General features: G+C 33.2%; 54 protein-coding genes and 2 tRNA genes (2 of these 56 running past the window's edge). 23 read left to right on the forward strand and 33 right to left on the reverse strand.

Annotated elements, in window-relative coordinates:
* The 3 genes from HYN86_RS05960 to HYN86_RS05970 all read right to left on the reverse strand — a co-directional run.
* On the reverse strand, positions 1-238 hold the 5' portion of the coding sequence (locus tag HYN86_RS05960; RefSeq protein ID WP_113677214.1) for a prolyl oligopeptidase family serine peptidase. The gene continues 1871 nt to the left of window position 1, outside the view; 238 of the gene's 2109 nt are visible here — the first part of the coding sequence; its start codon is at positions 236-238; its stop codon lies off the left edge, out of view.
* Positions 239-378: 140 nt separating this feature from the next.
* Positions 379-2586 (reverse strand): TonB-dependent receptor, encoded by a 2208-nt coding sequence (locus HYN86_RS05965; RefSeq protein ID WP_113677215.1) that lies wholly within the window; start codon positions 2584-2586, stop codon positions 379-381.
* Between the two features lie 145 nt (positions 2587-2731).
* Positions 2732-3085: a hypothetical protein gene (locus HYN86_RS05970; protein ID WP_230406434.1), complete on the reverse strand. Its 354-nt coding sequence runs from the start codon at positions 3083-3085 to the stop codon at positions 2732-2734.
* A gap of 223 nt (positions 3086-3308) precedes the next feature.
* Here HYN86_RS05970 and HYN86_RS05975 point away from each other — a divergent pair, with 223 nt between their 5' ends.
* A complete protein-coding gene (locus tag HYN86_RS05975) occupies positions 3309-4013 on the forward strand; it encodes a porin family protein (RefSeq protein ID WP_113677217.1) in 705 nt (234 codons plus the stop codon).
* On the opposite strand, the gene HYN86_RS05980 is transcribed toward HYN86_RS05975, so the two are convergent.
* Positions 4008-4613: a hypothetical protein gene (locus HYN86_RS05980; protein ID WP_230406435.1), complete on the reverse strand. Its 606-nt coding sequence runs from the start codon at positions 4611-4613 to the stop codon at positions 4008-4010. The two genes, HYN86_RS05975 and HYN86_RS05980, sit on opposite strands and share 6 nt — an antisense overlap.
* A 132-nt stretch (positions 4614-4745) precedes the next feature.
* Here HYN86_RS05980 and HYN86_RS05985 point away from each other — a divergent pair, with 132 nt between their 5' ends.
* From HYN86_RS05985 to HYN86_RS06010, 7 genes are all read left to right on the forward strand, one after another.
* Positions 4746-7214, forward strand: a complete 2469-nt coding sequence (locus HYN86_RS05985; RefSeq protein ID WP_113677218.1) for a bifunctional UDP-N-acetylmuramoyl-tripeptide:D-alanyl-D-alanine ligase/alanine racemase — start codon at positions 4746-4748, stop codon at positions 7212-7214.
* Between the two features lie 68 nt (positions 7215-7282).
* Complete coding sequence (mscL, locus tag HYN86_RS05990; RefSeq protein WP_113677219.1) at positions 7283-7666, forward strand: large conductance mechanosensitive channel protein MscL; 384 nt, start codon at positions 7283-7285, stop codon at positions 7664-7666.
* 175 nt (positions 7667-7841) lie between these two features.
* Positions 7842-8831: an aspartate-semialdehyde dehydrogenase gene (locus HYN86_RS05995; protein ID WP_057115858.1), complete on the forward strand. Its 990-nt coding sequence runs from the start codon at positions 7842-7844 to the stop codon at positions 8829-8831.
* Positions 8832-8951: 120 nt separating this feature from the next.
* On the forward strand, positions 8952-9461 hold the full coding sequence (locus HYN86_RS06000; protein ID WP_113677220.1) for an SMI1/KNR4 family protein: 510 nt from the start codon (positions 8952-8954) through the stop codon (positions 9459-9461).
* A gap of 128 nt (positions 9462-9589) precedes the next feature.
* Positions 9590-9982, forward strand: a complete 393-nt coding sequence (locus HYN86_RS06005; RefSeq protein WP_113677221.1) for an SMI1/KNR4 family protein — start codon at positions 9590-9592, stop codon at positions 9980-9982.
* Between the two features lie 187 nt (positions 9983-10169).
* The gene (locus HYN86_RS21055; protein WP_205334634.1) at positions 10170-10334 is read left to right on the forward strand and encodes a hypothetical protein; all 165 of its coding nucleotides are present in this window, start codon (positions 10170-10172) and stop codon (positions 10332-10334) included.
* 10 nt (positions 10335-10344) lie between these two features.
* Positions 10345-10674 carry a DUF4303 domain-containing protein gene (locus HYN86_RS06010; RefSeq protein WP_205334635.1) on the forward strand — a complete coding sequence of 110 codons (330 nt, stop codon included), beginning with the start codon at positions 10345-10347 and terminating at the stop codon, positions 10672-10674.
* A gap of 203 nt (positions 10675-10877) precedes the next feature.
* On the opposite strand, the gene HYN86_RS06015 is transcribed toward HYN86_RS06010, so the two are convergent.
* From HYN86_RS06015 to HYN86_RS06035, 4 genes are all read right to left on the reverse strand, one after another.
* The gene (locus tag HYN86_RS06015) at positions 10878-11171 is read right to left on the reverse strand and encodes a hypothetical protein (protein WP_113677222.1); all 294 of its coding nucleotides are present in this window, start codon (positions 11169-11171) and stop codon (positions 10878-10880) included.
* A 467-nt stretch (positions 11172-11638) separates the two neighbouring features.
* A complete protein-coding gene (locus HYN86_RS06025; RefSeq protein WP_113677224.1) occupies positions 11639-12172 on the reverse strand; it encodes a hypothetical protein in 534 nt (177 codons plus the stop codon).
* Entirely contained in the window at positions 12173-12709 is a 537-nt protein-coding gene (locus tag HYN86_RS06030; RefSeq protein WP_113677225.1) for a hypothetical protein, read from the reverse strand.
* Positions 12710-12878: 169 nt separating this feature from the next.
* Positions 12879-13337 carry a hypothetical protein gene (locus tag HYN86_RS06035; protein WP_113677226.1) on the reverse strand — a complete coding sequence of 153 codons (459 nt, stop codon included), beginning with the start codon at positions 13335-13337 and terminating at the stop codon, positions 12879-12881.
* 300 nt (positions 13338-13637) lie between these two features.
* Between HYN86_RS06035 and HYN86_RS06040 the strand changes: the two genes are divergently transcribed.
* Positions 13638-14321: a DUF6058 family natural product biosynthesis protein gene (locus tag HYN86_RS06040; RefSeq protein ID WP_113677227.1), complete on the forward strand. Its 684-nt coding sequence runs from the start codon at positions 13638-13640 to the stop codon at positions 14319-14321.
* Positions 14322-14424: 103 nt separating this feature from the next.
* On the opposite strand, the gene HYN86_RS06045 is transcribed toward HYN86_RS06040, so the two are convergent.
* The 4 genes from HYN86_RS06045 to HYN86_RS06060 all read right to left on the reverse strand — a co-directional run bounded on the left by HYN86_RS06045 (position 14425) and on the right by HYN86_RS06060 (position 16976).
* Positions 14425-14742 (reverse strand): 2Fe-2S iron-sulfur cluster-binding family protein, encoded by a 318-nt coding sequence (locus HYN86_RS06045; protein ID WP_057121545.1) that lies wholly within the window; start codon positions 14740-14742, stop codon positions 14425-14427.
* A gap of 59 nt (positions 14743-14801) precedes the next feature.
* Positions 14802-15281, reverse strand: coding sequence for a hypothetical protein (locus tag HYN86_RS06050; protein ID WP_113677228.1), 480 nt, complete (start codon positions 15279-15281; stop codon positions 14802-14804).
* Positions 15282-15494: 213 nt separating this feature from the next.
* On the reverse strand, positions 15495-15734 hold the full coding sequence (locus HYN86_RS06055; protein WP_095953617.1) for a NifU family protein: 240 nt from the start codon (positions 15732-15734) through the stop codon (positions 15495-15497).
* A 114-nt stretch (positions 15735-15848) separates the two neighbouring features.
* On the reverse strand, positions 15849-16976 hold the full coding sequence (locus tag HYN86_RS06060) for an Mrp/NBP35 family ATP-binding protein (RefSeq protein WP_113677229.1): 1128 nt from the start codon (positions 16974-16976) through the stop codon (positions 15849-15851).
* A gap of 426 nt (positions 16977-17402) precedes the next feature.
* Here HYN86_RS06060 and HYN86_RS06065 point away from each other — a divergent pair, with 426 nt between their 5' ends.
* Entirely contained in the window at positions 17403-18998 is a 1596-nt protein-coding gene (locus tag HYN86_RS06065; RefSeq protein ID WP_113677230.1) for a L,D-transpeptidase family protein, read from the forward strand.
* Between the two features lie 64 nt (positions 18999-19062).
* Here HYN86_RS06065 and HYN86_RS06070 read toward each other — a convergent pair whose 3' ends face one another.
* From HYN86_RS06070 to HYN86_RS06080, 3 genes are all read right to left on the reverse strand, one after another.
* On the reverse strand, positions 19063-21495 hold the full coding sequence (locus tag HYN86_RS06070) for an ABC transporter permease (protein ID WP_113677231.1): 2433 nt from the start codon (positions 21493-21495) through the stop codon (positions 19063-19065).
* 130 nt (positions 21496-21625) lie between these two features.
* The gene (locus tag HYN86_RS06075; RefSeq protein ID WP_113677232.1) at positions 21626-22333 is read right to left on the reverse strand and encodes an ABC transporter ATP-binding protein; all 708 of its coding nucleotides are present in this window, start codon (positions 22331-22333) and stop codon (positions 21626-21628) included.
* A gap of 172 nt (positions 22334-22505) precedes the next feature.
* Entirely contained in the window at positions 22506-23747 is a 1242-nt protein-coding gene (locus HYN86_RS06080) for an efflux RND transporter periplasmic adaptor subunit (RefSeq protein ID WP_113677233.1), read from the reverse strand.
* 159 nt (positions 23748-23906) lie between these two features.
* Here HYN86_RS06080 and HYN86_RS06085 point away from each other — a divergent pair, with 159 nt between their 5' ends.
* The gene (locus HYN86_RS06085) at positions 23907-25271 is read left to right on the forward strand and encodes a sigma-54-dependent transcriptional regulator (RefSeq protein ID WP_113677234.1); all 1365 of its coding nucleotides are present in this window, start codon (positions 23907-23909) and stop codon (positions 25269-25271) included.
* 134 nt (positions 25272-25405) lie between these two features.
* Entirely contained in the window at positions 25406-26731 is a 1326-nt protein-coding gene (locus HYN86_RS06090) for a sensor histidine kinase (RefSeq protein ID WP_113677235.1), read from the forward strand.
* A gap of 224 nt (positions 26732-26955) precedes the next feature.
* On the opposite strand, the gene HYN86_RS06095 is transcribed toward HYN86_RS06090, so the two are convergent.
* From HYN86_RS06095 to HYN86_RS06115, 5 genes are all read right to left on the reverse strand, one after another.
* Positions 26956-27282, reverse strand: a complete 327-nt coding sequence (locus HYN86_RS06095) for an MGMT family protein (RefSeq protein ID WP_113677236.1) — start codon at positions 27280-27282, stop codon at positions 26956-26958.
* A gap of 163 nt (positions 27283-27445) precedes the next feature.
* Positions 27446-28084 carry a LysE family transporter gene (locus HYN86_RS06100; RefSeq protein WP_113677237.1) on the reverse strand — a complete coding sequence of 213 codons (639 nt, stop codon included), beginning with the start codon at positions 28082-28084 and terminating at the stop codon, positions 27446-27448.
* 42 nt (positions 28085-28126) lie between these two features.
* A complete protein-coding gene (trmB, locus tag HYN86_RS06105) occupies positions 28127-28804 on the reverse strand; it encodes a tRNA (guanosine(46)-N7)-methyltransferase TrmB (RefSeq protein WP_113677238.1) in 678 nt (225 codons plus the stop codon).
* A 139-nt stretch (positions 28805-28943) separates the two neighbouring features.
* Positions 28944-30326, reverse strand: coding sequence for an ammonium transporter (locus tag HYN86_RS06110; RefSeq protein WP_113677239.1), 1383 nt, complete (start codon positions 30324-30326; stop codon positions 28944-28946).
* 262 nt (positions 30327-30588) lie between these two features.
* On the reverse strand, positions 30589-31077 hold the full coding sequence (locus tag HYN86_RS06115) for a nuclear transport factor 2 family protein (RefSeq protein ID WP_113677240.1): 489 nt from the start codon (positions 31075-31077) through the stop codon (positions 30589-30591).
* Between the two features lie 241 nt (positions 31078-31318).
* Between HYN86_RS06115 and HYN86_RS06120 the strand changes: the two genes are divergently transcribed.
* Entirely contained in the window at positions 31319-32002 is a 684-nt protein-coding gene (locus HYN86_RS06120; protein ID WP_113677241.1) for a hypothetical protein, read from the forward strand.
* 81 nt (positions 32003-32083) lie between these two features.
* Here the strand turns inward: HYN86_RS06120 and HYN86_RS06125 are convergent, their stop codons facing one another.
* Positions 32084-32398, reverse strand: coding sequence for an HPF/RaiA family ribosome-associated protein (locus HYN86_RS06125; RefSeq protein WP_113677242.1), 315 nt, complete (start codon positions 32396-32398; stop codon positions 32084-32086).
* Positions 32399-32606: 208 nt separating this feature from the next.
* Here HYN86_RS06125 and HYN86_RS06130 point away from each other — a divergent pair, with 208 nt between their 5' ends.
* Positions 32607-32960: a hypothetical protein gene (locus HYN86_RS06130; RefSeq protein WP_317048547.1), complete on the forward strand. Its 354-nt coding sequence runs from the start codon at positions 32607-32609 to the stop codon at positions 32958-32960.
* 47 nt (positions 32961-33007) lie between these two features.
* On the opposite strand, the gene HYN86_RS06135 is transcribed toward HYN86_RS06130, so the two are convergent.
* From HYN86_RS06135 to HYN86_RS06150, 4 genes are all read right to left on the reverse strand, one after another.
* Positions 33008-33793, reverse strand: coding sequence for an HNH endonuclease (locus HYN86_RS06135; RefSeq protein ID WP_113677243.1), 786 nt, complete (start codon positions 33791-33793; stop codon positions 33008-33010).
* A gap of 112 nt (positions 33794-33905) precedes the next feature.
* The gene (locus HYN86_RS06140; RefSeq protein ID WP_113677244.1) at positions 33906-35219 is read right to left on the reverse strand and encodes a phospholipase D-like domain-containing protein; all 1314 of its coding nucleotides are present in this window, start codon (positions 35217-35219) and stop codon (positions 33906-33908) included.
* Positions 35216-36451, reverse strand: coding sequence for a DNA cytosine methyltransferase (gene dcm, locus HYN86_RS06145; RefSeq protein ID WP_113677245.1), 1236 nt, complete (start codon positions 36449-36451; stop codon positions 35216-35218). Before dcm ends, HYN86_RS06140 begins: the two co-directional genes overlap by 4 nt.
* A gap of 102 nt (positions 36452-36553) precedes the next feature.
* Entirely contained in the window at positions 36554-39025 is a 2472-nt protein-coding gene (locus HYN86_RS06150) for an AsmA family protein (protein ID WP_113677246.1), read from the reverse strand.
* 243 nt (positions 39026-39268) lie between these two features.
* Here HYN86_RS06150 and trxA point away from each other — a divergent pair, with 243 nt between their 5' ends.
* Positions 39269-39586, forward strand: a complete 318-nt coding sequence (gene trxA, locus HYN86_RS06155; RefSeq protein ID WP_012023423.1) for a thioredoxin — start codon at positions 39269-39271, stop codon at positions 39584-39586.
* A gap of 90 nt (positions 39587-39676) precedes the next feature.
* On the opposite strand, the gene HYN86_RS06160 is transcribed toward trxA, so the two are convergent.
* From HYN86_RS06160 to HYN86_RS06170, 3 genes are all read right to left on the reverse strand, one after another.
* The gene (locus HYN86_RS06160; protein ID WP_113677247.1) at positions 39677-41257 is read right to left on the reverse strand and encodes a M61 family metallopeptidase; all 1581 of its coding nucleotides are present in this window, start codon (positions 41255-41257) and stop codon (positions 39677-39679) included.
* A 160-nt stretch (positions 41258-41417) separates the two neighbouring features.
* Entirely contained in the window at positions 41418-43499 is a 2082-nt protein-coding gene (locus HYN86_RS06165; protein WP_113677248.1) for a tetratricopeptide repeat-containing sensor histidine kinase, read from the reverse strand.
* Positions 43496-44203, reverse strand: a complete 708-nt coding sequence (locus tag HYN86_RS06170) for a LytR/AlgR family response regulator transcription factor (protein ID WP_113677249.1) — start codon at positions 44201-44203, stop codon at positions 43496-43498. The genes HYN86_RS06165 and HYN86_RS06170 overlap by 4 nt, the downstream gene beginning before the upstream one ends.
* A 194-nt stretch (positions 44204-44397) precedes the next feature.
* On the opposite strand from HYN86_RS06170, the gene HYN86_RS06175 reads away from it, so the two are divergent.
* Both HYN86_RS06175 and HYN86_RS06180 read left to right on the forward strand, forming a co-directional pair.
* Positions 44398-44985 (forward strand): DUF4082 domain-containing protein, encoded by a 588-nt coding sequence (locus tag HYN86_RS06175; RefSeq protein WP_113677250.1) that lies wholly within the window; start codon positions 44398-44400, stop codon positions 44983-44985.
* Positions 44986-45111: 126 nt separating this feature from the next.
* The gene (locus HYN86_RS06180; protein WP_162789312.1) at positions 45112-45585 is read left to right on the forward strand and encodes an SgcJ/EcaC family oxidoreductase; all 474 of its coding nucleotides are present in this window, start codon (positions 45112-45114) and stop codon (positions 45583-45585) included.
* Between the two features lie 81 nt (positions 45586-45666).
* Here HYN86_RS06180 and HYN86_RS06185 read toward each other — a convergent pair whose 3' ends face one another.
* From HYN86_RS06185 to HYN86_RS06205, 5 genes are all read right to left on the reverse strand, one after another.
* Positions 45667-46887: a hypothetical protein gene (locus tag HYN86_RS06185; protein WP_113677252.1), complete on the reverse strand. Its 1221-nt coding sequence runs from the start codon at positions 46885-46887 to the stop codon at positions 45667-45669.
* Between the two features lie 51 nt (positions 46888-46938).
* On the reverse strand, positions 46939-49146 hold the full coding sequence (locus HYN86_RS06190) for a TonB-dependent receptor (protein ID WP_230406436.1): 2208 nt from the start codon (positions 49144-49146) through the stop codon (positions 46939-46941).
* A gap of 10 nt (positions 49147-49156) precedes the next feature.
* The gene (locus HYN86_RS06195; protein WP_113677253.1) at positions 49157-49627 is read right to left on the reverse strand and encodes a DUF4625 domain-containing protein; all 471 of its coding nucleotides are present in this window, start codon (positions 49625-49627) and stop codon (positions 49157-49159) included.
* A gap of 15 nt (positions 49628-49642) precedes the next feature.
* Positions 49643-50560: a DUF4625 domain-containing protein gene (locus HYN86_RS06200; RefSeq protein WP_162789314.1), complete on the reverse strand. Its 918-nt coding sequence runs from the start codon at positions 50558-50560 to the stop codon at positions 49643-49645.
* Between the two features lie 387 nt (positions 50561-50947).
* Positions 50948-51301, reverse strand: a complete 354-nt coding sequence (locus HYN86_RS06205) for a hypothetical protein (protein ID WP_113677255.1) — start codon at positions 51299-51301, stop codon at positions 50948-50950.
* 154 nt (positions 51302-51455) lie between these two features.
* Between HYN86_RS06205 and HYN86_RS06210 the strand changes: the two genes are divergently transcribed.
* The 6 genes from HYN86_RS06210 to HYN86_RS06235 form a co-directional block, all read left to right on the forward strand.
* Positions 51456-54023: a M1 family aminopeptidase gene (locus HYN86_RS06210; RefSeq protein WP_113677256.1), complete on the forward strand. Its 2568-nt coding sequence runs from the start codon at positions 51456-51458 to the stop codon at positions 54021-54023.
* Complete coding sequence (locus HYN86_RS06215; RefSeq protein WP_113677257.1) at positions 54020-54946, forward strand: DUF58 domain-containing protein; 927 nt, start codon at positions 54020-54022, stop codon at positions 54944-54946. The genes HYN86_RS06210 and HYN86_RS06215 overlap by 4 nt, the downstream gene beginning before the upstream one ends.
* Positions 54947-55032: 86 nt before the next feature.
* Positions 55033-55106: transfer RNA gene (locus HYN86_RS06220), tRNA-Asp, on the forward strand.
* Positions 55107-55645: 539 nt separating this feature from the next.
* Positions 55646-55719, forward strand: a tRNA-Asp gene (locus HYN86_RS06225).
* Positions 55720-56229: 510 nt separating this feature from the next.
* Positions 56230-57042 (forward strand): helix-turn-helix domain-containing protein, encoded by an 813-nt coding sequence (locus HYN86_RS06230; RefSeq protein ID WP_113677258.1) that lies wholly within the window; start codon positions 56230-56232, stop codon positions 57040-57042.
* Between the two features lie 364 nt (positions 57043-57406).
* Positions 57407-57671 carry the 5' portion of a TolC family protein gene (locus HYN86_RS06235; protein ID WP_113677259.1) on the forward strand. It continues 1091 nt past the right edge of the window, so 265 of the gene's 1356 nt are visible here — the first part of the coding sequence; the start codon lies at positions 57407-57409; its stop codon lies beyond the right edge, outside the window.

The raw sequence follows: 57671 nt of genomic DNA on the forward strand, positions 1-57671 counted from the left end.
GTTCTTCACGAAACGGAATTTTATCTAGATAACCATAGGTTACTTCATTTTCAGCTTTTACCCATGCTCCAGTTTCAGCAGATTTGTCGTCTTCAAGCCAGCGGTACGGATCGCTTACTTTGGTATCAAAATATACATCGACAGTCTCTCCTTTTTTAGTTTCAGGATATTTAATCTTAGTTTGTGCAAATGAAATTCCTGCAGTTGTGATTGCCATTAATAAAAAAGTTTTTTTCATAGTTAGTTTTTATCTGTTGTAACAAAAATAGCACTTTTTGTTGTGAAAATTGAATGAAAAAATTAAATCATATAAGACATATAAGTTCACTTAAACGCTTTGCTTAATTTTACTTATATGACTTATATGGTTTAAAAATGTTACAGATTAAAATTAACTCCCAAAACGATATTTCTTCCAATATTTGGAATACCGTCTGTTTTTAATCTGGAAAGGTGTGCAATATATTTTTTATCAAATAAATTGTTTCCGTTTAAATTGATGTCAAATGCTGTTTTTCCTAGTTTGACAGTTCCTCCAAAACCTAAATTTACTAAAGTGTAACCTTTAGAAGCAGTTTCAAATCCGCTTACATTATCTTGGCTGAAAGTAGAAGAAACATTTAATGAAGCAAAACCTTCGCTTAACCAATCTTTGATGTTAAATTCAGTTCTAAGCGTGTTGTTCCAGTTGTTTGCAGGAATCAAAGGCAGATAATCATCATTATCTTTTTTACCTGTTACAGTTTCAAAACTTGTTTCAAAATGTAACCAATCTAAAGGATGCGGATGAAAGTGTAAACCAACTTCTCCTCCATACAATTTTGCATTATCCTGAACGTAAGCAAAAACATCATTATCATCTAAAACGTCTCCAGTCGGCGATGTATAAATGTAATTGTTTACATGATTGTAAAATCCGTTAACGAAGAATTCAAAATGTGTGTTTTTGTATTCTAAGTTCAAATCAGTCTGAACGTTTTGTTCTGTTTTTAGATTTGCATTTCCAATTTCATAACGGTTTGTACCTTCGTGAACTCCGTTTGAAGTTAATTCTGCTAAGTTTGGCGCTCTAAATCCAGTTGCCACATTTAGACGAAGCGTTAATGGTTCTGCTAACTTTGTTTTATATCCTAAAGAGGCATTAAAACTGTCAAACGATTTATCTAACGCTTGAAAATAGCCTTCTTCGCCTTCCGTTCCATGAGCAATCGAAGTGATATTTCTGTTGTCAAAACGCAGACCAGCTTGAATAACACTGCTGTCCCATTCGTAATTCGCAGTTCCAAAAACTCCAAAATCATTCGTTGTTGCATCTGGAATTAAATATTCTTCACCAGAATTTTTATTGGTTTGATGCATTCCCTGAACTCCAAAAATAGTTTCGATTTTTCCGAATTTCGGTAAATGATATTTCGCATTATAATTGAAAGTATTCAATTTCATGTGAAGAGAAGCTTCGTTGCTGTCCTCAAATTCGCTTCTATCATTGGCGATATAACCTAAATCAACGTCTAATTTTGAGTTTTCAAAAAAGATAACATTATTCAAACTCAATAAATGATTAAAAATTCCTTGTCTCGGAAATTGAGTGTCTTTACTTGAAGACTGTTCAGCAATTCCATCTTCCGGAATTCCGATGTCCAATTTGTTGTAGTTGTATCTTAAAACACTAGAGAAAGTAGAGTTGCTATATCCAATTCCAGTTTTAAAATCAGTTTCATTGTAACGTGAATTGGTTACACGGTCGCCGTCGGCTATTTTGTAATCAGAATGTGTGTTGTAACTTCCACGAGCCAGAAATTTCCAATTATCTGTCGAAGTTTTTAATCCGATAGAAGAATTACTTCCCTGCGTATTGGTGAAATACTTTTGACTGAAATTAGCTTTAAAATCTCCAGCATCAGCGAATTTTTCTGGATTAAAGTATAAAACTCCTCCTAAAGCATCAGAACCATATAATAAAGAAGCTGGCCCTTTTATGACTTCAACACTTTCAATTCCAGCATCATTTAAACCTAAACCATGTTCGTCTCCAAACTGCTGATTTTCGATACGAACACCTTGAGAATACACTAAAACACGATTACCGCTAAGTCCGCGAATTACTGGTTTTCCGATAGATGTTCCAGTTGAAATCTGAGAAACTCCAGGAATTGTTGCCAAACCTTCAATTAAAGTTGAGGTTCCTTTTTGCTGTAATGTTTTGATGCTTTCGTGCTCAATTTTCATTACGTTTTGCGATTGTAACTTATTAAAAGGCGTAGAAACAACCACTTCATCCATTTCTAAAATAGATTCTAAAAGAACAACATCCAGCGTGTTTTCTTTTACTAATTTAACAATGGTTTGATTTTGATTGGCATATCCAACATAAGAAAAAGCAATACGAAGAGTTCCATTTGGAAGATTTTTTAATTCGTATTTTCCGTTCTCATCAGTTGTTGTTCCTTTATGTAATTCGGGAGCGTAAACTGAAACTCCAGGCAATGGCTGATTTTGAGCATCGGTTACAATACCTGAAACCGAATTTTGAGCAGTAAGAATGCCCGAGAACCCCAATAAAAGGGCAATTATTAATTTTTTCATTGAAAATGATACTATAGTTAATTGATTTTTTCTTCGAATGAAAACCAAACGAACAGTAAAGCATTCTGATCCTAATTCATAAATTAGGATGAGGAAACTCAATGTTGACTGAATTTACATTAAAAAGAATGTGAATTGGTAAATCTTAAGAAACTATAGCTATAGGCGGCCCGCGTAATAAATAAGCGTTTTTGGGAATAGAAAAAATCTTTTCTGACAGCGGAAAGAAATAAGGAATATCGCTGTTGAAATAATAAAACTGAAAAGAGAAACTCTGCGGAACAATAAATGACTCAAAAGCAAAATTACAAACAAAACAAACTTCATAATCATGATGCTGATGCGTTATTTCGCCATTAGGATCATTGTATTTATGATGACACTGTTTCTCTGAAAGCTGTTTTGCAATATGCTCGTAACTGTGTATCGACTGAAACAATATTGAGAACAATATTGTTACAGCAAAAGATAAACTTAATATGAGCTGCTTTTTCTTCATTTCCTGCAAAGGTATAAAAGATAAAAACAAAATTGATTTATTTTTTACCAGTATCTTGGGTTTTATTGAAAAATACGCAGCGATTAATTTTATTCTCCAGCAAAAACAGAATATTTATAATTCTTATTACTGCTGCAAAAAGCATTATGTTATATTTGTATATGAAATAAATAAGCGCAGATAAGCGTTTATTCTAATAAACATTTTAAAACCAATCCCGAATATGCGAATTATTTTCAGCTGCTTATTTTTAATTACTTTTTTTAGCTCTTTGGCACAGGAAGAAGTTAAGCCTGAAATAAAACCAATTGTAAAAATAGATTCTTTGTATCGAGAGGATCAATTTTTCTTTTCGATGACTTATAATATGTTTACTGATATTCCCACGCAGTTCAAACAGAATAAATTTTCTTTAGGACTTTCAGCAGGTTTTTTGCGGGATATGCCTTTAAATAAAAAAAGAACGGTGGCAATTGCTACCGGTTTAGGACTGAGTTACCAAAATTATTATCAGAATCTAAACATTTCTCGCGATGGTGCTGGAGCAATAATTTATGGCGTAAACAGTTACAGTGAATTTGTATCTAATCGTTACAGACAATATTCTGTAGACCTTCCAATAGAATTTAGATGGCGTAATTCGACTTTTGACAGTACTAGGTTCTGGCGTATTTATGGTGGTGTAAAATTGAGTTACGTTTTTTCCAATTCATCAATTCTAGACGATGGTGAAACTACTTATAAAATCAATAATAATTCAGATATCAATAAGTTTCAATACGGACCATATCTTGCAGCGGGATACAATACTTGGAATATTTATATCTATTACGGTTTAAATCCTTTGTTTAATTCCGCTACCACAATTTCTGGCGAAAAAATTAATTTGAAAACCTTAAATGCTGGGTTGATCTTTTATATTTTATAACCATAAATATAGAAATAAAAGCTGCGGCATTATTCCAACAAACAATCCAATTAATATTTCTCGAGACGTATGTGCATTCATTTCTAAACGGGATGACGCAACGATTCCCGATAATAAAATAAGCAGTGCAGGCCAATATGGGTTATGCAGCTGAAAGTGAATATTTAGGCCGACTACAAAAATGGTAAAACCACAAATGGCCACCATATGCAGACTTGCTTTAATTTTAAAAAGCGTAAATAATAAAGCCAGAATTGTGCTAAACAATGCTCCCAGAAAAAAGAAATGAAGTTCTGGATATCTTGTAATAACAATACTTCGTTTTACAAGTAAAATATACAAAAAGCACTGTAAAATTAAAGGAATGGTACGTTCTGAAGTCTGGCTCAGCATAACCGATTTTACATGTCCTGTTGATCGCAGCAGTAAATAAAACAACACTGGCACAACGACATTGATTACAAGGATCTGAATTAAAACAAAATATTTTTCCTGCGTGCTAAAAAGGTCTCCTTTGTAAAATAAATAAAACAAAGTGGCGTAAAGCGATATAAAAATCGGGTGTAGTATATAGGAGAATATGGGAAGTAACTTTTTCAAAATGCTCAAATTTGTGGTACAAAACAAATATACAGAAATATAAATAAGGAAGCTAAACGGCTTTATTTTTTAAGAAAATCACAACTCTTTTCTACCTTTAATGTCTTAATTTTGAAAAAAAGATATTTCTAAATGAGTATAAATTTAAAAAGCGTAGTCTCAGTTCTTAATGCCAAATGGGCTGACTCAAGTGATGCCGTTTTTATCGATCATATTTCGATCGACAGCCGTTCGCTGCAAAACGGATCGCAAACATTATTTTTCGCTTTGTCAGGAGTTAATAATGATGCTCATTTGTTTATTCCCGATTTAATCGAAAAAGGAGTTCAGAATTTTGTTGTGCAGCATATTCCAGAAAATTATTCTGGAAAAGCCAATTTTTTGGTTGTTGAAAACGCGCTCCATGCACTGCAGGAATTTGCAGGATATTATAGAAATCTTTTTCATTTTCCAGTTATTGGGTTAACGGGAAGTAACGGAAAAACCATAGTTAAAGAATGGCTTAATTTTTTATTAAGTCCCGAATATAATATTATAAGAAGTCCAAAAAGTTACAATTCGCAGGTTGGCGTGCCGCTTTCGGTAATTGCTATTAACGAAAAACATAACTTAGGAATTTTTGAAGCTGGAATTTCGACGGTTAACGAAATGGTTAATCTCGAAAAAATCATTAAACCTACAATTGGCGTTTTAACAAATATTGGAAGTGCGCACGATGAAGGTTTTTTAAATTTAGTGCAGAAGATTGATGAAAAACTGCTTTTATTTAAGGATTCTCCAGTCATTATTTACCAAAAAAATGAAGTTGTAGATTCTTGTCTGACTCAATTTGCAGCAGAATATATGATTCATCCTCGAAAACTTTTTTCATGGAGCTTTAACGATAAAAGTGCTGATGTTTTTATTCTGAAAAAAGAAAGTAAAAACGACCACACCCATATTCAATACCAATATCAAAATGAAATTTTTGATTTAGAAATTCCGTTCAGCGATTCGGCTTCTATTGAAAATGCTGTTTCTTGTCTGTTGGTTTTGTTGCATTTTAATTATAATCAGGCAATGATTCAGAGTCGAATTCAGATGCTTTATCCAGTTGAAATGAGGCTTGAAGTCAAAAACGGAATTAACAACTGCAGTATAATAGATGATAGTTACAGCTCCGATTTTCAATCGCTTAAAATCGCTTTAGACTTCTTAGAAAGTCAAAAAAAGAATGCTTCAAAGACGGTTATTTTATCGGATATTTTTCAAAGCGGTTTTTCAAACGACGAATTGTATTCAAAAGTTGCCGACTTAATTGCGTCGAACAAAATTAACCGAGTAATTGGAATTGGAGAAACCATTAGTGATTTTGCCTCAAAATTCTCAAATATTACTATTTTTCAAACTAAAAATGATTTTATAGAGGCCATTGAAAGTTTGAATTTTGCTAATGAAACAATTTTGGTTAAAGGAGCAAGATCGTTTCATTTTGAAGAAATTGTTTCGCTTCTCGAAGAGAAAACACACGAAACGGTTCTTGAAATTAATCTAGATGCGATAAGCCACAACTTTAATTATTACAAATCAAAACTGGCTCCAAATGTCAAAATGATGGTAATGGTTAAGGCTTTTGGTTACGGAAACGGAGGTTTGGAAATTGCCAAATTATTAGAACATCATAAAGTAGATTATTTAGGTGTGGCTTTCGCCGATGAAGGAATATTACTTAAAAATGGCGGTATAAAGCTGCCTATTATGGTTTTAAATCCAGAATCGACAAGTTTTCCTTCGATAATACAATACCAGCTGGAACCTGAAATATATAGTATTAAAGGACTAAATGCATTTTTGAAAATAGCGAGAGAAAAGAATCTGAAAGACTTTCCAATCCATGTAAAAATTGACACTGGAATGCATCGTTTAGGTTTTGAAGAAAATACAATCGATGAATTGATTACTGCTTTAAAAGGAAATTCAACCGTTCGTGTTCAAAGTATTCTATCACATTTGGCAACAAGCGATGATCCAAAACATTATGATTTTGTAAATCAGCAGATTTATTTATTTGAGAAATTGTCTGCCAAATTAATAAGCGAATTAAACATCAACCCAATTCGTCATATTTTAAATACGTCTGGAATTAGTAATTTCCCGAATGCCCAATATAATATGGTGCGCTTAGGAATTGGTTTGTATGGAGTTTCAAACGATCCATCAGAACAAAAATATTTAGAGAATGTTGGGACTTTGAAATCGATAATTTCTCAAGTCCGAACCATTCCAGCCGGAGACAGCGTGGGTTACGGACGTCGTTTTATGGCTGAAAAAGAAACCAAAATTGCGACAATCCCAATTGGTTATGCAGACGGAATTGCAAGGTTATGGGGAAATGAAGTTGGTTTTGTAACCATCAAAAATCAAAAAGCCAAAATCGTTGGAAGCGTTTGTATGGATATGTTAATGGTAAACGTAACCAATATAGATTGTAAAGAAGGCGATTCGGTAATTATTTTTGGAGAAAGTCCAACTGTTATCGAAATGGCTGCAGCCTTAAAAACAATTCCATACGAGATAATGACGAGTATTTCGCAACGTGTTAAGAGGGTATTTTTCAGATAATCTTAAGAATTTTCAATAAAATTGCGTATTTTCGATATTCAATTATTATAAATGTAAATAGATACGATATGGGATTTTTTTCAGAATTTAAGGCATTTGCAATGAAAGGTAATGTAGTTGACCTTGCTGTTGCTGTAATTATTGGAGCTGCTTTTGGTAAAATTGTAAGTTCATTTATTGAAGATGTAATTACACCGTTAGTATTAAAACCGGCATTAGATGCAGCTCATTTATCTAAAATAGAAGAGCTAACGGCATTTGGAGGTGTAAAATACGGTCTGTTTCTTTCGGCAGTAATTAATTTTATCATTGTGGCATTTGTTTTATTTCTTGTAATTAAAGGAATGAACAGTCTTAAAAAGAAAGAAGAACCAGCACCAAATCAACCTGCAGCACCAACTCAGGAAGAATTGCTTACTCAAATTAGGGATTTATTGAAAAATAAACAATAAGATATAATACCGCTACACTAAGTCTAAATTAACCGCCTTCTAAAGAGGCGGTTTTTTTACAAAATGTTTAATTTGTAACATTTTGTTATTTTTTGTGAATCACATTGTTTAGACTTTTATTATACTTATTTTTGCCCTATAAAATTTGATTATTGAATTATTTAAAAATATAGAAATGAGAATTGCAGTTGTAGGTGCTACCGGAATGGTTGGCGAAGTAATGCTTAAAGTTTTAGCGGAAAGAAATTTTCCTGTTACAGAATTAATTCCGGTTGCGTCTGAAAGATCAGTAGGAAAAGAAATTGAATATAAAGGAACTAAGTATAAAGTAGTAGGCTTACAAACAGCTGTTGATATGAAAGCGGATATCGCTGTTTTTTCTGCAGGTGGAGATACATCTTTAGAATGGGCTCCAAAATTTGCTGCAGCTGGAACAACTGTAATCGATAACTCTTCTGCATGGAGAATGGATCCTACTAAAAAATTGGTAGTTCCAGAAATCAATGCTTCTGTATTAACAAAAGAAGATAAAATTATTGCAAACCCAAACTGCTCTACAATTCAAATGGTATTGGCTTTGGCTCCATTGCACAAAAAATACAATATTAAAAGAATCATTGTTTCTACTTACCAATCGATTACTGGAACAGGTGTAAAAGCGGTAAAACAATTAGAAAATGAGTACGCAGGAATTCAAGGTGATATGGCTTACAAATATCCAATTCACAGAAATGCAATTCCACATTGCGATAGTTTTGAAGAAAACGGATACACTAAAGAAGAAATGAAATTAGTTCGCGAAACTCAAAAAATTCTTGGTGATAACACTATTAGAGTTACGGCTACTGCAGTTCGTGTACCAGTTGTAGGCGGACATAGCGAAGCGGTAAACGTGGAGTTTACAAATGATTTTGATGTAAATGAAGTTCGCGAAATCCTTCACCATACTGATGGAGTTGTGGTACAGGATAATTTAGATACCTTTACTTATCCAATGCCATTATACGCAGAAGGTAAAAATGATGTTTTTGTTGGAAGAATCCGTCGTGACGAAAGCCAGCCAAATACATTAAACATGTGGATCGTTGCCGATAACTTAAGAAAAGGCGCTGCAACAAACACGATTCAAATCGCTGAATATTTAATTCAAGCTGGTTTGGTATAATCTGAGAGATTAAATAAAATTGTTATAAAGAGAAAGCCGTAATTGCAAGATTGTAATTACGGCTTTTTTACGGGAAATATTTTTAATAAATAGTAACTTAGCGGTTAAAATCTGAATTTTATGAATTTCGATAACTACAAAATAATTCCGAACTACAATACCAGTAAAACTGACTTATTTCTAGCCGATGAAGAAGAGATTCTGGCTTGCGAAAAAACATTAAATGTCACTTTTGATGAAGATTATAAAGATTACGTTCAAAAATACGGAAGTGGTATTCTAGGAGGAACTTATGTAAGGGTTTATCTTCCTGAAACCATCGTTTTAACTCTTGAAGAATGGAAAAACCGTATAAAAGAATATTGGTTTTGGGATGAAGGAAAAGAGATTTTGACTAAAGATGAAGTTTTTAAATCAATTAGAATAGGCGATACTTTTGATGGTGATGAAATCATTCTTCTAAACAGTCAATATTACATTCTGCCTCGAAACAGTGAAATGATTTATAAAGCTGGAAATACCTTAGAAGAAGCCATTACTTGGTTATGTTCGTCTGGAATTTTGACAGAAGCATTTACAGAAAGAGAATTTGAGCCTTTTGATCCAGAAGAATTCATGAAAAATAAATAAAGAAAAATAAAAACAAAAGAACCGTGATTGCATCAATGTAGTTACGGCCTTTTTGGGTTTTATGACTCACTCAAGATGATAATTATTTCTAAAAGCTATTTTGATAGATTGATTTAAATTAAAGATTTATGGCATTTCCTGTCGACCTAAAATATATAATTGAAACCGAAGAAGAATTAGGAGTTAGCTTTCCTGCTTTATTCAAAGAAAAAATGACAGCAGAAAATGGAGGTGAAGGTGTAACCGAAAACGATAATTGGAATCTTTATCCGTTTTTTGATAAAAGCGATAAAAAGAGAATAAGCAGAACTTGCAATCATATAGTTTTAGAAACCAAACAAGCTAGAGAATGGGCTTATTTTCCAGTAAATGCAATTGCTATTGCGGGAAACGGCTGTGGTGATCACTTAATTCTTCTTTCAGATAATAATGAAAAATTAAGTGAGTATATTTATTTGTGGCATCATGAGACTGGAGATTATGAACAAGCTGCAGAAAATATAAATGAATTAATTCAATAATAATCAGTTGTTTAAAATCTGCTTTTATAATTGTTAAAAATGATATAAAAGAGAAAACCGTAATTGTAGTAATGTACTTACGTTTTTTTTTGATTTTATAAATGGCTTATTATGTTTGTTTTATGACTTTTTTTAGATGTTTTAATAATTTGAGAAAAGTACTTTTACCAAGTTAAATTATAAAAATATGGATAGATATCAAATAAAACAGCAGCTTATCGATTTTACCATTATTGGTGTACAGGAGTTTTTATCACAAAATCCAAATCTTGAATTTTATGCTTTTGCCTATGATTGTAATGCTGAATACGCGGAAATTAATTTATGTTTTAACACAATTAAAAATTTATAGTGAGAATTATATGTCTGATGAAGCTGTTAAAGGTTTAAAGTATAATACAGGTGATTGGGAATATCAGTGTTTTGATACAATTAATGTTGTATCAGAAGAAGAATTAAACAGAATATTTAATGCTTTGCCAGATGACGATTATAAATCTTGGAATCTTTTTGTTGAAGAATTAATGGAGCTTTTTTGTGAATGTATGATTGAATTTAGACATTCAGAAGTTTATAAAAATATACTTAAAACAGAAAATTTTATATCCTTTTGCATTGATCATGATGAAGATTTTGAAGATGCTGAACAAAGAATGTTACGAGTTGAGAATAAAAGAAGTGAGAATAAATAGATAAAATGTTATAAAAGAGAAAACCGTAATTACAGTATGTAATTACGGTTTTTTTGATTTTATACTATCAATTGACTTACGATCTAACCCGACATTTTTAAAACCTGTTGGATTTAATAAAAAAAGCAAGAATTTAGGTTCTTGCTTTCAATTAGAATTTAAGGATAAGCTTAGAAAAAATAAGCTTATACTATTTCTTAATTTTATTTTTTCTGAGATTCAAGTGTGCATTTTGTTACTATTTCAACAAATACAGCTTCATTCTCTGGCTTTTCCAAATCATCAGGTGAAAGATTTTTCTCTTTTGCCTTTTCAACGATACAATCTGCGGTAAATTTTGCGTCTTCTTCGTTTAATGAGCCGTCTTTTTGTACTTCTGCTTGAAAACTTTCTTTAAATTCTTTTTCATTTTCTGGTGTCCATTCTTTGTAGTTCTTACAAGAAAATAATGTAATTGATACTACAGCAATACTAATGTAAAATTTAAGTCTTTTCATTTTGTTTGATTTATTATTTAACCCACAAAAGTATTCTGAATAAAAGCTTTAAATAACTACTAAAAGTTATTTGAATGTTATAATAGGGTATTTGTTCTTAAGATTTAAAAATTTCAATATGGTTTAAGATCTTTAAGGATTGATGGAGTTTTTTTAGAAGTATTTTTAAAGTCAATTAATAGTTGAATGCTCATTTATATAGTAATGCAATTATTTTTTATGAGAAATACTTTTAATAAATGGCAGCTTAGCGTTTAAAATCTGAATTTATGAATTTCGATGCGCCTTATCAACGAGAATTAAGCAATAGAGGAAAATATCTAGATAAACTGTTAGAAGATTTTTCTTCGAAAGATATGATTAAAAAAGATTATTTAATCACTTATATGTATAAACCCGACAGGTTTTTAAAACTTGTCGGATTTAGTATACACATAAAAAGCGAGAACTCTTAAATTCTCGTTCTCTTAATTCTGCCTTATCAATTCTTGTTGACAAAACATTCCAACTCTTTCAATTAAATTTTGATATCTAGGATCTTGTAAGTCTGCAATGGTTACATTTTGTTGAAATAATGTGTAAGCAGTACAATCTGCAATGTAAGAAGCTTGGTCATCCTTAAAACCTTTTTGAATAAAAATAGGTTTTAAAATTTTCTTGTACGATCTTATAATTTCTGGATTCCAAACGCGGGCAATATCCTCTCTTGTTAAACTTTTTTCATAAGATTCGTTACTACATTCTTTTTCCATATTTTTTACTACTTCTAAAGTTTGAGGCTTTTCATAGTCATTTGGTTTTAAGTCTTTGCTTTTAACTTTTTCAAATGTACAATTAGCTATATAATTAATTTGGTTTTCATTGAAAGAACCTTTTTCTAATCTCTCTTTTACTCCTTTTTTAAACTCAGCTTCTTTTTCTGGTGTCCATTCATTTTTTTTACATGAGAACAATGCAAAAGCAATCACTGTGATGCTAATATATTTTAGATATTTAATCATTTATTTCTTTTTTAATAATTCCTCCCCACAAGTTTTTCCAATTTTTTGAACTATATCGCTATTTTTAGGATTTTGTAAATCTGCAGGACCAATATTTTGTTCCTTCATTTTAGCAATAGCACAATCTGCAAGTAAAGTCGCTTTACTGCTTTCTACACCGCTTTGAATAAAAGTATTTTTCAAAATAGCTTTGTACGTTTTTTCAATTTCAGGATTCCAGCTATTATCTGTTCCATTTTTAGTTTTTGAAAGTGCTTCTTGAGCACATTCCTTACCCATTTGTTGTACTTGGATTAAAGTTTCAGGCTTTTTAGCATCATTTGGTTTTAAATCTTTGCTTTTTATTTTTTCAAAAACACAATCGGCAACATGTGCAGCCTGTTCATCAGAAAACAGTCCTTGTCCTTGGGCTAATAATCCTTTTTTCATGTCTTTTTTAAACTCAGCTTCTTTGTCTGGTGTCCATTCGTTTTTATTACATGAGAATAAAGTGAAAACCACTACTGCAATGCTAATGTAATTTAGAAATTTGTTCATTTTATTTAATTTTAAGATATAATTCTAATGCTAAATCCAGGCTTAATGAATTTTAGACTGATTTTAATTTAGCGTAAAAGTAATCTTAAGAAGAATTTCAAAATTGCCTTAAAAAGTTATAATAATAATAGTTTAGGGTATTTATGGATATATAAATGGAGTAATTTCATTATTTCAACTCAAAAGGAACTACTTTCTTTAGTTTCCTGAATACATTGTAATATTTTTTCTGTTCAAAAGGATCGGGGGCTATCACTGCTCCTTTGTAATCGATACTGCAATCGAGTTCTTTTTCTGTTTCGGACATTTCTGGATCCTGGTTCTTCAAGTCATCAAATTTATAATTACGAAATTGTTGTGTAATCTCAATATGATTGTTTCGAAAGATATAAACCTGTTCTGAATGTCCAGACTCTCCGCCATAAAGATAAATTACACATTTTTCTATTTTACCATTTATATAAAAAGCTTGTGCACCGTTATTATAAGATTGAATGACAGTTTTAAAGGGGTATGTTATAGTCGTGTCTTTCGGCGGCTGAAGATTTGAAATTGCCCTTGCAGGTCTGCTGCTGTCACATGAAAGTAAAAGTAAATATAAAAGTACGCTGTAAAAGAAATTTTTCATAGCATCAGAAGCCAGTTTTAATTAAGCTATAAAATTAGCCTGTAATATTTTCTAAATAGCTTCGAAAAGATATTGTAGTATTATAAAAAGGTATTTTTTAGTTTCATTGAAAATGTCTTATTATGATAGTTTTAAACCATCTCCATATTACTTGAAAAATTGATTAAATGTAGTTTTGAATAAATTTATTAAGGTTAATTAATAATATACCATTACTGAAAAACAAAAAATCGATTTCCTTTCTAAGTTAGATTGGAAATGGAAATAAAATCTTAATTTCATCGAACAAAAAAACTAAAAATGGATTTGAATCTAAAATACATAACAGCAAATTATGTTGAGTTTGAGGAAGTGATTAGAGAAGCAAAAATTTCTTCAGACAAACTAAGTGAGTTAATTGAAAATAAACTTGTTCCGGAGGCTTCTTATAGTATAAAATCAGATATTACAATTAGTTCTTCCTTAAATGATAGCTATAATGTTACTATTGAAAGAAAGTATTTTCATCCAAGTGTTTTACAGTTTATAAAAGAGAATGCTGAGATTTCAAATCCAGAAAAATTCAAAACGTTATTCAAGGAAAACTTGCTGACGAATCTTAAAAATCACGCTCAAAAAAAATATGCATACGGAAATGTTTTTGACGAAAATGGAGTAATAAACGCCGAAAAAATAGATCAGGCATTAGAAGAAGAGTGGGATTATTTCTGTAAAGGTGTTTACGGAATCTGTACTTTGAATAATAATGAAAAGAATATTATTGAAAAGGAAATTGCTATAAAAAGAATCTTGGGTTTTATTGAAAATAAATCTTCTTATACAACAGAAGAACAGGAAAATCGTTTAAAGAAATTAAATGATGAGTTTAATAAAGCAACAAGTAATTTTGCACCCTATCAACGAGAATTAAGCAGTAGAGGAAAATATCTGGATAAACTGTTAGAAGAGTTTTCTTTGGAGGATATGATTAAAAAAGATTATTAATCACTTCTATGTTTAAACCCGACAGGTTTTTAAAACCTGTCGGGTTTACAGCTATAGACATAAAAAAAGCGAGAACTTTTAAATTCTCGCTTTTTCTTATTTTTTAATATTCAGGAGCTAGTTCTAATTCGAGTCCTTCTAAATCTTCAGTAATTGGAATCTGACAGCCTAAACGGCTATTAGATTTAACATAAAACGCTTCCGAAAGCATAGCTTCTTCTTCATCCCCCATTTCTGGTAATGCAACATCATTGAGAACGTAACATTGGCAGGAAGCACACATGGCCATTCCGCCACAAGTTCCTTCAACAGGAAGTTCATATGCTTTGCATAACTCCATTATATTCATTGCCATATCAGTCGGAGCTTGTAATTCGTGTATAACTCCTTCTCGATCTTTGATTTTTATTAATACATCCATTTTAATTATTGGAATTTTTTTGGCAGGATCTTATAACGTGAAAAAATCCTTTATTTATATTAACTAGCAGGCTTAGTACTAAAAGCGTACTCTTTTCTATTGTTATCTTTTAATTTCATTTTTACTCCAAGAACGTTTTCATTCTTTTCAAGGATTGTTATTACTGCAATAACAGAATAATAATCTTTGTCTGATTGGAAAACCAAAGTTCCTTCATAGGTTGTGTTTAATACACCTTGTTTGTCTGTCGATGCAGAAACTTTTCTTGGATGCGAAAATTCAGCTGAGCTATAAGTTGCTTTGCTTGAAAATTTACCTTTACCATCTGTAAAGTCATACAAGAAATCGTAGTTTCCAATTCTTAATGATCCTGGCTCTTCATTCGGATTAATTGAGAAAACAATTTTTCCAGCATATTGAAAATCCGTCCATTCTTCAGATTCGCTTACCCAAGCTTTGTCAACAATAACGTTTTTGCTTTGAGCATAATTTGCAGAAACAAAAAACAATAATAAAATAAGAGCGTAATAGTTTTTCATAGTTTAAGATTAAGGGTTATGTGACAAATTTAAGTTAAAAATGTAACAATTCCTTAACAAAAAATCTTAAAACTTTGAGTTGTTTTTTATGAATGTGACAAAAAAGCTATTTTTAAGGGTCTTTTTTTATTAAATCTTTAAACAAAAATTAATAAGGCTTATTATTCTTGTTAAATACGTAAAATTCAAAAAGGGTAAAAAATCGAGGTTTTGTTACATTACATTTACCACAGTTTCAATTTGCGGAGCGTATTTTTTTATAGTTGTTTCTACTCCAGCTTTCAATGTCATTTGATTAACGCTGCAGCTGATACAAGCTCCTTCCAAACGAACTTTTACATGCTTATCTTCTTCAATAGAAATTAATGAAATGTCTCCTCCGTCGGATTTTAGAAAAGGCCTAATCTCGTCTAAGGCCAATAAAACATTATTTGTTAATTCTTCTGTTGTCATAATTTTATCAATTAGAAAATGTGTCAATTAGAAGATCAGAAAATTCACTTGGAGTAAAATTATCTAATTGTCTAATTTTCAAATTATCTCATTAGTCTTCTCTCAATTATCTCATTATTTTTTTACTGCCGAACAGCCTGCCATTGTTGTAATTTTAATAGCTTCTGTTGCTGGTAAACTTTCATTTCTGTTTACAGTTTCTTGTACAACATTGCGTGTAATTTCCTCGAATACTTTTTCTATAGGAGAATCTGTCTGTAATGCTGCCGGACGACCGTAATCTCCCGCTTCACGAATTGACTGTACGATTGGAACTTCTCCTAAAAATGGTACATCTAAGTCTGCTGCAAGGTTTTTAGCACCTTCTTGTCCAAAGATATAGTATTTATTATCAGGTAATTCCGCTGGTGTAAAGTACGCCATATTTTCAATGATTCCTAAAACAGGAACATTAATATTATCCTGCATAAACATTGCAACTCCTTTTTTAGCATCAGCTAATGCCACTGCCTGCGGAGTACTTACTACAACAGCACCCGTAATTGGTAAAGACTGCATGATAGATAAGTGAATGTCTCCAGTTCCTGGAGGTAAATCAAGAAGCATAAAATCTAGTTCTCCCCAATCTGCATCAAAAATCATTTGATTTAATGCTTTTGCCGCCATTGGACCTCTCCAGATTACAGCTTGACTTGGAGCAGTAAAAAATCCGATAGAAAGCATTTTGATTTCATAGCTTTCAATAGGTTTCATTTTTGATTTTCCGTCAACAGTAATCGAAACTGGTTTTTCGTTTTCAACGTCAAACATAATCGGCATCGAAGGACCGTAGATATCGGCATCTAGAACACCAACTTTAAATCCCATTTTTGCCAGCGTTACCGCTAAATTTGCAGTTACAGTAGATTTTCCTACTCCTCCTTTACCAGAAGCAACTGCAATTATATTTTTGATTCCAGGAATGGCACGGCCTTTTATTTCCGGTTTCTCTGGAGATTCTACTTTAATATTTACTTTTACTTTAGCATCTGGAGATATTAAATCGTGAATCGTCTTTTTAATATCGTCTTCAGCTCTTTTTTTAATATGCATCGCAGGTGTATGCAGTACTAAGTCAACAACAGCTTCGTCACCAAAAGTAATAACATTGGTTACAGCACCGCTTTCAACCATATTTTTTCCTTCTCCAGCAATAGTAATTGTTTCTAATGCTTTTAGAATTTCTTTTCTATCTAATTTCATTGTAAATGGGCTATTTTTCTATTCTGAGAAGCCAGTTTTAAAGATTATCCTTATTTAAACTGATTTCAGGGTGCAAAGATAACAGATTAAGTTCGTAATTAAGCGATTTTGAATTGTAATTATTGATATAGAGATTATTCAAAATTATGCTTCAAAGTTTTTTTGATATTTTTCTGAATATAAAATCAAAGAAAACATGGGAACATTCTAATAAAAATAGATTTCAGCTAAAGTACAGATTAACTTTTTTGTATAAATTTTCTGCTTTTTAGAATTAAATTCTCGCAAATCTTCTTTATATTTGATAGCCCAAATCGATGATTTCCAGACATTGAAAAAATATATTGAAAACTTGTTTTTTAGGAGTTTTTATTGGGTTTTCGATATTTTTACAAAGATTTTTTTCTTCATTTAAACTTTAAAAATATGCGAAATTTTACTTCTTCAACAATCCTAATTGCGATTAGCTTTTTTGCATTTTCATTTAACTCATATTCAGCTAAAAAAGAAAATAAAGATGTTGCAGCCGTCTACACCTATTCGGTAATTTCTATAGATGCGGCTGCTATAAATGCCTTCTTCAAAAAATATCCGAAACTAAAAAAATATCAAAAAGATGTCGAGGATATTTACAAAAACAAACAGTATAAATCGATTTGGTATGATGATAAAAGCATAACCGAATTTGGTGCCTTATTGTATCAAAAAGTGAATGTTTTAAAGGATCAAGGGATAGACAGCAAAATGCCTTACAAAGAGGTAATTGATCAAGCCTTTAACGAAAGTGATAATGTTGATCCGCCTCAAATTGATACAGAGCTGCTTTTAACGAGTATGTATATTTTCTACGCAAGTAATGTTTATTCTGGTGTAGACCCAGCGACTTTAAAAAAAATTGGCTGGTACTTACCTGCAAAAACCATTTCGTATTCCCGAATTTTAGATTCTTTAATTGTCGATACAAATCGATTAAATGAAGATGATTACTTATTATTTAGTCAATATTATAAACTGCAGGATGCCTTAAAAAAATACCGTAAAATAGAAAAAGACAATCTCTGGCAGAAAATTACAATTGACAGCGCTAATTTTAAAGAATTTAGACCTGATGCGAAAGATGTTGCCATTCAGCAAATTAGAAATCGCTTATTTGTTGTGGGAGATCTAAAGCAAGATTCTAAAAGTGATGTTTATGACGAAGAGTTGATGGCTGGCGTACTGAATTATAAAAAGAGGTACAATTTAAAATTAAATTATGTGCTGACGATAGATCACATCAATCAAATGAATGAACCCATCTCCAAACGAATTAAAACCATAGTGCTGAATATGGAGAGATGCAGATGGATTCCCACCAAACTGGCTCAAGCAAATGAATATGTGATGGTTAATATTCCTTCCTTTAGAATGTTTTATGTAAAAGATGGTAAATATGATTTCGTTTCTGATATTTTTGTTGGAAATAGGCTGAGCGAAACGGTTATTTTTAGCGGTAATATGGATCGAATTGTTTTTAGTCCCTACTGGTATGTGCCAAACAGCATTATTCAAAATGAACTAAAACTTCAGATTGCTAATGATAAAAATTATTTGGCAGAACACAATATGGAGTGGAATGGCGGGAAAGTTAGACAAAAGCCGGGACCTAAGAATTCTTTAGGATTAGTCAAATTTATGTTTCCGAATCCGAATGATATTTACATGCATGATACGCCAGCAAAAAGTTTGTTTGAATTTGAAAAACGAACTTTCAGTCACGGCTGTATAAATGTAAAAGAAGCGAAAGGATTAGCTTTGGCAATTTTAAAAGATGATCCAGACTGGCCGGCAGATAAAATTGATAAAGCAATGAGCGGTGAAAAAGAAACAACCTGCATGCTTAAGAATAAAATTCCGGTTTACATTGGTTACTTTACGGCTTGGGTTCAGGATAATGGTGAAGTGAATTTTTTTCCAGATGTATACGATCGCGACGAGAGTTTAGATAAACTGCTTTATTCAGATTCTGTTACGATGCATTAAAAATAAAAAACCCGGCAGATCTTTAGTCAATCTGTCGGGTTTTAAAAAAAATGGTTCTACAAGCTTATTCGTATTTTAAATATTTTAAAACATCTATTTTAGTTACCTGAAATGCTTTTGTTAAAACAATTACTAATGTCAAAACCAAAAGAGAAATCAGCGCAATACCAAACGGAAGGGTTGAAATTCCGATTCTAAAAGCAAAATCCTCAAGCCATTTTTGCAATAAGATATAGGCAGGAACAATTCCAATCCCAAAACCTATTAAGCAGAATACAATATATTGTTTTGATAATTCTTTTAAAAGAATATCGGTTTCTGCACCCAATGTTTTTCTAATGGCGATTTCTTTCAGTCTTCTTTCCATCGAAAATGATGCCAAAGCAAACAATCCGAAGATTGCAATTATAATTACTACCAGATTAAGAATGAAAAACAGGTTTTTTTGTTTTATTTGTTCGGCATAAGTTTTGGCAAAACCTTTATTAACAAATTCATATTCAAAAGGGTAATCGGCATTTACGTTTTTCTCCCAATACGCTTTTAATTTTTCTAACGTCTCGCTTAAATTATTTGGAGAAACTTTCACATAGACATTATTAAAATTGTTCCATTCTAAAGTTTTAAGATTAATAAAAACCATTGGCGGTACTTTACTTTGTAATCCAGTGATATGAAAATCTTTTACAACTCCAACAATTTTAAACTTCAAATTTTCTCCGTCTCCCATACTCCAGCCAGAAGTTATAATCGTATTTATGGGCTTTTTTAAACCTAAAGCTTTCACTAAGGTTTCATTCATTAGCATACTGTTTATAGTATCCGAAGCATATTTTGGAGAAAAATCACGGCCTTCAACGATTTTAATATTCATCATTTTTAGAAAATTAAAATCCATTTCTACATTTCTAGGCTGTACAAAAATACCATTATGCGTAAACCCTGAGCTGGAATTGGTGCTTCCTCCAAAAGTTCCTGCAAAAGTAGAAACATCTACGACTCCAGAAATTTTAGAAATTTCTTGTTTTGCAGTCAGATATTGTTCAGTTCTTCTAATTCTATCTGGTTTGTTGAAAGGGATAGAAATAACCTGATCGCCGGTAAAGCCAAGATCTTTATTCATCATATAATTGACCTGCGAATTCACAATCAATGCGCCAATGATAAAAAATGCGGCAATTCCGAATTGGAAAATAAGCATCGAATTCCGAATCCAGATACCGCTTTTGCTTCTTGAAAAATTACCTTTTAAAACTTTTAAGGTTTCAAAATTTGAAATATAAATGGCAGGGAAAAAACCAGCTAGGATGATTACTAATCCAAAAATCAAAATAAGCTGCAAATAAAACTCACTGCCATTCAGGGTCAATGTTTTGTTCAAAAAGGTATTATAATAAGGTAATGAAAGTTCTACAATTGCTAATGCAAACAAAATTGCCAGCGTTACGATAATGGCAGTTTCAAAAATAAACTGCAAAACAATCTGTTTTTTAGAAGCTCCTACAATTTTACGAACCCCAACTTCTTTAGCACGTTTTATAGCCGATGCAGTCGCCAGATTGACATAGTTTACTAATGATAAAACCAAAATTAAAATCGATAAACCGCCCATAATATAAAGCAGTTTTAAGTTACCCGCTCCTTCAGGAAAATTTTGATTTCCAGAACTTTTTGTGCCGTTTAAGCGGGCCGTTTTTAATTGATCCAGAATCACCGTAATTTCTCCAAATTCTTTAATATATTCTGCTGTAGTTTTGCCGCTCTCTTTAGCTTCTTTTAAAGTTCGGTTGACAAAATTTACATGCTGCATCTTTTTTTGAACCAAAACCGGATCAGCCCCAGGTTTAATTTTAATCATTAAACCATAATTAAAATTCCCCCAGCTGTTTATATCTCCTTCGCGAACAATTCCGTTAAAAACAAAATTAGGCTCAACAGAAGAAGGTTTCGAAATACGGTAAACAGATCGTACGATGTAGGTTTTATTGTTGTATTGAACAGATTTTCCAATAGGATCTTCATCTTTAAAAAGTAATTTTGCCTGATCTTCGGCAATGGCTACACTATTTTTTTCTTTTAAAATGTTTTTCTTAGCACCTTTCAGAATTTCAAAAGGAAAAAATTCGAAGAAGTTTTCATCTGTATAAAAAATCTTTTTGTCTAATATTTTTTTGTCTTGGTACTTAACAATTTCCTGATCGTACCAGATATTCATAAAGCATATATTCTCTATTTCAGGAATCGTTGCTTTGCAGGTATTTCCAAACGGGACCGAACTTGAAGCCCAGGTATCGCCGGTAATTCCAATTTTGTTTAAAACCTGAAAAGAGTTTTCTTTCTCCGGATTCCATTGATCGTAAGCATGTTCGTTATTCCAATAAAGAATAGCAAAAATTACGCTCGCAATTCCGATACTTAATCCGAGAACATTTAAAAACGAAAACAATTTGTTTTGTTTTAAATGATATATAAATATTTTAAACCAGTTAAAAATCATTTTGTTGTCTATTTATTAGTTGGTATGGCAGTTTTGTAAAACCTTTTAGGTTTAGATCAAAGTGAAAATTTTGCAGGCAAGTTCTACCAGAACTACCAGTGCAGTAACAATAATTTTAATCATTATTTAATTATTTAGCGTCCATAAAAACATCAACATTTCGCTGATTTAATTTTTCAGAAAATATAACTCCATCTTTCATATGAATGGTTTTTTGCGAAAAAGAAGCATCATAATCAGAGTGGGTAACCATCAAAATTGTAGCACCTTTAGCATGTAAATCGGTTAAAAGTTCCATTACTTCGTTACCATTTTTACTATCTAAATTCCCAGTAGGCTCATCGGCAAGAATGATTTTAGGATCATTTACCAAAGCTCTTGCAACTGCAACCCTTTGCTGCTGTCCGCCCGAAAGCTGCTGCGGAAAATGTTTCAAACGATGAGAGATATTTAGTTTTTCTGCGATAGCCTCGATTTTTTGTTTTCTGTCAGAAGCTTTCACATTATTATAAAGAAGCGGCAGTTCGATATTATCATAAACCGAAAGCTCATCGATTAAGTTGAAGTTTTGAAAAATGAAACCAATATTTTCTTTTCTCACTTTTGCTCTTCCTTTCTCTTTTAGATCAATCATTTCCTGATCTAATAATTTATAGCTGCCGCTGCTGGCACTGTCAAGAAGTCCAATGATGTTTAATAAAGTAGATTTTCCACAGCCAGAAGGCCCCATAATCGTTAGGAAATCTCCTTTTTTTATCTCTAAGTTGATTCCGCTTAAAGCAGCAGTTTCGATTTCTTCTGTTCTAAAAACTTTGGTTAAATTCTGAATTGTGATCATAATTTTTAAGGTTTTGAAATGTTGTTAAATATGTTTTTTGATTGATGATTGAAACGATGATATTTTTTTTGTTTTTGTTGTTTCAAGTTTCAGGTTTCAAGTTGGTTTACTGCGTTAACCTGAAACCTGAAACCTGAAACTTGAAACTTGAAACCTGAAACTTGAAACCAAACTATTTGTCAAGTGCAAGTTCTTCAATGTCTTTGTAATCAGAATAAGAAGAAGTAATTACAGATTCGCCTTCTTTTAAGCCTTCTAAAACTTCATAATAAGAAGGATTTTCACGGCCTAGTTTTATATTTCTTCTTTCGGCTTTATTCCCTTTTACTACAAATATCCATTTCCCTGCCGCTTCTTGATTGAAGCTTCCTCGCGGAATTACCAGTGTTTTGTTTTTTTCAGATAAAATCAATTTTACGCCAAAACTAAGTCCGTCTTGTAATACTATAGTTTCTTTAGATATAAATGCTAGCTCTACAGTAAATCGGCCGCTTTTTACTTCAGGAATTACTTTTGTAACCATGATTTCAAGGTTCTTTCCTTTAAATTCAACTTGGCCTTTTAATCCTTCTCTAATTTTTTCCAAATAAAACTCATCTACTTCTGCAATAAGTTTATATCCTTTATTAGAATCGATTTTTCCGATGCTTGCTCCTGCCTGAAAAGTTTTTCCTAAAACAGGTTCAAAAGAAGTTAATCTTCCAGATTCAGGTGCTGTAATTAAAAAATTCTTTTTATTGTTTCTGAGAATTTCTAAACTCTTTTCCATCGTTTGGATAGAACGGTTAATTTGAGAAATCTGAACCTGATTGCTTTGTTTTTCTTTTTGAATGCTCTGCTGAATAGTTCTTTTGCGTTCTTCCTGAAAACGCAGACTTTCTTTAAACGTATTCCAGTCATTTTTCGAAATCACATCTTTCTCAAAAAGTTTAGAATTCATGTCATATAATCTTTTCGCGTCGTTGTAATCATGTTCGATTAAAACGAAATCTTTAGTTAAGTTTAATTCCTGATTTCGGATATTTAGTTTCCCGGTATTTAAATTATTGATCTGCTCGATAATCGCAGTTTCCTGAGTCAGATAATTCAATTCTGTATTGGGGTTGTAAAGTCGGGCCAGCGATTGTCCTTTGGTAACCATGGCGCCGTTTTCTACAAAAATTTCTTTTACAGAACCGCCTTCAGTAACGTTTACCAGCATTACATTTAAAGGTTCAACTTTTGCCTGAAAAACTACAAAATCTTCAAAAAAGGCTTTTTCTGCTTTTTGAATTACCAGTTCGTCTGTTTTTACATTTAAGGTTCTTTTCGAACTAAAAGCAAAAGTGATGATTACCAGCAAAACTAAAAAAACAGCAATTGCTATTGCGAGATACCTAAATTTTTTACTTTTACGAGGAATTATCTTGTCCATTTTTAATTTATTTTACTGGTAATCAATAGGTAAATACTGTGCCATAAAATTTATTATTTGTAAAGTATTGATTTTAAAGAAGCTTTTAAAACCGCTTAAAAAAAGTAGTGTTCGATAATGAACAGTTGACCGTTCGAAAGCGGACAGAAAAAATACCACATGAGAAAAAAACAAGCCCAAATATTAGTTGTTGACGATCAGGAAGAAATTCTTTTTTCGGCAAAAATGATTCTCAAAAAGCATTTTGAAACGATTTTTACGACTAATAATCCTAAAAAGATTATTTCAATTTTAAATGAAAATGAAATAAATGTGGTTTTGCTCGACATGAATTACCGAATTGGTTTTGAAGATGGACGCGAGGGAATTCATTGGCTGAAAGAAATTAAAACACTTTCGCCGCAAACTATTGTTATTTTAATGACGGCTTTTGGTAAAATTGAAACTGCAGTCGAAGGCATTAAAATAGGAGCTTTTGACTATGTTCTAAAACCTTGGAATAACGAAAAACTCCTAGAGACAATTGATAAAGCTGTACTTGAAAGCAGAAAAAACAGCAAGAAAACATCTTCTGATAAAAACGAAAAGACAGAAAAGAAATACTTTGTAGGCACTTCTGCCAAAATAAAGCAAGCCTATTCTATGGCTGAAAAAGTAGCCAGAACAGATGCTAATGTTTTGATTTTGGGCGAAAATGGAACTGGTAAATATGTGTTTGCTGAGTTTATTCACCAGCATTCAGACAGAAAAGAGCAGCCTTTTGTGCATGTAGATTTGGGTTCGTTAAGTGATAATTTGTTCGAAAGCGAGCTTTTTGGTTATGCAAAGGGAGCTTTTACAGATGCCAAAATTGATACGCCTGGCCGTTTTGAAAACGCTTCAAACGGAACTATTTTTTTAGACGAAATAGGAAATATTCCGCTGCATCTTCAAGCTAAATTACTTCATGTTTTACAGACTAAAACTGTTACGCGTCTGGGAGAAAGTAAGCCTAGACCTTTAAATGTTCGCGTGATTGCTGCAACCAACAGCGATATAAAAACAGAAGTAAAAAACAAGACTTTTAGAGAAGATTTGCTTTACAGGATTAATACAATGGAAATAAGTTTGCCGTCTCTTCGCGATCGAAAAGATGATATTGTTCCAATGGCTAATTTTATTCTAGAACAAGTCGCGGCAAAATACGATCATGGTCGCGAAGCTTCGGGATGGCATTTTGATGATAATGCAGCGCCATATTTAGAAAAATATCCATGGAAAGGCAATGTGCGCGAAATGGAAAATAAAATTGAACGCGCTTTGATTTTGGCTGAAAACAACACCATTTCTGTGCTCGATTTGGATATTTTGGATTTTGAAGAAATTCAGGAAAATGATGAAAATCCATTATCCGAAATGGAAAAAAGTGCCATCGAAAAAGCATTATTCAAACACAACGGAAATATCAGTAAAACTGCCGAAGAATTAGGTTTGTCGCGCGCTGCCCTGTACCGAAGAATCGAAAAATATGATTTAAAGAATTAGACTTAGATTAGGTTTTGCCACAGATTTAGAAGAATAAAAATGATTATAATGCTGCGAGGTTTAGATTTAATTTAGGTTGGTAATTAAAATCAATCTTTTTTAATCCTTTAATCTGTGGCAAGAAAAAATAAAACATGAAGAATTGGAAGTTTTATAACGCTTTGTTTGTAAGGGTTTTGTTTATCATGACATTGTTTTTGTGCAGTGTTGTACTGCTCTACAAGGGATTTAGATTCAATGCGATTCTAGTTGGTTTTTTTGTCTTAGTCTTTCTTTTCGAAATGTATTTTTTTGTCAAGAACCAATTATTGTTTTATGACAAAACGATAAACTCCATTTTGCACAATGATTTTTCTACGCATTTTCAGGAGGAACATAAGCAAGAGAATTTCAATAGTTTATATCTTTTGTATGATACTTTAAAAGTTCAAAGACAGGAACAGACTTCCAAAGAGTTGATTTATCGTTCGATATTAAACAGTATCGACACTGCAGCTTTAATTTTGGAAAAAGAAAACGATACTTGGTCGATTTTTATAATGAATGACTGCTTTTCCAACTTATTCAAAGTGCCAAAAGTGAGTCATTGGAAATACCTTAAAAATTATCTTCCTGCGCTTTGCAGTGAAATTGAAAATGTTGGTTTTACAGAATTGAAAACCGCGATTTCAATAAAAATTGAAGATCAGGATCTGCAGACTTTTATGCTTCAGACTTCTCATACAACCACTTATGACAAAGAATATTTTATTATTTTATTAGACAGTATTCAGCGCGTTATTGAGAAAAAAGAAAAGGAAGCGTGGATTAATTTAATGAAAATTATTTCGCATGAACTAATGAATTCCCTAACGCCGATTCGTGCGCTTTCGCAGAATTTACTTCATATTGTAGATCAGGAAAAATTAGAGGAAGATGATTTTGAAGACATTAAAAGCAGTATTTCTACCATAATAAACCGTAGTGATCATTTGCAGGTTTTTGTAGAAAATTATAGAAAACTAGCCATGCTTCCAACACCCAATAAGCAGATGACACCCATTAACGCGCTCTTTGAAGATTGTCTGCGTATTATGAGTCCGATTTTGAAAGGGGAGGGAATCGAATTGATTAATGAAATTAATAGTTCCCGTTCTATTTTAATAGATAAAAACCAGATGGAACAGGTGCTTATAAACTTGATTACAAATAGTATTCATGCTTTAAAAGAGAAAACGGAAAAGAAATTAATATTGTCCAGTTATACCGAAAACAATCGTTTTTTTATTGTAATTTCTGATAATGGAAGAGGAGTAGATCCTGAAATTCGAGACAAAGTTTTTCTTCCATTTTTCACAACCAGAAAAGATGGGGCAGGAATTGGTTTAACGCTTTCTAAAAATATCATCGAAGCACACGGCGGTTATTTAAGCTATCAAACAGATGCTGAAAAAACCGATTTTGTTATTTGCTTGATCTGATTTTTCTTGAACCATATAAGTGATATGAGTTCATTTAAACGTTGCGTATAAATTTTACGCAAAGTTATTGGTATTTAATCGCGCAAAGACGCAGAGTCGCAAAGGAAAACTTAAAAAGGAAAACTTAAAAAGGAAAACTTAAAAAGGAAAACTTAGCGACTCTGCGTCTTTGCGCGATTAATTCATAAAGTAAAGCAAACTTAAAACGAACTTATGTGGTGAAATTAAAGTTCAACCTCTGGCTTCCAAAAATGTTTTTCGAGATCTATAATTTGGTTATTGACAACTTTAATGCCTTCGTTTTCTAAAAGCTGCTGCATTAAATTAGTGCCGTCAAAATGATGTTTTCCTGTCAAGAGGCCTTTTTGGTTTACTACTCTGTGTGCAGGAATATCGTCCATATTATGGCAGGCATTCATTGCCCAGCCAACCATTCTGGCAGAACGCGCAGCTCCTAAAGCTTTTGCAATTGCACCATAAGAAGTTACTTTTCCGTATGGAATTTGTCTTGCGATTGTATAAACTCTTTCGAAAAAATTTTCCTCAGTCATTATTTGTTTTTTATCGCGTATTAGATTCAAGTTTCACGCAGATTTTGCAGATTTTCGCAGATTGAAATTGAATAAAATTTAATTAATCTGCAGGATAAATTGAAAAAATTATTCACCACAAATTAGAAAAATCATTTTATCCTTTCAATCGGTGGCTATAAAATTATCCGAAATAATAGTTCAGAATATTAAAAAGAGTTACAATAGCAATCAGTCCCGTAATACTTCCGATTATGGTATTCATGTTCCGCATTAAGTAATCGGTTTTCTTTTCAATTCTTCCGAAGAAAGCAATGTAGCTGTATAAAACGGCAAATGAGCCTATAACCGAACCCAGTACAAATGTGAAGATGATATTGTTTTCGAATACAAAAAGATGATACGAAGCCAAAGTGACACTTACTACAACATAATACGGAATTGGAAAAAAGTTTAAACTGGAAAGCAGCATTCCGAGAAAGAAACGACTTTTTTTGCTGCTCTTCTTTATCTTCGATTTTTTCTTGGTTATCGGGTCTTTTGCAATAAACAAAAAGTAAATTGTTAGAATAGAAAAAATAACAAAACCTACTTCGCGCAAAAGCGTTACCACATCTGGGCGGTTGTCAATTACACGAGCAAATAAAACAGCTACGTAAACTTGGAAAAAAATAACCAAAACGGCACCAATAACAAACCAAAAAGCATTCTTTTTTCCTTCTTTCAAGTTTATTTTGGCAGCTGTCATGTTGATTAATCCAGGCGGAATAATCCCAATGGCGGCGGCGATAAAACCTGAAAGTAATGGAGTTAGATATACCATTCAGTTGTTTAAGTGGTTAAAAGTTAGCTTTTGGAAACTAAATTAGTCTTTAATTTTGAAACGAATATACGTAATTGCCTTGTTAATTTCTAAATATTGTTTCTCATAAAATGTCTGGATTGAAGTTACAACTTCTGGGCTTCCTTCATTTTTGTAAACATTATGGTTGGCATATAATACTTCGTGGCCTTCACCATGAAGCAGTCCAAGCGTATATCCGTGCATAAATTCGCTGTCGGTTTTAAGGTTTACGACACCATCTTTTTTGAGGATTTTTTTGTACAATTTCAAGAACTCAGAATTCGTCATTCTGTGTTTCGTTCTTTTGTATTTAATCTGCGGATCTGGGAAAGTAATCCAGATTTCGTCTACCTCATTCTCAGCAAAAATATGATCGATTAATTCGATTTGAGTGCGGACAAAGGCAACATTATGCAGGCCGTCTTCAACAGCAGTTTTAGCACCACGCCAGAAACGAGCACCTTTAATGTCAATTCCGATAAAATTTTTGTCTGGGTATTTTTCTGCTAATCCAACAGAGTATTCACCTTTTCCGCATCCTAATTCTAAGATTAACGGATTATCGTTTTTAAAGAAATCAGAATTCCATTTTCCTTTTAAAGGCATTAAATCGCCAACAACTTCTTCTCTGGTTGGTTGAAAAACGTTTTGAAATGTTTCGTTTTCTCTGAATCTCTTAAGTTTATTTTTACTTCCCACTTTTTACAAAAATTTTCCGCAAAATTAAGGAATATAAACGAATGGATAAGATGTAATTGCGGTTTAAATTTTTTTAGCCACAGATTTTAAGGATTTTTCTACAATCTATGAGAATCTTTAAAATCTGTGGCAAATATTTTTAACCATAGTGAGGTTCTGTAATTGGCTGTGCTTTTGGATCAAGAGATTCATCGTGCTGTGATAAATCCAGTCCGATGTGTTCTGATTCTTCAGAAACCCTTAACGGAATAATGAAATTGGTTACTTTAAACAAGAAATAAGCTCCGAAGAAAGTAAATACAGAAACCAATACCAATGCCATCATGTGATGTCCAAAAACATTCCAGCCTCCGTGAAGTAAACTAGCTTTTTCTCCGTGAGCAAATATTGCTGTTAAAATCATTCCCATAATTCCACCGACACCGTGACACGCAAAAACGTCAAGTGTATCGTCAAATCTTTTTGAATATTTACAGTTTACAGCCGTGTTAGAAACCAAAGCCGTTACAAAACCGAAGAACATACTTTCTGGTACAGAGATATATCCCGCAGCAGGTGTAATGGCAACTAAACCAACAACCGCTCCGATGCAGGCTCCTAAGGCAGAAACTTTTCTTCCGTTCATTCTATCAAAGAAGATCCAAGTTAACATTGCGGCTGCAGATGAGGTTGTAGTAGTTGCAAAAGCCATAGCGGCAGTTCCGTTGGCAGCAAGAGCAGAACCAGCGTTGAATCCGAACCAGCCAAACCATAGCATTCCTGTTCCTAATAATACAAACGGAATATTGGTTGGAATATGCTGGCTGTTTTTTCTTTTTCCTAAAACAATAACACCAGCCAAAGCTGCAAAACCAGAACTCATATGAACTACAGTTCCTCCAGCGAAATCTTTTACTCCAAAATAACTTCCTAAAACTCCAGTTGGATACCAAACGGCGTGACATAAAGGAGCGTATATAAAAATTGTAAATAAACTGATAAAAACTAAATAAGAAATAAAACGAACACGTTCTGCAAACGAACCCGTGATAATTGCCGGACAAATAATCGCAAATTTCATTTGGAACAAGGCAAAAAGCATAAACGGAATCGTACTTGCCAAATTTTTATGAGGCAGAACCCCAACATAATCCATAAAAGCAAAAGTAGTAGGATTGCCGAAAAAGCTGTAAAAATGATCTCCAGAACCAAAACCAACCGGATCTCCAAAAGCGAGGCTAAAAGCTACTACAACCCATAAAAGCGTTACCACACCTAAGCAGATAAAACTTTGAAGCATTGTCGAGATCACATTCTTTTTGCCCACCATTCCGCCGTAAAAGAAAGATAATCCTGGTGTCATGATAAGAACCAGACAGCTTGAAGTAAGCATCCAGGCAACATCAGCAGGTACAATATTGTCTATCGTTCCAAATTCTGATAGCACATAACTATTTTCTGTTACTGTTGGCCAAAATGCACCGATAGTGCAAACGACACTGATCATGATAAAGGAAATAATCCAGCGTTTTTCTATTTTCATTTTTAAAATACTTTGTTAACCCTATTTTTTTTGGGGTCAAAGTTAAAAAAAAATAAAGATTCTTGTTTTTAAGGCTGTTAAAATAGAGGTGTGTGTTTCATTTTGATTGATTTTTTAAAATACGGGTCATTTTTTTGACAGTATCTTATTTTAAAGTTACAAAAAAGCACAGTTTTTATCGAATTTATTAAAATTAATTTCTCAATACGTTTCGTAAAGTGCTATAAAAGTTATGTTTATAATAACAAAAGCCTAAAATGTTTTATTTCTTCTGAAGCTTTGCTATTAAAGCATCTTCAATTGGTGTTTTGATTTTAGTTACAGCATCAACTTCATCATTCGGAATTGTCATGGATAAAACATAGTGCTGAATTTTCCATTCTTTCCCCACTTTTACCAAAACTCCAGAACCGCGGCAGATTTTCATTTGAGTATCCAGCAATTCATCAAACCAAGCTAATTTTCCAGTTTTGTCAAAAAAGATATGACGTTCCAAAGCTTTAAAATTCCAAGTTGTTCCTTTGTCGAAAAAAGGTTTTGCCCAAATTGCAAATTCTTTTTTAGTCCAATTTTCGGTTGCATCCGTTCCAATGTAAATCGCATCATCTGTCAAAGTACTAAAATAAGCGTCATATTTTACCTCGCCGGCAGCTTTATGCCAAGCATCTAGCGTTTTGTTAATTTGATCTTTGTCGGTTTGCGCATTTGCAAAAGAAGTGACTAATAATAGAAGTAAAAGTGTTTTTTTCATGATAATATTTTATTTGAGTTTAAAGGTATAATTTTTTGAAACATATAGTGATATAAGAAAATTAAAGAAAACGAATTATTGCCACAAAGGCACCAGCGCGCAAAGTTTATTTTAAGATTCTCGGCGACTCTGTACCTTTGCAGCTTTGCAACTTTGTCCCTTACTAAATTATCTCACGTTTCTTATATGTTGTAATCGCGAAAAAACAATTATATTTGAGAGATTTTAAAATACCACCCCAATGAATTCAAAATTACTTATAAGTTCACTTGCTATAACTTCGCTTTTATTTGTTTCTTGTAAAAAAGAATTAGAGCCGCAGGAAAGTACAGCATCTTCTGAATTGGTAAGATTAGGACTTGCAAAAGATACTACAAAAACTGCTGCGCCGGTTGTGCAAACTCCTGCAGCAAATCCGAATACGGTTTTGAGCGACAATAAAGGACTTAATCCAGCACACGGACAGCCGGGACATCGTTGCGATATTGCAGTTGGAGCACCTTTGAATTCTGCACCGACACAGCAGGTACAAGCGGTTCAAGGACAAGCAGTTCAGGGACAAACTGCACAAGTAACTCCGAATCAAAAAAATGTGGTTACGACTACTACAACAACGCCTGTTAAAACTGCAAAAGGCATGAATCCGCCGCATGGACAACCAGGACATAGATGCGATATTCCTGTTGGAGCACCGTTGAATTCTCCTGCTGCCAAAACTACAGCGTCCACCACAAATGCAGCGCAAAGCGGATCTGTTACTCAGAATTTTACTGTAACGCCTCCGCCATCCAATACAGTTCCAGCGTTATTAAGCACTGAAAGTGCAGGGCAGGACACAGCAGTAGCAGACGGAATAAATCCAGCGCACGGAAAACCCGGTCACCGTTGTGATATTGCAGTTGGAGCGCCGCTGCCAAAATCTTAAAAGAAGAATCAAACTGATATAAAACAAAAAAGACGTTTCTAATTTGAAACGTCTTTTTTTATGATTGTAAAAACCCAAATATTAATGTGCTTTTATTTTTTCGAAAGTTGTAGTCAACGATTTTTTGACTTTAGCCAAAGCGCCGCTAAATGCTTTTTCAAGTGTATCTGCGTGTTCTGTAACAGTGATTGGCTGTAATTTTACAGGACGAACCTCGATTACACATTTTTTGTCCTGCAGACTGAATTTTTCTCCATTTTCATCTCCAAAATGAACTTCGATACGGGTTATTTTATCTTCAAAACGCGCTAAACCTTTTTCTAATTCTCCAGAATAGTAAGCTTCTAATCTTGCATGTCCCTCAATGTTTTTGTCGGTGTTGATTTGTACTTTCATAACGGATTATATTTAATGATTGTTTCTCAAATCTATCCATTTTAAAAGGAAAAGCCAAGTGAGTTAAGGAAATATTATGAATTTTGAGAGATTTATTTTTCAATTTTGTAATTTAGATTGCAACTTAGAATCTCTAACCTTTAATAAAGAAAAAACTTACAAATTATTTTTGTTTTCGTATGTTTGTAGTTCCTAAATGCAAAAATATATGAACAAAAAAAAATTATTGCCCGTGTGGTATGGTGGCGGTATTGGAAACAATCGCAACGCTCTTTGCAGCGTAGGACACCTAATCTATGCGGGTTTTATATTTCCTAAATGCAAAATTATGAGTACAACAACCTTTTCTAAAGAAACCCAATTAAGGTTAACTGAATTCTTCAATAATTCAATTGATGTCAAAAGTATGGCAAAAAGCATTCGACAAGTAAATTATATTCTTGCCTTAAATGTAATGCACGAAACTGAATTTCTGCAGCAAGAAAATATCAATCTGGATGAAAGCTTTTATTGGCTGAATAAATTGGCGGAGATTCTGGATCCTTATTTGGATGTTGAATGATTATAGAAATTGGAAAAAGCCACTTCACAGTGGCTTTTTATTGTTATTTACAGTACAACTTGTTTATTGAAAATTGTATCTAAATGATGTTCTAAAAATTCTTTTCTTGGTAAATATTTTTGAGCTTTAATAATTTCTTGATTCTCAATTGGAGCAAAATATTTATGAAAGTATTCGCTGTTCTTTTTCTCTTTAAGAGAATCGGAGAATATGATTTTATGTTCAACATTAATTCCAATTAATCCTTTATCGAAAGCTTTGTCATAAAGTGCGGAAAAACAAATTCCATTTTCAGGCTCTAATCGATATTTTTCATTAGCCGACCAAGGAACTATATGACTGGCAAATAATAATTCGGGAATATCAATGCCTGTAATTGCACATTTATTTGCGTAATTTGTTAAAACTATTTTTCTAAAAACACATTGATTTACTCTTGTTTTTACTTCACGAATTACAGTTTCTCCTTTTAAATCTTTTAAATCGATAAGAAGGTCTTTGTATTTATTTTCAATAGAAGTATTTTCTTTTGAAGCTAAGATTTCTTCACTTTTAAATAGTAGTTCTTCTTTGTCGTTAAAAAATTCACTCCATATTGGTTTTACTTGATTCATTCCGTTTTTTAAACCTCCAATGCCTCTTTGCTGGTGAAACGGATCTATACTTGCAAAATTAGAAAGTCTCATCGCTACTGCACTTGGAGTTCTGCCTATAATTCCAGATAATCTTATTATGTCAGGGTTTTTAGAATGTATTTTTCCAAATTCAATTGTAAGATATAAGTTAAAGGCGAGGATAAGTTCATCTCGCGTCCAAAGAGTTTTTTGTGGCATTTTTGGATAATTTGTTCTTCAGTAAATATAAAGAATAAATCATAATTACGACTTGTCGGAAAAAGAGTCTAAGCTCGGGTGTTTTAAAGTATTGTATTCAATCAAGTAACTTCTAAACGAAAAAATTATCCTCATCCGTTGGAACTGGCTCATCTTTCATAAACAATTCGAAAGAACCAATAGGAGCGAAGTCAATATGAATTAAAGTATAATCATTTTTATTTCGCCATAAGCGAAGAGAATCCGTGCCTTTTTTTTGCAGCCATTTACGAGTTACAGGTTCACGTTCTTTTAGTCCCAATACATCTACAAGCAACCATTGACCTAATGCCGATTGTCCGTATCTTTTGCCGTTTTCATCTTTTATAATATTACTTCCTGACTGCAGACCTTTCATGTTATCTTGCGTAACTAATGCTGGAATAGTTTTTCCATTTGGAAGTTTTAAAGAAAAATGAACTTCAGGTTTTTCATCTGCAGGACCATTGTAATTTTCTTTAATTTTTTCAAATTCGAAGATATTTGAGGTGAAAAAATCAGGATGTTTTCTATGAAACTCTCTCGGAATAGGAACATAAATTTCATTTAAAGGCCTTGGAGTGCTACTGCCTTTGTTTTTAGAAGCGGCATTCCATGCATTTAATCCAGACTTTTCTTCTACTTCTTTAGATTGATAAGAATATAATGGTAAATAAACTTCAACTATATCTGGTTCAGCAGTTTTTGAAGTTTCAATAATGTCAAAATAAGCTTTTAACAGAAAGGAAAAAGGATCCTCAATAATCTTTACATCAAATTTATTGAGCGTTAGAGTATTGTATTTTTCACAATCAAATTTCTGCCATATTTGAGAATCGGCAAATGTATATCTGTAATCTTTATTTCCGTCAGACCACGATAAAGCAGATGATGTTGCGCTGCAATCTTTAAGTTTATTTACATCAATTAACGGATACGCGCATTCATTTATGGTGAAAATACCTTTGTCACGAGTTATATAATGGTAAATATTTTTGTCTTCTGATAAACCTAAGCGTTCATAATCACTTTTCATTCTTTGATTTTTAATCTCAGAAATTTTGTAAGCTAATGAATGCAAATCATCACGATACTCATTTATATCATTTTGATAGCGCTTAAGCTGCATAACTTTTTGGAAAGAAGGTTTGCTTCCCATCCAAGTTTTTAAACCAATTCCAATTCGGTTGTCGCCAAAAACAGAAAGTACATCATGCGGCGTGTTTCCAATATCTACGTTTTGGCTATTGAAGATTTTTGTAAAAACAGTTTCCTGAAATTTAGAATCGAGATAAGGTATTAAATCCCCTTGTTTTTGACGAAACAAATTAGACAATGCTCCGTAAACCTGCAAAAACTTTACATATTCGTTTCTTTGTTCAATGGGAAATTGTTCCCAAATGCTCATGGCAGTAAAACATTTAAAATCTCTTGGCTTATCCTCTCAATCAAAGGCGTAGTAACCGAATTCCCAGCCTGCATGTACAATTTGCTATTGGCAATATTAGGCAGAATATATTTGTCCATTGGATATCCTTGAAATGCAAAACATTCTTTTGGCGTTAATTTTCGAATTCCGTAATCGTCTAAAATAAGCGGTACATTATGACCTCCTGTTCCCATGTTTGCGGTTAGGGTTGGACACACCTGACTTTTATTTTCCCTTACATAAACTCTTCTCCATTGATAAATTGTATCTTTTGAAGTTATCGTTTTTTCTAATTCAGGGTAATATTGGTGGTCTTTTTTATAATAAAGATTATCGGCTTGTTTTCCTTTTTCTAAAATATCGTGAATTGTTCTCGTTAAAGGTATTGCTTCGGGAAATTTAAAATCGCCATGATTCGGAACTTGTTCTTTATCAAATGCAATAATAAAAATTCGCTCTCTATTTTGCGGAACATTCGCGTGCGTAGAAGAGTTCAAAACTTTAGTGTACGCTTTGTAACCCAGCTTTTCTTCTAAGATTTCTAAAATTACCTTAAACGTATTTCCTTTATCGTGCGAAACTAAATTTTTTACGTTTTCAAGAAAAACTACTTTCGGTCTTTTGGTTTCAATAATTTTTTCAAGATCAAAAAACAAAGTTCCTCGCGTATCGTGAAAACCTTTTCTATTGCCGGCTATTGAGAAAGCCTGGCATGGAAAACCCGCACACAAAATTTGAAAATCGTCTGGAATATAATTTTTGATGCTCTTTTGGGTAATGTCACCAAATGGAAATTCACCAAAATTAGCTTGATAGGTTTTTTTAGAATCAGGATTCCATTCACTTGTATAGACACATTCACCGCCAATATTTTGCAGCGCAATTCTAAATCCGCCAATTCCGGCAAATAAATCTATAAACTTAAAATCGGATTTTTTAGAAGTTTTAAAAGGAACATTTTCTACTTCAGATTTCAATTGTTTTACGGCAGGATCAGCAAACAAGTCAGTGTTCTTTTTTCCATTTTTTTCCGCAGCAATTTCATTTAAATAAGTCAGCGCTTCTTCTTCGTAATGATTTTTTACGTCATTATGAAGATTATGTAAATAATGAGTTATAACAGCTTTTTTATTGTCTTCTTCTTCTAAAGTTCTAATTTTAAGATTTTTATCGTCGAATTTTTCAATACTTGTTTTTTCTGCTGCCTTCATTTTTTTCGCTAAAATTATAAGGTGCAATTTATAAATAATAATCCGAAATCGGGAATTATATTTTTGCTCAAAAGATCCTGACTCCGCTTCCAAAAGGAACGTTTATTTATCCTTTTTTCCCCATTTAATTTTCATTTTTCCTTCATTGTCATAAGCTATTAAATGAAGTACGATACCGCGTTCGCGAACAGCTTTGCGTTCCTCTTTAGTCGCAAGATCAGCATCGTTTTTAGAATTTCGAAGCGGAATGGTAAGTGCAAGATTAGTGCCTCGGCCAAAAGAGTAAATTCCGTCTATGTCGAAGTTTAAAACGCTCGAGCTTATCGTTAATTTATTAATATCGACCTGTTCGCCTCGAAGATTAAGCGAACCCGATAAATCGCTGAAAGTAATATTCTCAACATCACGTCGCGGAAAAGCAAACTTGCCAATTTTTACAATAGGGTCAAAGTTGAGCAGCGCACCTTGATTGACATTAAAATCTAATTTTCCTTTCATGGAGTTAACAATCAAATCGCCATTGCTGTTCATTAAACCCACAACATTAGCATTGCTCGTTAGGCGCCCGCGAATATTTTTTGGACTAAAAGATTTGATGCCGAAGTTGTTGAAAGATCTTAAAAAACTTGCAATATCCACACGGCTAACCTGCGCTGTCGAACTAAAAATATAGTGGTTACCGCTTGGCTGAATGGCTCCATTAAAAGCAATACTGCCGCCAGAAGTCTGCAGTGTTCCGTTTTTGAGTAGTAACTTCGAATTCAGCATCTGCAGTGTTGCTTTTGTGTTAGTTGCTGTAAGAGAACCGTAAGTGATTTTATCGGCTTTAAGATTAATCACAGCAGTACATTTTTCGATAACCGATTTTAGCTGATTCGTAAAATTGACATTTTTCTTTTTTACTTGTTTTTTCTGAGCTGTTTTTTGAGACGGAGAATTTTTCAAAATGCCTAAAAATTGTTTTACGTCAATATTCGGGCAGTAAATATTCCAGTTTACGACCATTTTTTCTGGCGCGTCATAATAGAGATTCAGGAAATTATCGATTCTTCCGTCGATTCGGATGATGTTATTTTTATGCTTATAAGCTATTTTTTTGATGTAAAGTGCTTGTTCTGTAAACGATAATTGTACAGCCGTTTTTTCGGCATGAATATTTTTCGGAACATAATCGAACGTCGCATTATCAATATCCACTTCACCAGTTATTCGCGGTTTGTTGATGTACAAATCGACAATATCAAATTGAAATTTTAAATTGGCTTTTGCATGCCCGCTTTCGAAATGAAGAATCTTTTCATTTGTCATTCCGTTAAGTTTTGAAATGTCAAAATCAGAATTTACAAATCCAGTTGCAATTGGTTTTTCCAGATCATTAATAACCGCCTGCGGAATCTGCAGCGGAATATTTTCATAATCTGCTTTAAAACGAGTTAGAATAATAGCAGAATTTGGATCGCTAAAACCTTTTTCGGGTTTAAAATTATTGGTAAATATTCCTTTGAAACTGCAATTGGTAAACAAACCATCGGGAATTGTAAGTTCGTTATTTCTAATATCGGCCTGAACCACAATCTTTGGGTCGCCTTCGGCATTAAGATCGCCATTGATCGTACAATTGACTTCAATTGGTTTTTTTAAATTAAACTGATCGAGTTTTGAACTGATATTGGCCGACAATAAATTGGAAGCATTTCGCCATAAAATATGGGTTTCAATATTGATTCCAAAAAGCGAATTTTGTTTTCCGATATTGAAAAAAGCAATGATGTCAAAAGCATCAGAGCCAATTTTAAGTTTTTGGGTTTTAATGTTTATTCTTTGATGTTCTTCAGAATACGAAATGTCAAAATTTCCTTCGAGCATTTTTTCTTTGGAAAAACTTCCATGAACTGTATTAAAGGCTAGACTATTAATTTTTGTTTTTAAAAATAAATTCGTGTGCCAGTTTTCATCGTCATACTCAACTTTTGAATCTAAATCTGCTACATGAAAATCAAATAATTTATGCCCCAGATGATTGTCGATAATAACATGAACGTTGTTGAGGTTTACTTCGTCAATTGTCGTTTCGGGTTTATCCTGATTGGTTTCGGTTTTTTTCTTTTTCGGTTTAAAGATGTTTACATTCGAATAACCATTTTCGGCTTTATAAATGTAAATCTGAGCATCGTTAATTAATATTTTATGAATATTGATTTCATTATGCAGTAAGCTCCAAATGTTTAAGCGAGCTTCTATCTCGATGGCTTTTAATAAAGTATGTTTGTGACTCTGCCATTGATTGTCTTTTACTTCAACTTCTTTTAGTGCAAGAGTAAAATTCGGAAAACCAGTTAGAAACTTATAATGAAAGTCGGTAACATGGAATTTTCCATTAATATTTTCATTGATTTTATGATTGACTTTGGCAATAATTGCAGCTTTATTTTGATTGAAATAAACAGACAAAGCACCGCAGGCAATTAATAGAATCGCAATTAAACCCAGAATAAAAAATCCAAAGCGTTTGGCATATTTTTTAAAAGGGTCAGACTGAAGAAATGTTTTTATTTGAAGTAAAGTTTGCTGCATTTAAAATTAATATTATGGAGTATTAAAGATACTACAAAAAATATTAACATTTTATTGGTTTGGTTTTCAGTTTAATATGTCGTAAATTGAGTTATCAAAAAACATTATAGAGTTGATAATAAATGACAATACATTTATAATGAAAACTAATTTAGTAATCGTGTTTGATTTGTTTTAAATTTTTAAATTTGTACTGTAGTTTGAAAGTTAAACATTCAGACATAATTTTAATCTTAATATATTATGGCATTAGCAATAACAGATGCTACTTTTGATGAAGTAGTTTTAAAATCAGATAAACCAGTAATGGTAGACTTTTGGGCAGCATGGTGTGGTCCTTGTAGAATGGTTGGTCCAATCATTGACCAATTAAGCGATGAGTACGCTGGTAAAGTAGTTGTTGGTAAAGTAGATGTAGATGCGAACCAAGAATTTGCTGCAAAATATGGTGTGCGTAACATACCAACCGTTTTGGTATTTCATAACGGTGAAGTAGTAGGAAAACAAGTAGGAGTAGCTCCTAAACAAACCTACGCAGATAGTTTAGACGCTTTATTGTAATCTTTAAAAGGTTACGATTGATATAAAAAAGGTTTGACGAAAGTCAAACCTTTTTTATTTGTTGTGGATACTTTAATTAAAAATTAAAAATTAAAAATTAAAAATTGATTTTCTAATTTCTAATTGTAGTTTCGATGCTTTTGGAAGCTCACTTATTGTATAATTTTTCTCTGTAAACTTATCGCTTTTTGCTTCTGTTTTTAATGGTGTCAAATCAATTTGAAGACCGCCGTATTTAAGGTATTTTTGATAATCGATTTCTTGTGTTGTATTGACATACGTTTTTAATTCTTGTAATGATTTTCCAGAAATCTCTGTTGCGGCAGACCAAAATTCATCTTCAGTAAAACCTCTTTGTTTTTTCTCAAAATATTCATTGTATAAAAAGCGCATAAGATCATCGAGCGATTTTTTATTGGCTGTATTGTTTCTAATTTCTAAATCTAAAAGCAGACCAATTGTTGGTCCTTTGTCATAATAGGAAATTGTAGTTTGTTTGGCGTTGCTTTCATTATTAAAAAAGTTGGACCAAATATCAAAACTGGATTGTGCCAGAGACATATGTCTGCATCCCTCTTCGTTTTCATATTTTTTAATAGAACCAGAAAGATATTCCAAAGCATCTTTTCCTTCCATTAATCCGGCTTTTACCATAATAAGATATTCGTAGTAAACCGTAAAACCTTCAGAAAACCAAAGCATTGTAGTGTAGTTTTCTTTATTATAATCAAATGGGCCTAATTCAATTGGACGAATTGCTTTAACATTATAAAGATGAAAATATTCGTGAGTTACAAAATTCATAAAATCAAGATAATCTCTTCGTGATTTCGAATCAAAAGAACCTTTTGTGAAAATTGCCTGCGAGTTCCAGTGCTCCAGTCCGCCTCCGCCAGCTTCCATCATAATATAACTGTAGTTTTCATAAGGGATTTTCTTCATGATTGATGTAGTAGCGCTCATGATTTTCTTTAAGTCGGCAACAAATTTTTCTTCTTCAAGTCCTTGAGGGGTTGCAACTCCCAGCGAATATTTTTTTCCTTCATTCTCAAATTCAATAGTTTTTTGATTTCCAATGTAAATTGGACTGTCGTAAAAAACATCAATATTTTTGGCGTAGAAACTATTTTTGGCTTCATCGACGCATTTTAATCCAGTTGAAATTTTGCTCCATTTCGAAGGTTTATTCAACGTAACAGTAACCGGATTATCGATCTTGTTTTCGACATGCATAAAAATAGTATTGGGCATTATAAAAGCCTTTTCAGCATCTACATAAGATTCTGCGACTGATTTTTTATTGGCAAAAACACGATATTTTACACTGATTTTTGATGCTGTCCCATTTTCTATTGTCCAGCTGTTTTTGGTCGATTTTTTCCATTTAATTTTTTGATTTTTTCCGTCTGTAACTTCAAAATCAACAATATATCTTGGAGTGTTTAAAATCAAATAATAGCCTGGAGTCCAAACTGGAAGAATTAAATTGGTTGTTTTGGAATGAAGATTTTCAAAATTTAAAACAACTTCTACATAGTGCGACTGTGCATCTTCAAAAGAAACAGAAAAGTCCATTTTTATCTCTTGATTATCGACTTTGTTTGTTGCTTTAGAAATAAAAAAAGTGTTTAAAAGCAGTACACAATAGCACAATTTTAAGGCTTTTGTCATTATTTTGTTTTTTAAGTTTGGATTTGTTTTTGGTAACTATTTTAAATTGTGATGAATACGTTAGTCATAACAATTTTAGTAATTGAACAGAAAAATATAAAAAATATAGAAATATATGAAGCTGTTTTCAATAAAGTTTGAAGAAATATCTAGAATAACTTTATAAAGGTGAAATTATCGTAATTGTTGTGCCCAAATCAGGTTTAGAGCATACTTCAATTTTACAATTAATAGCTGTCGCAAGGTCACGAATTAAATGCAGTCCCAATCCCGATTTGATTCCGATAACTGCAGAATCATCATACAGGGCTTTAAATTTTTCCTGGCTGCCGCCCGGACCATTATCAGTTATGGAAAGCAGTATAGTATTGTTTTCCTGTCTGGCTTTCCACACTATTTGCGGATTTTCTCTCTTCGCAAGTACTTTTACAGCGTTTCCGGTTAAGTTTCGAATGATGGTTTTGAGGTAATTTTTATCGGTATTTAAAACAAGATCGTCTGGATTTTCAAACACAATTGAAATGTTTTCATATGGAGAAAAGTGGTTTTGTGTTTCTTCAAATATCTTGGCGACAGTAATTCGTTTAAAGTGCGGTTTAAAATTTTCCATTTGTCCTTTGCTCCACAACAGAATATCCTCCATAGAAGTTAATAAATTCTCTGCGCCGGCAATTACTTTGGCCTGCATTCTTACGGCAGTTTCTTCGTCGATTAATTCGGGGTTTTCTTTTTGAAGATGCAGAAAGTGAATCAGATTCGAAACAGGACTTCTTAAATCATGATTTAAAATACTAAAAAAGCGGGCTTTTGTTTTATTGGCTTCGTCCAATTCTTGATTTAAAATCTGCAGTTTTTTATTGATTTTTTTTCTGCTCCGGCTTTGTTTAAAAAGCAGTAATCCAATAATTCCAACTAAAGCTAAGCCCGAAATGAGGTAAATACGCTGTGTCTGTGCTTCTTTAATCTGGATGTTCTTAATCGTATTTTCGCTCGAAAGATTCTTGATTTTCTGCTGTTTATTTGTGTTTTGATAACGAGCTTCGGCATTTGCAATACTTTGTTTAGCCGATTCATGCATCATCTCGTCGTTGTACTTACTGTAGATTTCGTTGTAGTAAAATGCTTCTTTCCAAAGCTGCAGTGCGGCGAAGCTTTGAGATAATTTTTTATTAATCATAACAAAGTTTTCTTTGTCATAAGTCAATGCATTTTTTGAAGCTTTTTTTAAGGTTTCAATGGCTTTTTTATATGCTCCTTTTTCATATAAAACCCTTCCCATAATGGCGTTGGCTTCCATTAAAATTTCTTCATCTGTTGATTTTTCGCCAAATAAAACTGCTTTCTCAGCAAACACAAAAGCTTTATTAAGGTCTCTTTCATCTGCATAATATCTAGACATGTTTTGATTGGCAAAACTCAAATTAAGAAACAGCGAATCTTTTCTAGTTGGGTAAGTGTACGTCAGCTTATAATATTTTTTTACGCTGTCTAGTTTTTTTTGCGCGACAAAACACTGCATATAATAATTGCAGGAAAAAGCAGAAATGTAAGGAGAGGTTTTTATATACGGCTGTGCCTCGTTTAAATATTCTATCGCTTTGTCAAATTGTTTCATTTTAATGTATGCGCTGGCAATCTGACAATAAGAAACGCCTATATTTTCAATATTTTCGACCGCTTTAGGAAGGAGTTTTTTATACGTTACAGCCTTTAATTGATTCCCAATAAAACTTTCATATTCCGAAAGATCAAGATAATATTCGCCAAGACTGCCATAAAGAACAGCTTTGGTGTACACACTTTTGGTGGTATCCAAAATACTTTTAATCTCGGTAATCAGTGCTTTTCTTTTAGAAGTTTTATTCAAAGAATAACAGATATAATTAAGGCGCATTAAACTAGAAGTATAACTTTCAATATCTTTCGATCTGCGTGCGTATTTCAAAGATTCTTCGTAATTAACAAATGCTTCTTGGTATTTATTATTACTAAATTCATAAGCGGTGCCTTTCTGCAGATAAAAACGGCTTAAATAAAGCGAATTGTTTTTAGAAAGTTCAATTCCTTTTTGTGCGACGATTATTAGCTTTGGATATTCTTCTAAATCCAAAAGCGAGGTGGAGTAATTATGCCACGCCTTTAATTTTTCGGCTGTAGTTTTATAACGGCCCAAATTAGGTTCCTGCTGCGTAAATCCTTTAAAACTGAATAACAGAATAAACAGGAACGTAATTTTTCTCATGCAATAAGATTTAAGTTGTCCTTGTAACTTCTTCCAATCGGAATTATGGCATTATTATTCAAAACAATTTCGTTAGAATTTATCTTTTGAACATATTGTTTCTGTACGGCAAAACTTCTATGAATACGCACAAAAGACTGAAAATGATTTTCTTTTAAAAGATTTCCAATACTCGAAAGTACACAATGTCTTTTACGGTCTGTAACTACCAAAGTGTAGTCTTTTAAAGCTTCCAGATATAAAATCTCATGAAGTTTTACTTTTGTTTGTTCGTGTCCTTCCTTTATATAAATGGTATCACCGCCAATACTTGCTTCAAATAAAGAAGCTTTGAGTTTGATTTCCATAAACTCTTCGATGCGATTGATTGTTTGGGTAAAACGGTCAAGTTTTAAAGGCTTTACAATAAAATCAAGCGTTTCAATCTGGAAACTTTCGACAGCATGTTCAGGATGCGCGGTAATAAAAATGCATACAGGAACATCTAAAGTCTGTTTTCTAAATTCAATTCCGTTTAAACCCGGCATATCGATGTCTAAAAAAAGTATGTCGATTTTTTCTTTCTCCAGAAAAACAACAGCATCTTCAGCCGATTCAAAAACGCCTGCAATGTCCAGAACAGGGAATTTCTTGGCATAAGAAACAACCGTAAGTCTGTCAATTTCGTCATCATCAACAATAATACAAGTGTATTTTTTCATCATTCAAACTTAATTTATGTTATCTGTCTATTTAAAATGCTGTTCGTCTATTGGCTGTTTTTAGCTTGAACTTATTGCTGCAAATTTGTCTTGTAATTAATTGTAAAGGATAAAAACGCCCTTTACTGATTGTTGCAAAAATAAAGCTATTGAATTAAAAAAGAGTCATTTAATTAAATTTTTAAAACCAAATTGTTATGAAATTTTTAAAAACCATTTTTACCATTTTATCAGTTGCACTTTTTACAGCTTCGTGCAGTAGTGACGACGACAATTCAATTAAATATGCAGAAGAAAACCCTCTTGATGCTTATATGGCAGGCTCAGGATTTAGCCAGAAGGCAGTAGATGTAAAAAACTCAGGAATTTATGAATATGGTTTTAGTTTTAAACCAACAGTAACTGGAAAAATAAACGCTTTAATAGTGAAAATTCCAGATGTAAATCCAGCTTTAAGAATTACTTTATGGGATGCAGCGACTAAAACAGTAATAAAATCTGAAACTGTAAATGTTGCTACAGCCAATGTTACAGTCGAAAAAGCAATTTCATCAATTGCGCTTACTAAAGATAAGGAATACTTTTTTACAGTAAACAGCGACGACTGGATTAATAGAACAAAAACAGACGGGTCGGCGGCAACTTATCCAATTGTAGCTGGAAATATAACTATTACAGGATATGCATACATCTCAAGTACAGCTGCGGAAACTATTTTTCCAACAAATGCACGTAACACGTATTATGCTGGAGATATTACGTTTAAATTTCAACAAACTGAATAATTCTTTTTTGGATAGCTTTGAATTAGTTAGTGAAAAAGGTTTGGCCAAAAGTCAAACCTTTTTTTAAATATAATATCAGTTAAAAATAACCGTACATTTATAGTCAATAATCTTAAACTAATGAAAATGAAAACAATACATTTGTTATTGCTCTTTTGCACCACAACATTTTGCTTAGGACAAAATCAAGAAGGAGAACTAAAAAAAATTATTAGTCAGCAGGAATCAGATTGGAATAAAAACGATATGAAGTCATTCTCGCAGGCTTTTAGTGACGATGCAGTTTTAATTAACTTTTTAGGCATGTATTGGCAGGGGAAAGAAAATATTATTACTGAGTTTTCACATATTAATGAATGCTGTATCAAGCCGACTTCTGTAAAATTTGACTGGATAGATTCTAAAACATTATCTGAAAATGCAGCGGTTGCGCATATGAAAGAGACATTGACAGCAAAAGAAGATTATGCTGTTCCTGGCGGAGTTGTTAAAAAAGGAACAGTAAACAGCAAATTTATTACCGTTGTTTTTGAAAAAAAGAATGCAGTCTGGAAAATTGTAAGTATGCAGGTGACACAGGTAAACGGACCGCCAAAATAAACAGTTTTAAAATAATTAACCTCACAGATTTTTAAGTCTGTGAGGTATTTTTTTTTAGATTAGAATCTGATTTTGAATTAATTAATGGTTGTGCGTTTCGCTGTTTTCATAACCAATAATAGTAATCATGTAAGGCGTGCTTGAAACCTTTGTCTTTTTAATTTCTGATGAAGAAAGATTCACTTGCAGTAGTTCGCCTGAAGTTGGAGAAGTGATATAAGCAAATTTCTCTGTTACAGCAATTTGAGGTTTTAGTGTTGCATCTGTTGCAGTTGAGGCAGTGGCTTTGATTTCTTTTTCTAATTGTAAACTGCTGATATTGTAAAGTTTAAAATCTCCTGAATGCAATAGAACAGCCAGTTTTTTATGATCGTAACTAATTTTACACTGCATAATTGTCGTGTTTTCAATAATTGGCTTTACGGTACTGTTTACAACATCAATTAAATAAGCGCCTTTTGCAGCCGTATATCCAATAAATTTCCCAGCCGAAGCCGTTTCTAAAATACTTCCAAACCAAGCTGTTCCAAAATTTTCTGGATGATCGATCAGTTTTTGGTTTCCGTTGCTTTCCACAACCAAAATACCGCTTGCAGAACCAAATACCGCATATACGCCGTCTGAAGCATTTCCGTGAATTCCTTTTGTAGCAATTTTAGCGTCGAAAAGTGTTTTTCCGGTATTGTCAATAATTTTTACTTTTTCCGGAAGCGTTCCAGTTACCGAATTGTCTTTCTCAGTAATAGCGTAAGTTCCGTTTGTAAAAGTGGCCATTGCACCGTGATGTGCCAATAAACCTGCGTTTATAGTTTTGAAAGCTGCACCAGATTTATTTACGTCGGCTTCTTTACCAACAGAAAGCGTTCCGTCTCCGTCATTAAAGGTTAGGATTTCGCCAATTTTACTTTTAAAATGTGTTGGTTTTTGCGCGCTTGCAGTTAAGAAACCAAATTTTGGAACATCATCAACATCGATATGATCGCCATGCAATTCCAATCCGCTGTCGAAAGTTTCTACAAAATTATTGTCTCTGTGAATGATACCCGCGTAACGCCCAGATTCTGTAGTGTACAAAGATGATTTTGGAAATTTAGCTGTAAACGAACTAATTTTATCTTCTGATGGATCAAAAAGCGTTAATTCTGTGGTTTTTTCGTCAGAAAGTAAAATTCTAACAAATGTATGTTCTTCAGAATCATGGTCATGATCGTGATCGTCATGGTTGTCGTCGTCGTTGCTACACGAAACCGCAAAAAGCGATAAAGCGAATAAAAAAAGCAGTTTGTAAAAATTGTTTTTCATGGTAATAAAAGATTAAAAATTTGTAAATATTTGAGTTTTGACTAGCCGGATTTATTTGGAAACCAAAAATGGAATCTTCATCGAAACAATAATATTCCGGCCGGCTTCCGGAAGTTCGATTAGGCGGTAAAAACTAGTGTGATTTAAATATCTCGTATTAAATAAATTCTGGATCTGAATACTAATGCTGATATCCTGTTTTGCAGCCTTTATTTTTGAACCAAAAGCGAAATTAAATACATGGCTTTCGGCAGTTTTCTTTTCTGGCGGAACAATATTGTTTTGTTCTGCCGTGAAGCGATAATCCACAGAAAAATAAGGCTCTTTAAGAAAGCTGATTTGAGGTTCATAATTCAAACCAAACAAAACAGATGGAGGAGGAGAAAACGGAAGTGTATAACCCTTTTTACTGCCCGATTTTTGTTCCGAATAAAGATATTCGGCCGCAATTTCTGCACTTAGAGATTTAAAGAAATAATATTTGGTCTGTAATTCGGCACCATAACGAAAGACTTTACTTTGTTCGTATTCAAAAACTTGATTTCCTGCACCATAATAAATATCATGAGCTGAAGTCGGATTCAGATAAATGAAATTCGGAAAATAATTAGCAAACGGCGTTAGCTGAAAAGAGAAGTTTTGCGCTTTCCATTCCATTCCCAAATCCAATTGATAAGAACGTTCGGCATTCAAATTCGGATTTCCTTTTTCAAATCGGAAATAATGATAATTTACGCCGTTTGAAGCCAGTTCTTTGGCAATCGGCATTCTGAAACTTGAGCCTAAATTGGCTTTCAGCGAAAGCTTTCCCGGATTGTAATTTGCACCAATAGACCACGTAAAACTGTCAAAAGTTTTCGTTAAGTCTTGAGAACGCTGCAAATATTCTAAATTGGTCTGATTGTTTTCGGAAATTTCACTCTGAAACCAATCGTAATACGATTTCATTTTAATTTTTCCATAATCGTAACGGACAGCGCCGTGAAGAAACCATTTTTCGTTCAGTTCAATTTTATCGTAAACAAATAAACCAGCATTAAATTGAGTGAAAGCAGGAATTAAAAAACTCCATCCGCCAATTTCATTTTGCTGCAAAACCACATTAGAACCAATCGTAATTTGGTGATGATTGATTCTGAATTCATCTTTCGCAGAAAACGACCAAACGTTTTTATCGTATTGACGCTCCAGATCTTTTGGCGCGTACATATCTTCAGGATAAATCGGCGGCATATAACCGTGATTCACATAATGACTCCATTCTCTTCTGAAATTATTCTGAAAACCAATCTGCGTTTCAAAAGCATGATTTCCGAATTGAAAAGAAGTCGTATTGCTCACTTTAAGATGATTTACTTCTTGATACGGCATCAAAATATCACGGCTCGATTTGTCGTGTAATTCCATGTCTACATTTCTAGGTTCAAGTCCGTGCGCATTCGCGAAAAATCCACTTTTGGTGTGAACATTACTAAAATAAAAAACCGATTTGAGCTTTTCTCCCGAATAACCTGTACTCAAATGGAAGTCAAGTTCTTTTCCTGCCGTATTCCGCAAATGATTTTTGTATAACGGAACAGCATAACTATACACATGGACTACATCGGTCGGAACACGATAATCTCCATAACCCATTGTCGTAACGCGCGAATCAAAGAAGCAGTTTTCGTTTCTTCCAAATAAATTAATAGAACTTCCAAATTGCGAATTATTGCTTTTTCCTGTCATATCTACGCTACCGCCAAAAGTATTTTGAGACGGAAGCGGCAATGGTTTTATGTTGACCGCCCCGCCCACAGCATCAGATCCGTAAATAAATGAAGAAGGGCCTTTTATGATTTCTACTCGATTTACCGCATATTGATCGATTTCCAATCCGTGATCGGCTCCCCATTGCTGGCCTTCATGTTTCAAACCATTCTCCACCACAATAACCTGATTGAAACTCAAGCCTCTTATAAGCGGTTTTGAACCTCCCGAGCCAATCGAAATGGTTTTAACGCCTGGTAATTTTTGCAGAGACTGCATCAGGCTTCCGCCGAGGTTTCGCTGAATAAAACTATTGTTTACGGTTTCAACATTCAGAGATTCTTCTTTTTTGCGTTTTTCAACTGCATTATTGCTGATTAAAACTTCGTCAAGCTCTTTTATTTCTGGTTTTTTTTCTGAAGGCTGATTTTGAGCAACGGCTTCCGCTGCAATTAATAAACTGAGGAGTAAAAAACAATATTTCCAATAAATGGATAAGGCATTCTTCATTAATCTGATGTTATAAAATTTTAATACTTAAACCTTTCAGTGTCTGCCAGCCTTCTTTATCCGTCAGGCGAATCATAAAATGATAATCTCCAGGATCAACATCTGCAGGAATTGCAATCTGTGCCGTTGCTTCGTAATTTTTTACACCATCAGGAATAGTGTAATTGTTGATGAAAAGCATTGGTTTTACAGGGCTTTTTACAGCTTCCATTTCGCAAGTCGTTACTTCTGTGCTATGCGTATGATGATCGAAATTGTGGTGAATATCAAGGCTGTAAGAACCTAGTGCGACATTATCATTAAAAACAGCTTTAAAAGTGAAGGTTTGCCCGCGTTCGATTGTACTGCATTGAATTGGAAAAGCATTCGCTCCAGTGATGTCAATTATAGGATATTCGGTGTCGATATCGGCATCATCGCTTGAGCAGGACGTTAGAAAGGCAAGTGTAAAAATGCCTATTACAAACTTTAAATTTTTCATGTTTTTTAATTTTAATTAAAGGGCAAATGGAAGTTCAATAGATTGCGAAAAATTGATATTGTAAGTCGTGTTTTTATATAAAACCAAGAAAGTATAATTACCAGTTGCCCATAATTTGTTGGTAATTAAATCCTGCTGAACTGGAGAATTGTTGTCTTTTGCAGCACCAATGGTAAGCTTTGGAGTATCTCTGGTAAACTGAACACCATCCCAGGGAATGTTGGAGAATTGTCCTGCTTCGGCCATATTTTTATGTTCAAAAACATCATAAACAATCACTTTGCTAAAATCAATCTGATCTACACTTTCTGGATTATGTTTGGTATTTTTATTAATCAAAAGCAAATACATAATTCCGTCGCCTTTCACACCTTCAAGAGTTACCTGAGAACCGAAAATATCGTTGTTTTTGAATTTGGCGTCAGGATCTGAAAATTTACCTTTTCTATACATAAAAGCATCGTTAATAAAGACGGTAAATACCGAAGCGACAGGGTTTACTGGAATATTTTCCAGTTTGAAAATCGTTAGGTTTTTCTTTACTTCCAGCTTCGTTCCGTTTTGATCGTTTACGGTAATAATGAAATCGTATTTTCCCTCTGCCGCATCTTCTGGAATATCAAAATGTTTGTGAACTGTTGCATTTTTTGCTCCAGCATACTGCACCCAAGTAATTTCGTGCGACCAAGGTTTTGAGTAGTTTTCGCTGCTTTTTTGTACAATTTTAACCTGCACATTTTCGATTTTATCAGCAGCGGTGACTTCTGCATTAAAATGGAAATCCTGACCAATAGCTGCTGTTTCATTGTTTCCAAGACCCAGTTCGATTTTGTCAATCGCAGGAATTGCTTGTTCTTTTTCGGAGTCGTCATTGCTGCAGCTTGAAAAAGCAATTGCGGCAAAGAGTGCTAGAATAAGTTTTGTTGTTTTCATTTTTTCTGATTTGATTTTGATCATTTTATAAAGGGTATTTGGGTTACAAAGGGGTATAGTGATTTCAATATTCAGTCCCATACGGACGAAATATTTGTAGAAAAGGAGTTAGGAGCTAAAAAAAGCCTCAGAGAGGCGACATATTTTTCTTTTCTCTAGTTAAAACAGCACAGTCATGACCAAAGGCTTGAATAAAAGCTTTAGTGCTGATGTGTATATCATGAAAAAGTGGAAAGTGTTTTTTGTGCAGAAAAGCAATGTGAATATTAATTCAATAAATTAACTGCTTAAAATGAATAAAATAGCTTTCAAGTGTTTTAAGATTCTGAAATCATTAAAACAGCTAAATAGTCGAATTGCCAAGACAAATCGGTGCACAAAAAAATACTAAATTGTAAAAATTGGCGGGGCTCGCAGTGAGAAAAGCGCCCCTTTAAAAAATGTAAAATGTGGTTTGCTGTAAAAACTAAGGTGTTTTACAATAGGATTATTTTTGAAAAACTGAAAAGCATTAACTTCAAGTGTACCAACAGCGCTGAATTTAAAATCGCAAATCGAACATTTATGAAATGAATGTAGTTTTGCTTTGAATTGCGGTTTTTCGGAAATCGAAAATTCTACTTTCTCTTTTGAGAGTTTGGTGTCTAAAATATGTTCATACGAATGGACAGCCGGAAAAAGTATTGCGAACAATACAATTAAAGGCATTAAAAGATTAATAATTTTAAGTTTCTTTTTCATTCGTTGAGATTATTTCCTGCTCATTTAAAGCTGGAATTAATGCAATAGTGTTGCAAATATAAAAATCTTATTCTTAAATGCAATGTTGTTGCAGTAATTGTTTGCGAAAAATCAATGCTTTTGCTAATTTTAGCAAATCTTATATTCCTTAAAAATGAAAATTTTCTACAGCTTTCTTTGTTTTGTTATCTTGATTTTCAATGGTTTTTCTCAATCAAAAGAAAGTGGATTGTTTGAAAACGGTGTTTCAGAACAGCTGGCACATCTACGTAAAAAACAAATTTCAGGTCTTCGATACACTTTATATTTTGATATACCGAATCAGAAAGAAGAAAGAATAAAGGCTTATTCGATTGTAAATTTGAATTTGTCTGATATAAGTCAGCCCTTACTTTTTGATTTTAAAGAGAATACGGCCAACATAAAAACTATTGAAGTAAACGGAAAAAAACTTTCTATTGTTCATGAAAACGGACATATTGTAATTCCGGTTTCGGCTTTGGTTTTGGGAAAAAATCTAGTTTCTTTTTCATTTATTGCAGGTAATTTATCATTAAACAGAAATGATGATTTTTTATATACTTTATTAGTTCCAGATCGCGCGAGTACTTTGTTTCCATGTTTTGATCAGCCCGATTTAAAAGCGACCTATAGACTAACACTTTCTGTACCAAAAGACTGGTCTGTTTTGGCTGGAGCCAATGTAGTAAACAAACTTGAAAAAAGAGATTTTGCAATTTACACTTTTGGAGAATCTGACAAAATGAGCACTTATTTGTTTTCTTTTGTGGCGGGAAAATTCAAAAGCGCGACACAAAAGCCAGGTTTAGAAATGACGATGCTGTATCGTGAAAATAGTCCGGAGAAATTTCGCGTAAGCGCCGATACTATTTTCAATCTGCACCAGCAATCTTTAGACTTTTTAGAAAAATATACCAATTATAAATTTCCGTTTCAGAAGTTAGATTTTGCTTCGATTCCTGTTTTTCAGTATGGCGGAATGGAACATGTTGGCGCAATTCAGTACCGAGAATCGACTTTGTTTTTGGATAACAGCGCAACGGATAGCGAAAAATTAAACCGCGCCAAATTGATTGCCCACGAAACGTCGCATATGTGGTTTGGCGATTTGGTCACAATGAAATGGTTCGACGACGTTTGGATGAAAGAGGTTTTTGCCAACTTCATGGCCGATAAAATTATGAACCCGATTTTCCCGAGAGTCAATCATAATCTCCAGTTTTTTACCGCGCATTATGGTGGCGCTTTCGCGGAAGACCGATCTTTGGGTACACATCCTATAAAACAGCATCTGGCGAATTTAAAAGACGCTGGTTCGCTTTACGGAGCTATTATTTACAACAAAGCGCCTATTATGATGCGTCAGTTAGAAGCTTCAATGGGAAAAGAAGCTTTTCAGAACGGAATTCAAAAATACATTCAGAAATACGCCAATAACAATGCCGATTGGAATAATCTCGTAGAACTTCTTGATGCAGAAACGCCGCTTGACATGAAAAAATGGAGCGACGTTTGGGTAAACAAATCTGGAAGAGCCATTTTTACAGATCAAATCGAATATGATGCTAAAAACCGAATTACAAGCTTTGAAATTCAACAACAAGCCGAGGATAAATCAGAGAATATCTGGCCTCAGGTTTTTCAGATCGGTTTATTATATGCCAATGAGGTAAAAGTTTTATCAATCAATATTAATGATAAAAATACGGCTGTAAAAGAAGCTATCGGACTAGAAAAACCGCTCGCCATTGTTTACAATTATAATGGTTTTGGATACGGAGTTTTTCCGCTTGACGGGAATAATTTAGATTATATTTCTACGTTGAAAGATGAGGTTGCAAGAGCTTCGAGTTACAGTAATCTTTATGAAAATACGCTGCTAGGAAATGTTTCGCCAGAAAAAGCTTTTAATTGTTTTCTGAAAGCAATTCAAACAGAAGAAAACGAATTGGTTTTAAGAATTGCTTCCAATAATTTAAATACAATTTATTGGAGATTTTTAACCGAAAAACAGCAGAATAAAGTTCAGAAACAGCTTGAAGGTATTTTGTACGAACGTTTACAGGCTAATTTATCGCCTAATATCAAAAAGACTTTATTTGGATTATTTACTTCGATTGCCTATTCTGATTCGGCGAAAGCCAGTTTATATAAAGTTTGGAACAGAGAAATCTCGATTCCGAATTTGAAATTAAACGAAGACGATTATACCAATATGGCAATGAATCTGGCAATTTTTGAACATCCAAAAGCAGATGAAATTTTGGAGAAAACCAGAACGTCTTTCACCAATCCAGATAAACAAAAGCGTTTTGAGTTTCTGCTTCCGTCATTGTCAAAGGATGAATCGGTTCGAAATGCCTTTATAGAATCATTAAAAGAGGATTCTAATCGTGAAAAAGAATCTTGGGTTTCGGTAGGTTTGGCAAATGTAAATCATCCGCTTCGTCAGGGAAGTGCACAAAAGTATATTAGATTTTCACTAGATTTGATAGATGAAATCCAACGCACGGGAGATATTTTCTTTCCGAAAGATTGGCTCGATAATACAGTTGGAAAGTATTCGTCGAAATATGCTTTTGATGAAGTACAGCGATTCTTAAAAGAAAATCCTAATTTTAGTCCTATTTTAAAAAGGAAATTGTTTCAATCGACAGATTTGCTTTATAAAGCACAAAATATTAAAAAAGAAACCGAATGAAAATCGAATCGGAAATAGAGAAAGTCTCCAGTTTTCAGCACCTTGAAATGCTGGCCAATCAGGTTGTGGAAGGTTTTATATCGGGAATGCACAAGAGTCCGTTTCATGGATTTTCTGCTGAATTTGCGGAACATAAAGTGTATAACGCAGGCGAAAGCACCAAACATATTGACTGGAAATTGTTTGCCAAAACCGATCGTTTGTACACGAAACGTTTTGAGGAAGAAACCAATTTACGCTGTCATTTAATTGTTGATAATTCATCTTCAATGCATTATCCTGAACTCAAATCAAATCAGCCTTTTTATGAAAAGAAGATTGGTTTTGCGGTTTTGGCCTCGGCGGTTTTAATGAATATCTTAAAGAAACAACGCGATGCAGTTGGTTTAAGCGTTTTCTCCGATAAATACGAATATTACGCACCAGAAAAAGGAAGCGATCGTCATCATAGAATGCTGTTGAATAAACTGGAAGAACTATTAGTGCAGCCAAAAGTCAAAAAAACAACCGATACCATTACATATCTGCATCAAATAGCAGAGAAAATGCATCGCCGTTCGATGATTATCTTGTTTACAGATATGTTTCAGACGGAAGATGATGAGAAATTATTCAACGCTTTACAGCATTTAAAACACAATAAGCATAAAGTGGTTCTCTTTCATATTGTTGACAATGAAACCGAATTAAAATTTGACTTTGATAACACGCCAAGAAAGTTTATCGACTTAGAATCGGGAGAAGAGGTTTCTATTTTTGCTGATAATGTAAAAGAAGAATATGAAAAAAGAGCAGCAGCCTATTTTAAAAATCTGGCTTTAACCTGTGCTAAGAACCAAATTAAGTATGTTCCGGTAAATGTTGGCGATAATTTTGATAAAATATTGACTACATATTTGGTTGAAAAACAAAACTTTGGATAAATATTTTAAAATTTATTTAATTTTTTTTACAAAAACACTTGCAGAAATGAAATTCTGTACTATCTTTGCAACCGCAATAACGCAGAGGTTTGGTAGTTCAGTTGGTTAGAATACATGCCTGTCACGCATGGGGTCGCGGGTTCGAGTCCCGTCCAGACCGCAATATTGGGAAAAGCCTTTCTTAACGGAAAGGCTTTTTTGCCCAAATACGGTATCTAAGATTAGTTGTGTTGTTTTGCTACGACTTTGTAACTCGTAGCTGGTTTAGTAGTTAGACCAATGAAAAGCTTTCCACTTTTGTGGATGGCTTTTTTGATTTAAGACACTTTTGTTTTTTAACCGCAAAGAGCGCAATCCCGAAGCCTCGGGATACGCAAAGTCCGCAAAGTTTTTTTTAAGCTTTGCGGATTTTGTGTTTTGTACGTATTATATTAAAATATAGCCCGTGGTTTCAACCACGGGAACACAATGTATATAAATACCCTGGTTGAAACCACGGGTTATGTTTAGCAAAATGATAAATATTTCTATGTGAAAACCTTCTCGGTTAAGAAAAAGAAAGAAAGTTCTTCTTTTTTAGTTTTACAGTCAATTTTTAAAATATTGGAATTTAAGTAATTAAAAATTTCTTGAATTTTATTCCTAAAAACCCTTGCAGAATCCAACTTCTGTTGTATTTTTGCACTCGAAATAACGCAGGGTTTGGTAGTTCAGTTGGTTAGAATACATGCCTGTCACGCATGGGGTCGCGGGTTCGAGTCCCGTCCAGACCGCAATATTGGAAGAAGCCTTTCTTAACGGAAAGGCTTTTTTTTGTTTATATATTTAACCGCAAAGTTCGCTAAGATTTAAACAAGGTCCACAAAGGTTTAATTTAGTTTTGTATTTCAATATAGCTCGTGGTTTCAATCGCGGGAAGGCTTCGTGCCATACAGATTGTGATATATATAGCGCGCCAATGGTTGAAACCATAGGCTATGTTTGATAATCTTTGCGAGTTTTGCGTTTTTACCTTGCGAACTTTATGTAGGGTTCACAAAGATTTAATTTAGCTTTGTGTTTCAATATAGCCCGTGGTTTCAACCACGGGAACGCTTCGTGCCATACAGATTATGATATATATATCGCTCCAATCGTTGAAACCATCGGCTATGTTTTATAATCTTTGCGAACCTTGCCTTTTTTATCTTTGGAACTTTGTGGTTAAATCTCAATCTGGCTTTGGAGTTTTTAAATTTTAAATTTCCCTACATTTATATATCGAAAGATATTTAATTACATCAATGGAACATTCCGGTCAAAAGCTAGATAAGTATTACATCAAGAAAGTAGATGCTGATAAAAAGAGCATTTACTGTCACCACGATTTGATGGGTGAATTATTTATTCCCACACACAAACACGACAAAGCACAAATGCTATATGCAGAAGGTGATGTCGTTTTTGTAACTACAGAAACCAAAACGTACTTTTTACCAGCAAGACATTTTATCTGGATTCCGAGTGGGGTTGAGCATAGCATCGAACCTAAATCTGAAAGTGTGACGATGCGGAATTTATATTTTCCAGTTGAAAAAGGAGAAGATGAGTTTTATAGCGTTGAAGGTATTTACCCGGTGAATAATTTATTACTGCAAATGATGCTTTTTACGAATCGATGGAATGGTGATCTTAAAAAAGGAACTCCGAACTTTGCCATTGCTAAAGCGATAAAAGCGATTCTTCCACAAATCTGCACCAACAATCTTCCATTAGAATTACCACAGCCCAAAGACAAACGGCTTAGTAAAATCCTGCGTTATATTGAAAATAATCTGGGCGAAACTATTTTATTTGCAGATGTTGCTCATGAATTTGGTTACAGCGAACGCTCTTTGTACCGCTTATTCCAAAAAGATCTCAAAATGTCTTTCATTCAATATTATACCATTCGAAGAATCTTAAAAGCGATCGAGCTTTTGTTAGAAAGAAAACTCTCCGTAAAAGAGGTTGCTCTAGAAGTTGGTTACAATAGTGTTCCTACTTTTAGCAACACGTTTTTTAAGATTTTAGGACAAAGGCCTTCCGATTATTTAAATGGGGAAGATATTCTGTAATTTTTTATTTTACACAGATTTAAAAGATTTAAGCAGATTTTATTCAATTTAAATTTTAAAGATGTTTCTCTCGCAGATCTGGCAGATTTAGGAGATTTTTTTTTATTTTATTGATCTGCTCAATCTGCCAAATCTGCGAGAGATTTTCAAAAAAATAAAATCAGCGTTCATCTGCTTTTAAATCTGAGTGAAATATCACAAACCAAATTCATTTTGTAATGAATTGTTTTTCAATATTTTAATATAACGTTTTCGAAAAACGAGATTTTAACATTTGTCCGAAATGAATACGTTATTGACTTTTTATAATTATCAGTCATCGTAAAAATGAAGGAACTTTGCAACATAAAATATTTATGTATTCATGTTACTTAAAACAACAAATTCTACAGACGACTGTTTTCTCAAAATCCTGATGCTGTTTTTAATTTTATTGGCATTCAATAATTTACAAGCGCAGGAAATTCATACGGTTTCATTAAAAGAAGCGATGAAACTGGCTAAAGAAAACAACAAAAAAATCCTTAGATCTCAAATAGAGATTACGCTCTCAGAGCAAAATATTAAAGAAAGCAAAGAACTTCGCCTGCCGGATATCGAATTAAACGGCGAGTATTCCAGAATTACGA

It is taken from the genome of Flavobacterium fluviale (assembly GCF_003312915.1).
Classification (GTDB): domain Bacteria; phylum Bacteroidota; class Bacteroidia; order Flavobacteriales; family Flavobacteriaceae; genus Flavobacterium; species Flavobacterium fluviale.

Bases quoted from the DNA above. Each gene is read 5' to 3' on its own strand.
- HYN86_RS06075 (WP_113677232.1), bottom strand. From the start codon at position 22,333: ATGATCACAATTCAGAATTTAACCAAAGTTTTTAGAACAGAAGAAATC.
- HYN86_RS06030 (WP_113677225.1), bottom strand. From the start codon at position 12,709: ATGAACAAATTTCTAAATTACATTAGCATTGCAGTAGTGGTTTTCACT.
- HYN86_RS06110 (WP_113677239.1), bottom strand. From the start codon at position 30,326: ATGAAAATAGAAAAACGCTGGATTATTTCCTTTATCATGATCAGTGTC.
- HYN86_RS06210 (WP_113677256.1), top strand. From the start codon at position 51,456: ATGAAAATTTTCTACAGCTTTCTTTGTTTTGTTATCTTGATTTTCAAT.
- HYN86_RS06090 (WP_113677235.1), top strand. From the start codon at position 25,406: ATGAAGAATTGGAAGTTTTATAACGCTTTGTTTGTAAGGGTTTTGTTT.
- HYN86_RS06205 (WP_113677255.1), bottom strand. From the start codon at position 51,301: ATGAAAAAGAAACTTAAAATTATTAATCTTTTAATGCCTTTAATTGTA.
- HYN86_RS06045 (WP_057121545.1), bottom strand. From the start codon at position 14,742: ATGGATGTATTAATAAAAATCAAAGATCGAGAAGGAGTTATACACGAA.
- HYN86_RS06125 (WP_113677242.1), bottom strand. From the start codon at position 32,398: ATGAAAGTACAAATCAACACCGACAAAAACATTGAGGGACATGCAAGA.
- HYN86_RS06095 (WP_113677236.1), bottom strand. From the start codon at position 27,282: ATGACTGAGGAAAATTTTTTCGAAAGAGTTTATACAATCGCAAGACAA.
- HYN86_RS06040 (WP_113677227.1), top strand. From the start codon at position 13,638: ATGGATTTGAATCTAAAATACATAACAGCAAATTATGTTGAGTTTGAG.
- HYN86_RS06115 (WP_113677240.1), bottom strand. From the start codon at position 31,077: ATGAAAAAAACACTTTTACTTCTATTATTAGTCACTTCTTTTGCAAAT.
- HYN86_RS06060 (WP_113677229.1), bottom strand. From the start codon at position 16,976: ATGAAATTAGATAGAAAAGAAATTCTAAAAGCATTAGAAACAATTACT.
- HYN86_RS06050 (WP_113677228.1), bottom strand. From the start codon at position 15,281: ATGAAAAACTATTACGCTCTTATTTTATTATTGTTTTTTGTTTCTGCA.
- HYN86_RS06055 (WP_095953617.1), bottom strand. From the start codon at position 15,734: ATGACAACAGAAGAATTAACAAATAATGTTTTATTGGCCTTAGACGAG.
- HYN86_RS06005 (WP_113677221.1), top strand. From the start codon at position 9,590: ATGGCATTTCCTGTCGACCTAAAATATATAATTGAAACCGAAGAAGAA.
- HYN86_RS21055 (WP_205334634.1), top strand. From the start codon at position 10,170: ATGGATAGATATCAAATAAAACAGCAGCTTATCGATTTTACCATTATT.
- HYN86_RS06190 (WP_230406436.1), bottom strand. From the start codon at position 49,146: ATGAAGAATGCCTTATCCATTTATTGGAAATATTGTTTTTTACTCCTC.
- HYN86_RS06215 (WP_113677257.1), top strand. From the start codon at position 54,020: ATGAAAATCGAATCGGAAATAGAGAAAGTCTCCAGTTTTCAGCACCTT.
- HYN86_RS06175 (WP_113677250.1), top strand. From the start codon at position 44,398: ATGAAATTTTTAAAAACCATTTTTACCATTTTATCAGTTGCACTTTTT.
- HYN86_RS06230 (WP_113677258.1), top strand. From the start codon at position 56,230: ATGGAACATTCCGGTCAAAAGCTAGATAAGTATTACATCAAGAAAGTA.
- HYN86_RS06025 (WP_113677224.1), bottom strand. From the start codon at position 12,172: ATGATTAAATATCTAAAATATATTAGCATCACAGTGATTGCTTTTGCA.
- HYN86_RS05975 (WP_113677217.1), top strand. From the start codon at position 3,309: ATGCGAATTATTTTCAGCTGCTTATTTTTAATTACTTTTTTTAGCTCT.
- HYN86_RS06100 (WP_113677237.1), bottom strand. From the start codon at position 28,084: ATGGTATATCTAACTCCATTACTTTCAGGTTTTATCGCCGCCGCCATT.
- HYN86_RS06015 (WP_113677222.1), bottom strand. From the start codon at position 11,171: ATGAAAAGACTTAAATTTTACATTAGTATTGCTGTAGTATCAATTACA.
- HYN86_RS06130 (WP_317048547.1), top strand. From the start codon at position 32,607: ATGAACAAAAAAAAATTATTGCCCGTGTGGTATGGTGGCGGTATTGGA.
- HYN86_RS06150 (WP_113677246.1), bottom strand. From the start codon at position 39,025: ATGCAGCAAACTTTACTTCAAATAAAAACATTTCTTCAGTCTGACCCT.
- HYN86_RS05970 (WP_230406434.1), bottom strand. From the start codon at position 3,085: ATGAAGAAAAAGCAGCTCATATTAAGTTTATCTTTTGCTGTAACAATA.
- HYN86_RS06200 (WP_162789314.1), bottom strand. From the start codon at position 50,560: ATGAAAACAACAAAACTTATTCTAGCACTCTTTGCCGCAATTGCTTTT.
- HYN86_RS06170 (WP_113677249.1), bottom strand. From the start codon at position 44,203: ATGATGAAAAAATACACTTGTATTATTGTTGATGATGACGAAATTGAC.
- HYN86_RS06085 (WP_113677234.1), top strand. From the start codon at position 23,907: ATGAGAAAAAAACAAGCCCAAATATTAGTTGTTGACGATCAGGAAGAA.
- HYN86_RS05985 (WP_113677218.1), top strand. From the start codon at position 4,746: ATGAGTATAAATTTAAAAAGCGTAGTCTCAGTTCTTAATGCCAAATGG.
- HYN86_RS06070 (WP_113677231.1), bottom strand. From the start codon at position 21,495: ATGATTTTTAACTGGTTTAAAATATTTATATATCATTTAAAACAAAAC.
- HYN86_RS06185 (WP_113677252.1), bottom strand. From the start codon at position 46,887: ATGAAAAACAATTTTTACAAACTGCTTTTTTTATTCGCTTTATCGCTT.
- HYN86_RS06000 (WP_113677220.1), top strand. From the start codon at position 8,952: ATGAATTTCGATAACTACAAAATAATTCCGAACTACAATACCAGTAAA.
- HYN86_RS06160 (WP_113677247.1), bottom strand. From the start codon at position 41,257: ATGACAAAAGCCTTAAAATTGTGCTATTGTGTACTGCTTTTAAACACT.
- trxA (WP_012023423.1), top strand. From the start codon at position 39,269: ATGGCATTAGCAATAACAGATGCTACTTTTGATGAAGTAGTTTTAAAA.
- HYN86_RS06135 (WP_113677243.1), bottom strand. From the start codon at position 33,793: ATGCCACAAAAAACTCTTTGGACGCGAGATGAACTTATCCTCGCCTTT.
- HYN86_RS05995 (WP_057115858.1), top strand. From the start codon at position 7,842: ATGAGAATTGCAGTTGTAGGTGCTACCGGAATGGTTGGCGAAGTAATG.
- HYN86_RS06035 (WP_113677226.1), bottom strand. From the start codon at position 13,337: ATGAAAAATTTCTTTTACAGCGTACTTTTATATTTACTTTTACTTTCA.
- HYN86_RS05965 (WP_113677215.1), bottom strand. From the start codon at position 2,586: ATGAAAAAATTAATAATTGCCCTTTTATTGGGGTTCTCGGGCATTCTT.
- HYN86_RS06180 (WP_162789312.1), top strand. From the start codon at position 45,112: ATGAAAACAATACATTTGTTATTGCTCTTTTGCACCACAACATTTTGC.
- HYN86_RS06165 (WP_113677248.1), bottom strand. From the start codon at position 43,499: ATGAGAAAAATTACGTTCCTGTTTATTCTGTTATTCAGTTTTAAAGGA.
- HYN86_RS06140 (WP_113677244.1), bottom strand. From the start codon at position 35,219: ATGAGCATTTGGGAACAATTTCCCATTGAACAAAGAAACGAATATGTA.
- HYN86_RS06195 (WP_113677253.1), bottom strand. From the start codon at position 49,627: ATGAAAAATTTAAAGTTTGTAATAGGCATTTTTACACTTGCCTTTCTA.
- mscL (WP_113677219.1), top strand. From the start codon at position 7,283: ATGGGATTTTTTTCAGAATTTAAGGCATTTGCAATGAAAGGTAATGTA.
- HYN86_RS06010 (WP_205334635.1), top strand. From the start codon at position 10,345: ATGTCTGATGAAGCTGTTAAAGGTTTAAAGTATAATACAGGTGATTGG.
- HYN86_RS06080 (WP_113677233.1), bottom strand. From the start codon at position 23,747: ATGGACAAGATAATTCCTCGTAAAAGTAAAAAATTTAGGTATCTCGCA.
- HYN86_RS06120 (WP_113677241.1), top strand. From the start codon at position 31,319: ATGAATTCAAAATTACTTATAAGTTCACTTGCTATAACTTCGCTTTTA.
- dcm (WP_113677245.1), bottom strand. From the start codon at position 36,451: ATGAAGGCAGCAGAAAAAACAAGTATTGAAAAATTCGACGATAAAAAT.
- HYN86_RS06065 (WP_113677230.1), top strand. From the start codon at position 17,403: ATGCGAAATTTTACTTCTTCAACAATCCTAATTGCGATTAGCTTTTTT.